Source organism: Pseudomonas sp. SIMBA_067, assembly GCF_046534675.1.
Taxonomy (GTDB): Bacteria; Pseudomonadota; Gammaproteobacteria; order Pseudomonadales; family Pseudomonadaceae; genus Aquipseudomonas; species Aquipseudomonas putida.
Window position 1 is genome coordinate 1 of the sequence record NZ_JAWRYH010000008.1, and the last position, 57,193, is coordinate 57,193.

The following is a 57,193-nucleotide window of genomic DNA, read 5'->3' on the forward strand; positions in this document are numbered from 1 at the left end:
GGAGTTTGTCGTTCCGATGTCGCTGGAAGTGGGGCGCATTATAAGGGGATTCGGAAGGGCGTCAACCTTTAATTTCAAGAAACTGAAATATAAGCGGGAAATACCCTAGAAAGGCCACCAGGTGTCCGCCACAACACATTCAGCGCCTAGGAGATCGAGCGCTGAACACCCTAAGGCGAACACCTCCAAAAACAAAGCGGGGAGGCCTTCCGGCCTCCCCGCTTCTATATAGCTACACCTGCAAACACTCACTCAGCCTTGAGGGTAACCCGCGCAAACGACTTCTTACCCGCCTGGCACACATGGGTCGCACCCAGCGCAAACACGAAGTCACGATCAACTACCGCACCGTCGACCTTAACAGCACCGCCACTCAACAGGTCCCGCGCCTGAGCCGAGTTCTTCACCAGGCCAGCCCGGTTCAACACGGCCGCAATCGGCAAGTCTTCCGCTGCAGCCACTTCGACTTCTGGCAGGTCTTCCGGCAACTCGCCTTCTTTCATGCGGTTACCTGCACCACGGTGAGCGCTGGCCGCAGCCTCTTCACCATGGAAGCGCGCAACGATCTCTTCGGCCAGCTTGATCTTGATGTCGCGCGGGTTGGCACCCTTGGCGACGTCGGCACGGAACTGCTCGATCTCTTCCATCGAACGGAAGCTCAGCAGTTCGAAGTAACGCCACATCAAGGTATCCGGGATCGAGACCAGCTTGCTGTACATCACCCCCGGCGCTTCCTGGATGCCTACATAGTTGCCCAGCGACTTGGACATCTTCTTCACACCGTCGAGGCCTTCGAGCAGCGGCATGGTCACGATGTTCTGCGCTTCCTGGCCATAGGCGCGCTGCAACTCGCGCCCCATCAGAAGGTTGAACTTCTGATCGGTACCACCCAACTCGACATCCGCCTTCAGCGCCACCGAGTCATAACCCTGCACCAGCGGGTAGAGGAACTCGTGAATGGCAATCGGCTGGTTGGTGGTGTAGCGCTTGTCGAAGTCGTCGCGCTCAAGCATGCGCGCCACGGTGTACTGCGACGCCAGGCGAATGAAGTCGGCCGGGGTCAGCTTGTCCATCCAGGTGGAGTTGAACGCGACCTCGGTCTTGACCGGGTCCAGAATCTTGAACACCTGCTGCTTATAGGTCTCGGCGTTGTCCAGCACTTGCTCACGGGTCAGCGGTGGGCGCGTGGCGCTCTTGCCGCTGGGGTCACCGATCATGCCGGTGAAGTCACCGATCAGGAAGATGACCTGATGGCCCAGCTCCTGGAACTGACGCAGCTTGTTGATCAGCACCGTGTGCCCCAGGTGCAGGTCAGGCGCAGTCGGGTCAAAGCCGGCCTTGATGCGCAGAGGCTGGCCGCGCTTGAGCTTCTCCACCAGTTCAGACTCGACCAGTACTTCTTCCGCGCCGCGCTTTATAAGCGCCAGCTGCTCTTCAACCGACTTCATAGACAAACCCGCAAGGCTCAGATTCAGGGGGAGCCAACCATACAAGATCGGCCGTCAAATACAAGTTTCGCAAAGGAATGTGACCCGGGCACCGGCTTGCGGCGTCTACGCGCCCTTGCGTGAAAATGGATTTGGTTATATTTTATACAGTTATTTCATCTTCATCATGTCATTCATCTTTTCCATTTCACTTTTTTCAAAGTCACCTTACCCATGACCAACGAACCGCCTAAAGCGCCCCCGCTTTATCCGAAAAGCCATCTGTTGGCCGCCAGCGGCATTGCCGCCCTGCTCAGTCTGGCTCTGCTGGTATTTCCGTCCAGCGAAGTGGAAGCCAAGAAAACCACCCTCAACCTCGAGCTGGAGAGCCCTGCCGAGCAGCTGAAAGACGAATCCCGTGCTGCGCCCCTGGTGCAGGCCGAAGGCGACCAAGGCTCGCCATTCGCGCAGATCGAAGAGGCTACCCCCGAGACCCAGAAGGCCGAGCAATCAACCCCTGCCGCCGAGCCTGTCGCCGAAGCCGCCAAGGAGCCTGCCCATCGCGAGGTCACCGTGGCCCGTGGCGACACCCTGTCCACCCTGTTCGCCAAGGTCGGCTTGCCGAGCAATGCGGTGCACGACCTGCTGGCGAGTAACAAGCAGGCCAAGCAGTTCAGCCAGCTCAAGCACGGCCAGGTGCTGCAGTTCGAGCTCGACAAGGATGGCCAACTGGCCAGCCTGCACAGCAAGGTCAGCAACCTCGAAACCATTCGCCTGACCAAGTCCGCCAAGGGCTACACCTTCAACCGTGAAATCAGCAAACCGGTGGTGCGTACCGCCTACGCCCACGGCGTGATCAAGAGCTCGCTGTCGGCCTCGGCCCAGCGCGCCGGCCTGTCCCACAGCATGACCATGGACATGGCCCGGGTGCTGGGTTACGACATCGACTTCGCCCAGGATATTCGCCCAGGCGACGAGTTCGACGTGGTCTACGAGCAGAAGGTGATGGACGGCAAGGTGGTCGGCACCGGCAACATACTGTCCGCCCGCTTCACCAACCGCGGCAAGACCTACACCGCCGTGCGTTACACCAACAAGCAGGGCAACACCACCTACTACACCGCCGACGGCAACAGCCTGCGCAAGGCCTTCATCCGTACTCCGGTAGACTTCGCCCGCATCAGCTCGCGCTTTTCCGCCGGCCGCAAGCACCCGATCCTGAACAAGATCCGCGCCCACAAAGGCGTCGACTACGCCGCCCCGCGCGGTACGCCGATCAAGGCAGCCGGTGACGGCCGCATCGAACTGGCCGGGCGCCGTGGCGGTTACGGCAACACCGTGATCATCCAGCACGGCAACCGCTACAAGACGCTGTACGGTCACATGCAAGGCTTTGCCAAGGGCATCAAGACTGGCAGCTCAGTGAAGCAGGGCCAGATCATCGGCTACATCGGCACCACCGGCCTGTCCACCGGCCCGCACCTGCACTACGAGTTCCAGGTCAACGGTGTGCACGTCGATCCACTCAGCCAGAAAGTTCCGATGGCCGACCCGATCGCCAAAAACGAGCGCCAGCGCTTCCAGCAGCAGAGCCAACCCCTGATCGCCCGTATGGATCAGGAAAAAGCCACCCTGCTCGCAGCGAACAAGCGCTAAGCCCATGGCGCTCTACCTGGGGGTGATGTCCGGCACCAGCCTTGATGGCCTGGACATCGCCTTGATCAAACAAGGCGAGCAGCTTGAACTGCTCGCCACCCATTACCTGCCCATGCCCAGCGACCTGCGTCAGGACCTGCTTGCCCTGTGCAGCAGCGGCGCTGACGAGATCGCGCGCGCGGCGCTGGCAGAAAACCGCTGGGCCAGCCTGGCAGCCGAAGGTATCCGTGAACTGCTGGCCCGTCAGGGTCTGCAGGCCGATGCCATCCGCGCCATCGGCAGCCACGGCCAGACCATCCGCCACGAACCCGCACGCGGTTTTACCGTGCAGATCGGCAACCCGGCGCTGCTCGCCGAGCTTACCGGCATCAGCGTGGTTGCCGACTTCCGCCGGCGCGATGTGGCTGCTGGGGGCCAAGGTGCGCCCTTGGTACCGGCCTTCCACGAAACCCTGTTCGGCCACCTGGGCCAGCGCCTGGCAGTCCTGAACGTAGGCGGTTTCAGCAACCTCAGCCTGATCGAGCAGGACAAGCCGGTCCGCGGCTTCGATTGCGGCCCGGGTAACGTGCTGCTGGATGCCTGGATAGAGCGCAAGCGCGGCCAGGCCTACGATGCCGATGGTGCCTGGGCGGCCTCGGGCGTGGTGCAGGCGGGCTTGCTCGGTGTATTGCTGGCCGACCCGTTCTTCGCTGGTAGCGGCCCGAAAAGTACAGGCCGCGAGGTGTTCAACCTGCCTTGGCTGGATGGTCACCTGGCGGGCCTGCCCACTTACCAGGACGAGGATGTCCAGGCGACGCTGCTGGAGCTTACCGCTCGCAGCATCATCGACTCGCTGAGCAATGCCCAGCAAGGCACCAAGGCGTTGTTGGTGTGTGGTGGTGGCGCGCGTAACGGCGCCCTGATGGCTCGCCTCGGCCAGCTGCTACCCGAGGCCCGTGTCGCCAGCACCGGTGCCCATGGCGTAGACCCTGACTGGGTAGAGGCCATGGCCTTCGCCTGGCTGGCTCACTGCTGCCTGGAAGGCATCTGTGCCAACCGCCCAAGCGTGACAGCGGCCAAAGGCCTGCGAGTACTGGGCGCAATCTACCCGGCATAACCGCTACGCCAGAAAGCAAAACGCCGCGCAATAGCGCGGCGTTTTCGTAAGGCCAGACTTCAGATCGAGAACGAGGAGCCGCAACCGCACGTAGTGGCAGCGTTCGGGTTCTTGATCACAAAGCGCGAACCCTCCAGGCCTTCCTGATAGTCCACCTCAGCACCAGCCAGATACTGGAAGCTCATCGGGTCGACCACCAGCGCCACGCCTTCGCGCTCGACGATGGTGTCGTCTTCGGCCACATCCTCATCGAAAGTGAAGCCGTACTGGAAGCCCGAGCAACCACCACCGGTCACGAACACCCGCAGCTTCAGACGCTCATTGCCTTCCTCATCGACCAGGTTCTTCACTTTCTGGGCTGCCCCATGGGTGAATTCCAGACCGGTAGGGGTGAAGGTTTCGACGCTCATGTTGACTCTCCCGGCGCAGTTGCCGCCTTAAAACTCGATGACGCGCATTATCCGCTTTCCCGAGAAAATCGGTCAACAATTGTGCGGCTTTAGTCGCGACAAACAAAAAGGCCCGCACGAGGCGGGCCATTTCGATAGGGGCTTGCTTACGGCAACAAGCCCGCGTGGGACAGGCCCATGCGCTCATCCAGACCAAACAGGATGTTCAGGTTCTGTACCGCCTGGCCCGACGCGCCCTTGACCAGGTTGTCGATCACCGACAGCACCACCACCAGGTCACCACCCTGCGGGCGATGAACGGCAATGCGGCAGACGTTGGCGCCGCGCACACTGCGGGTCTCCGGGTGGCTGCCCGCTGGCATCACATCGACGAACGGTTCGTCGGCGTAGCGCTTTTCGAACAGCGCCTGCAAGTCGACCGAGGTGTCGACAACGTTCGCGTACAGGGTGGCGTGGATGCCACGGATCATTGGCGTCAAGTGCGGCACGAAGGTCAGGCCGATGTCCTTGCCAGCGGCCAGGCGCAGGCCTTGGCTGATTTCCGGCAGGTGACGATGGCCCTTGACCGCATAGGCCTTCATGCTTTCGCCGGCCTCGCAGAACAGCGAACCGACTGCAGCACCACGACCAGCGCCACTGACACCCGACTTGCAGTCGGCAATCAGGCGCGACGGGTCGGCCAGGCCCGCTTCCAGCAGCGGCAGGAAGCCCAGCTGGGTGGCGGTCGGGTAGCAACCCGGCACGGCGATCAGGCGCGCATGGCGAATCTTCTCGCGGTTGACTTCAGGCAAGCCATATACCGCGTCCTTGAGCAGTTCTGGCGCGCCGTGCGGCTGCCCATACCACTTGCCCCACTCGGTAGCATCCTGCAGGCGGAAGTCGGCCGACAGGTCGATCACCTTGGTACCGGCCGCCAGCAGTTCGCCAGCCAGGGCATGGGCAACACCGTGCGGAGTGGCGAAGAACACCACATCGCAGGCGGCCAGGGCTTTGCTGTCCGGCACGCTGAACGCCAGCCCGTCATAGTGGCCGCGCAGGTTCGGGTACATGTCCGCCACCGCCACGCCCGCCTCGGAGCGCGAAGTGATGACCGCCACTTCGGCCTGTGGATGCTGTGCCAGCAGACGCAACAGTTCGACGCCGGTGTAACCCGTGCCGCCGACGATACCGACCTTGATCATAACGCTTGCCCCTTATCAACGAGCCGTCTGGAAAGCGCACGATAATAGGGGCGCGAAGCGCCTGTAACAACTCTTCGGGTGACCCTTCGGGCGCTTGACCACTACTATCTGACGACCGTGAATACCTGAAGGAACTCCCTCCATGCTTTACCTATGGATCAAAGCGCTGCATATCGTCAGCGTGGTCTGCTGGTTCGCCGGCCTGTTCTACCTGCCGCGGCTGTTCGTCTACCACGCCCAGAGCGAGGACAGCATCAGCAAGGACCGCTTCGTCACCATGGAACGCAAGCTGTACCGCGGCATCATGAACCCGGCAATGATCGCCACCTACGTGTTCGGCGCGTGGATGCTTTACCTTACACCCGGCTGGCTCAGCCAGGGCTGGCTACACGCCAAGCTGACCTTGGTCATCCTGCTGACCGGCTACCATCACATGTGCGGAGCCCAGCGCAAACGCTTCGCCGGCGGCAACAACACCCGCAGCCACATCTACTACCGGTGGTTCAACGAAGTGCCCGTGCTGTTCCTGCTGGGCATCGTAATTCTGGTGGTAGTCAAACCGTTCTGACATAGCCACCCGTTCAAGGAGCCTTGCCATGTCGCTACCTGCCTCGCTCGAACAACGCCTGCGCCTGCCTGTGGTTGCGGCGCCGATGTTCCTGATCTCCAACCCCACACTGGTGCTGGCATGCTGCGCCAGCGGCGTGGTCGGCAGTTTTCCGGCCCTTAACCAGCGCGACAGCGCCGGCTTCAAGGCCTGGCTGGAGGAGATCGAGGCAGGCCTGGCGCAATTGCAGGCGCCAGCCCCCTATGCAGTCAACCTGATCGTGCACCCGACCAACCCACGCCTGCAGGCCGACCTGGCCTTGTGCGTGGAACATCGCGTGCCGATCGTCATCACCAGCTTGGGGGCCGTCAAGGAAGTGGTCGATGCCGTGCATGGCTACGGCGGCCTGGTGTTCCACGACGTCACCACCCGCCGCCATGCCGAGAAAGCCGCCGAAGCGGGTGTCGACGGGCTGATCGCCGTCGCTGCCGGCGCAGGCGGCCATGCAGGCACCTGGAGCCCGTTCGCCCTGGCCGCAGAGATTCGCCAGTTCTTCGACAAGACCCTGCTGCTGGCCGGCTGTCTCAACCATGGCCATGAAATCCTCGCCGCACAATTGCTGGGCGCCGACCTGGCCTACATGGGCACGCGCTTTATCGCTACTACAGAAAGCAAGGCTCAGGATGCCTACAAGCAGATGCTGCTCGATGCCCACGCCGCCGACATCATTCACACCCCGGCAGTGTCCGGCATCCCTGCAAGCTTCCTGCGTTCGAGCCTGGAACAGGCTGGCTACGACATGAACGCCCTCAAAGGCAGCCACGAGCAAGGCAAGCTCAAACCTATCGACGACGAAGCCAAAGCCTGGAAGACCGTATGGTCGGCGGGCCAGGGCGTCGGCGAAATCCATGACCTGCCCAGTGCGAGTGCATTGATCGAACGGCTCCACCGTGAGTATCGGGAAGCCCTGGAGCGATGCCAGATTCTGCGCGCCCGCACCTTGTAGCAAAACGCAACACCTTGCCCGGCCAAGCTGTACACTAGGCGCCCTCTTCCGCCCCCAGGAGCCTTGCATGACCCGTTACGCCATGATCACTGGTGCTTCCAGCGGCCTGGGCCTGGCCCTGGCGGAAGCTCTGGCACGGCGCGGGCGCAACCTGATCCTGGTGGCACGTCAGCGTGAAACGCTGGAACCCGTGGCCATCGAGCTGACCCAGCGCTTTGGTGTCGAGGTGCTGTTCCGCGCCTGCGACCTCAGCCAGCCGCTGCGCCTGTCTGGCTTCGTACTCGAACTGGAAGAAGGCGAACGGCGTATCGACCTGCTGGTCAACTGTGCCGGCTTGCGCACCTACGGGCCGTTCCTGGCGCATGAGTGGGCCGACGAACAGGACCTGCTGGAGGTCAACGTCCTGGCCCTGAGCCGCCTGTGCCACGCCATCGGCAACCTGATGGCCGTACAGGGTGGCGGGCAGATCCTCAATGTCGCAGGCCTGGCCGCCTTCGCACCCGGCCCCTCGATGGCCACCTATGCTGCCAGCAAAGCTTACGTGCTGAACTTCAGCGAAGCCTTGCGCGAAGAGCTCAAGCCCACCGGCATCAAGGTTTCGGTCCTGTGCCCAGGCCCGGTGCGCGCTTCGCGCCGGCCCATTCGCAGACTAGACGGCAACAGCCGCTGCCTGAGCCCTGAGGAAGTGGCGCTGTATACCGTACGCGCGCTGGCCAAGAACCGTGCACTGATCATGCCGGTGCGGCGTAACCAGTGGCTGGCATTCGCTCCGCGCCTGTTGCCCCGCTGGCTGACGCGCAAGCTTGCAGGCTTCATCCACCGCCGCTACTGCCCGGTCGGAATGGAATAGCCACTGGGCGAGTGGCGCCTGGCTCAGTACACTCGGCCGGGACCCTCACCATGGAGCAAGTGCTGTGGACGATTTATTCATCAAGATCATCAACCGGGAGATCCCGGCCAAGATCATCTACGAGGACGACCAGGTTCTGGCGTTCCACGATATCGCGCCCCAGGCGCCGGTGCATTTTCTGGTCATCCCGAAAAAACACATCCGTACCCTCAATGACCTGACCGAGGACGATAAGGGCCTTGCCGGTCATATCCTGTTCACCGCCCAGCGCCTGGCCAAAGAACTTGGCTGCGATGATGGCTTCCGCGTGGTCATGAACTGCAACGAGCAAGGTGGCCAGACCGTCTACCACATCCATATGCACGTGCTTGGCCAGCGCCAGATGCACTGGCCACCGGGCTGATCCACGGCAAGCGACCCCGCCGCTATTGCGGTAAACTGTCGGGCACATTCTTGCGGAGGTGCCCGATGGCTACCGAACGTCACTACTCGCCGCTCGACCGCTTGTTGCTGCAGGCCGATACCGCCATGCGCACCTTGCTGCCCTTCAGCGGCCAACCCGCCCGGCCATCGCCGGCCATTGTCCAGCCGGACGTCGACCTGGACGAGCAGCAGAGCCGCCACATCGCCGGGCTGATGCGTATCAACCACACCGGCGAAGTGTGTGCCCAGGCGCTGTACCAAGGCCAGGCGCTGACCGCCAAACTGCCCCAGGTACGCAAGGCCATGGAGCATGCTGCCGAGGAAGAAGTGGACCACCTGGCCTGGTGCGAACAGCGCATTCGCCAGCTGAACAGCCACCCAAGCGTGCTCAACCCCCTGTTCTATGGCATGTCGTTCGGCATCGGCGCACTCGCCGGCCTGGTCAGCGACAAGGTCAGCCTGGGCTTCGTCGCCGCCACCGAACACCAGGTGTGCAAGCACCTCGACGAGCACCTGGAGCAGATCCCGCACGAAGACGAAAAGTCCCGGGCCATTCTCGAGCAGATGCGCATCGATGAAGAGCAGCATGCCGAGTCAGCACTGGAAGCCGGTGGTTATCGCTTCCCGGCACCGGTCCGCTTTGGCATGAGCTTGCTGGCCAAGGTCATGACCAAGAGCACCTACCGCATCTGAAGGCATCGCCATGACGGATCGATTCGACGCCAAGGACCTGGCGCGCGCCGTGCAAGCCGGCATTCTCCAGCCGGGCCAGGACCAGGCCCTGTTGGTATTCCTGCGCCAGCAACCGGCCCAACGGGGCAGCTTCCAGCTGGCCCATGTCGCCTTCTACTTCGGCGCCATGCTGATCATGGCGGCCATGGGCTGGTTGCTCACCGAAGCCTGGATGAGCATTGGCGACGGCGCTCTGCTGGTCATCGCCAGCCTCTATATCCTGGTGATCACCTTGTTCGCCCTGCATCTGCAACGCCGCGCCCAGCCTGTTGCTGCCGGGGTGCTGGCGGCCGTCGCGGTCAGCATAGTGCCACTGGCAGTGTTCGCCATCGAACGCCTGGTGGGCTGGTGGCCACTGGACGACGCGCAAGCCAACTATCACCAGTACTACACCTACGTGCAGGGCGGCTGGCTGGCGATGGAAGCGGCCACGGTGCTCGCCGGACTGCTGATGCTGCGGCTGATCCCCTACCCGTTCGTCGTGATGCCGATAGCCGTGGCCTTGTGGTTCATGTCGATGGATCTGAGCGAATGGTTCTTCGGCTCGCCGTTCAGCTGGAAGCAGCGCCGCGAGGTTTCGCTGTGGTTCGGGTTGGCTTTGCTGGTGGTGTTCCTTGTGATAGACGGCCGCACGCAAGAGGACTATGCCCGCTGGGGCTACCTGGCCGGGCTGGCGGCATTCTGGGGCGGGCTGACGCTGGTGGACAGTGGCAGTGAGTTGGGCAAGGCCCTGTACTGCCTGATCAACATCGTGCTGATGGGCATGGCGGTGCTGCTGCGCCGGCCGGTGTTCATGGTGTTTGGTGCGCTGGGGGTGGCGGCTTACCTGGGGTACCTGTCATACGAGGTGTTCGCCGAGTCGCTGCTGTTCCCGGTGGTGGTGACCTTGATCGGGCTGGGGGTTATCTGGCTGGGGCTGGTTTACCAGAAGCGGCGGGAGCGGTTGAGCCAAGTAATGCGGGGATGGCTGCCAGGGTGGGTGCAAGCTGCACTGCCTGCGCTTCGGAGCTGATATTGCCGGCGATGGGCTGCGAAGCAGCCCCAAAAAAAACGTTGAGTTAACCGAGCTCTACGATTTCATACCCGTGGGTAATCTCAACCCCGGCGCGCTCGAGCATGATCGAAGCCGAGCAGTACTTCTCTGCCGACAGCTCCACCGCCCGCTTGACCTGTGCTTCTTTCAGCCCACGCCCTTTCACCACGAAGTTCATGTGAATCTTGGTGAACACCTTCGGGTCTTCGCTGGCGCGCTCGGCTTCCAGAAACGCCTCGCAGCTTTCCACCGCCTGCCGCGATTTCTTCAGAATGCTCACCACGTCAAAGCTGCTGCAGCCACCCAGGCCCAACAGCAACATTTCCATAGGGCGCACACCCAGGTTGCGGCCGCCGGCCTCGGGCGGGCCGTCCATCACGACGACATGACCACTCCCCGATTCGCCAAGGAACATGGCCTCACCGGCCCACTGGATACGTGCCTTCATCTACCCGGACTCCTGATATTCGGAAAAGGGTGTCAGCTTAGACCTTGTGCGGCTGTGGGAAAAGCACGAGACGTGTCGGTTTAGTACCGAAACATCCGGTGACGTCTGATAAGCTGGCGCCAAATGAATGGCGCTTGCGCCAGACAGCCTTATAAAAAGCCTACGGGTCGTATCGAACAGGATTTCGTGATGGTTGCCTCCGCCCTACCCGCCAAGATCAAGAACATCGACAAGCTGCTGGTACACTGCCAGCGCCGCCGTTATACCGCCAAGAGCAACATCATCTGCGCCGGCGACCGGGCCGAGACACTGTCATTCATCATCAAGGGTTCGGTGACCATCCTCATCGAAGACGACGACGGCCGTGAAATGATCATTGCCTATCTCAACAATGGCGATTTCTTTGGCGAGCTGGGGTTGTTCGAGCCGGTTGACGGCGAACAGCAGCGCAGTGCCTGGGTGCGAGCCAAGACTGAGTGCGAAGTGGCCGAGATCAGCTACGAGAAGTTCCGCGAACTGGCCCGCCAGGACCCGGAAATCCTCTATGCCCTGGGCAGCCAGATGGCCCAGCGCCTGCGCAACACAACACGCAAGGTCGGCGACCTGGCATTTTTCGACGTCACCGGGCGCGTTGCCCGTTGCCTGCTGGAACTGTGCAAGCAACCCGATGCCATGACCCACCCCGACGGCATGCAGATCAAGATCACCCGCCAGGAAATCGGGCGAATCGTCGGTTGCTCCCGGGAAATGGTCGGCCGCGTCCTCAAGGACCTTGAAGAGCGCAGCCTGGTGCAGGTAAAGGGCAAGACCATGGTGGTCTACGGTACCCGCTAGGGACAACGCCTAGTCCTTGGGCAGGTCTGCAAGCACCTTGGCGTAGGCCTGCGACAAGCGCTCGAACCAGGGCGCCGCAGGCGCCACTTCATGCAAGGCGATGTGTGCATCGGCGCGGCAGCGTTGCTCCAGATCACAGCACTCGTTGAAGCGGTTGACCGCCGCCACCATCGACTCACGCTCGTTGTCCAGCAGCAACGCACCGTGCACCAGCACTACCGGGCGCTTGCCACCCAGGCCCTGACGCCAGCGCTGGGCGGTGCCCACCAGCTTGCGGCCATTGAGGTTGACGTTGTAACGGCCATCGCAGAACGCCCCGTCGATTTCACCCACCGACGCCACCCCGCCCCACTCGCGCAGTACATCGCACAGCGGCAGGCACAGGCGCTCGTAGGCGCTTTCGATGCGGCCGTGATCGCCTTCGCTGCGCGGGGCAACGTAGACCAGTGCGACGTTGACGGTGGAATGGGATTGGGGAACCGGCTCACCGCCAGTCTCGCGCAGCAGCACCGGCCAGCCGGCAATCGCCAGCTCCGAACAGGCGGCTTCGAAGTTGTCCAGGCGGCTCATTCGCCGGGGCATGACCAGGGCATGGTCGGTAGGGCGCCAGAACAGCACGCCACTTTCGCGTTCGCCGCGGCACACCGCGGCCAGCAGGTCCTGTTCGGCGTGCAGGCCTTGCTCGACGGTCAGGGCCAGGGGTTGATCGGTCATTGATCCACCTTTGATGTTGTTTTTAAGAGGCCCTGGCAGGCATACAAAAAAGCCGGCAAAAACGCCGGCTTCATTTGATCAGTCCAGGTGCTGAACAGTCTTCTTCACTTGTTCGGGGAAGAACAACCGCTGCAACTCCAGCCCAGGCTGCTCAGCGCGCATGAACGCCTCGCCCACCAGGAACGAGTAAACCTCGTTGATTGCCATCAGTTCGACATCGGCCCGGTTGAGAATACCGCTCTCGGTAATCGCCAGGCGATCACGCGGAATGCGCGGCAGCAGGTCAAGGGTGGTTTCCAGGCTGACCTCGAAGGTGTGCAGGTTGCGGTTGTTCACCCCCACCAGCGGCGTATCCAGGGTTTTCAACGCGCGCTCCAGCTCATCGCCATCGTGCACTTCCACCAGCACGTCGAGGCCGACGTCTTTTGCGGTCGCGGCCAGTTCGGCCATCTTCACGTCGTCCAGCGCCGAGACGATCAGCAGCACGCAGTCCGCGCCCAAGGCCCGGGCTTCGACGATCTGGTAAGGGTCGACCATGAAGTCCTTGCGGATCACCGGCAGCGAAACGGCAGCACGTGCCTGCTGCAGGTACTCATCGGCACCCTGGAAGTAATCGACATCGGTCAGCACCGAGAGGCAGGTAGCGCCGCCCTTCTCGTAGCTGACAGCGATTTCCGCCGGCACGAAGTGCTCGCGGATCACGCCCTTGCTCGGCGAAGCCTTCTTGATCTCGGCGATCACCGCTGGCTGCTTGCGCTTGGCCTGCTCGATCAGCGCATTGGCGAAGCCACGCGGGGCATCGGCAACCTTGGCCAGGCCTTCCAGCTCGGCGAGGCTGACGCGGGCGCTGCGCTCGGCCACTTCCTGGAACTTGCGGGCAATGATCCTTTCCAGCACCGTCGGCACACTCATGCTTCGTTCTCCACCTTGAATACTGCAGTAAAGGCACCCAGTTCCTGCAGCTTTTCCCAGGCCAGGCCGGTGTGCAGTACGTCGTGGGCCAATTCCACACCTTGAGCCAGGGTCATTGCATGGTCGGCTGCATACAGTGCCGCGCCAGCATTAAGCACGATCATCTCGGCGGCCTTCTGGCCGTTTTCGGTCTTACGCCGGCCCAGCGCATCGCGGATCAACTCCAGCGACGCCTGCGGGTTCTCGACGGCAAGGCCATGCAAGCTCTGGCTCTTCATGCCGAGGTCTTCCGGCTCGACCCAGTATTCAGTAATTGCGTCGTTTTTCAGTTCGGCAACGAAGGTGGGGGCAGCCAGGCTGAACTCATCCAGGCCATCCTTCGAGTGCACCACCAGCACATGCTTGCTACCCAGGCGTTGCAGTACCTCAGCCAACGGGCGGCACAGGGCCTGGGCAAACACGCCGACCACCTGATGCTTTACTCCGGCCGGATTCGTAAGCGGGCCGAGCATGTTGAACAGGGTACGCAACCCCAGATCGCGGCGCGGGCCGGCAGCATATTTCATGGCCGAGTGATGGCTTTGCGCGAACATGAAGCCGATGCCCAGGCTGTCAATGCAGCGGGCCACCTGAACTGGCGTCAGGTTCAGATAGATGCCGGCAGCTTCCAACAGGTCGGCACTGCCGCTCTTGCCCGACACTGCGCGGTTGCCGTGCTTGGCCACGGTGCAGCCCGCCGCCGCCAGGACGAACGAAGACGCGGTGGACACGTTGAAAATATTGGCCCCGTCACCGCCGGTGCCGACGATATCAACGACGCCATCCAGGCTTTTCAGTTCAACCTTGTCGGCTAGCTCACGCATCACCGACACCGCGCCGACGATTTCGTCGATGCTTTCACTCTTCATGCGCATGCCCATCAGGAAGGCGCCGATCTGCGCCTCGCTGCACTGGCCGGTCATTATCTGACGCATGACGTCGCGCATTTCTTCGGTAGAAAGGTCCAGCTGGCCGACAATACGGCTCAACGCACTCTTGATATCCATGTTCGATCCTTAGCGGTGGCCGCCGGTCTGCTTGAGGAAGTTGGCGAACAGCTCGTGGCCCTGCTCGGTCAGGATCGACTCGGGGTGGAACTGCACCCCTTCGATATTCAGCGTTTTGTGGCGCAGGCCCATGATCTCGTCTACCGAACCGTCTGCATGAGCGGTCCAGGCAGTGACCTCCAGGCAATCGGGCAAGGTTTCGCGCTTGACCACCAGCGAATGGTAGCGGGTCACGGTCAGCGGGTTGTTGAGGCCGGCGAACACGCCCAGGTCACGGTGGTGTACCGGGCTGGTCTTGCCGTGCATCACCTGGCGGGCACGCACCACGTCACCGCCGAAGGCCTGGCCGATGGACTGATGGCCCAGGCACACACCCAGAATCGGCAGCTTGCCAGCAAAATGCAGGATGGCCTCGATGGACACGCCAGCCTCGCTTGGCGTGCACGGGCCCGGGGACACGACGATGCGCTCGGGGTTGAGGGCTTCGATCTGAGCGATGGTCATTTCGTCATTGCGAATGACCTTGACCTCGGCACCCAGCTCGCCAAGGTACTGAACGACGTTGTAAGTGAATGAGTCGTAATTGTCGATCATCAGTAACATGGTGTTGAACCTCTTGAATTTACTGACTTGAGAATTCGAACCTTCTTGCAGCCGCTACAGGCACGGCTTCGCCACAAAGGGCAGTAAAGAAGAAGGCAAACGGGGGCGGGCCGGGCGGGCCGGCAGGGGATAAAGTCAGGCGCGCCAACGCCAACGGGCGTGGGCCTTGATTACGCGCATCAAGAGTTTACTGACGATCAACACAGGATAGGTCTCGCTCATACGTCCCGGCACAGTAGCTTACCGGGGCGGCGGGCGCAATATGCCTGTAAACACGGGGAAACGAATGGACTTGGGAGGGATGCACTGCGATTTGCTAAGGTCGATCAGGTTGTCCAGATAAAAACAAAGAAAAGGATGTTCCCAGATGCGAAAAGCCCCGTTATTGCGCTTTACCCTTGCCTCACTGGCCCTGGCCTGCAGCCAGGCGTTCGCTGCACCCTCGCCCTATTCCACGCTGATCGTGTTTGGCGACAGCCTCGCCGATGCGGGGCAGTTCCCCGACCTGACCGGCGGCACACCCGGCGCACGGTTCACAAACCGCGATGCCGATGGCAACTTTGCACCTGTGTCGCCCATGATCCTGGGTGGAAGGCTGGGTATAAACCCGGATGAGCTGAACCCCTCCACGTCGGTGGGCATCCAGCCCGATGGCAACAACTGGGCTGTCGGTGGCTATACAACCCAGCAGATCCTGGATTCGATCACGACAACTTCCGAGACCGTCATCCCGCCAGGAAACCCCGGCGCCGGCCGGGTGCTGCGTGAAAAGGCGGGCTACCTGGCCAACGGCCTGCGTGCCGACCCCAATGCGCTTTACTACCTGACGGGCGGCGGCAACGACTTCCTGCAAGGCTTGGTGAACAGCCCTGCCGACGCCGTGGCCGCCGGTGCCCGCCTGGCGGCCAGCGCCCAGGCCCTGCAACAAGGTGGCGCCCGCTACATCATGGTCTGGCTGCTGCCCGACCTCGGCCAAACGCCCAACTTCAGCGGCACGCCGCAGCAAAACCCGCTGTCACTGCTGTCTGGCGCGTTCAACCAGTCACTGATCAGCCAACTCGGTCAGATCGATGCCGAGATCATCCCGCTGAACATCCCGGTGCTGCTGGGCGAGGCACTGGCCAGCCCCAACCAGTTCGGCCTGGCCAGCGACCAGAACCTGGTCGGTACCTGCTACAGCGGCGCCAGCTGCGTGGAAAACCCGGTGTACGGCATCAATGGCACAAACCCAGACCCGACAAAACTGCTGTTCAACGACTCGGTCCACCCGACCATTGCTGGCCAGCAACTGATTGCCGACTACGCCTATTCGATCATCTCCGCCCCGTGGGAACTGACGCTACTACCGGAAATGGCCCACGCCAGCCTGCGCGCCCACCAGGACGAACTGCGCAACCAATGGCAGACGCCCTGGCAGGCCGTTGGCCAATGGCAGGCCTTCGTCGCCACCGGTGCCCAGGACTTGGACTTCGACAGCCAGCGCAGCGCGGCCAGCGGCGATGGCCGCGGCTATAACCTGACCGTGGGCGGCAGCTATCGCCTGAACGATGCCTGGCGTTTGGGCCTGGCCGGCGGCGCGTATCGGCAAAAGCTGGAGGCCGGCGCCAATGATTCGGACTACAAACTGAACAGCTACCTGGCCAGCGCCTTCGCCCAGTACCGCCAGGACCGCTGGTGGGCCGATGCTGCATTGACCGCCGGGCACGTCGACTACCGCGACCTCAAGCGCACCTTTGCCCTTGGCGTGAACGAGCGCAGCGAAAAGGGCGACACCGACGGCGAGGCCTGGGCGATGTCCGGGCGGCTGGGCTACAACCTGGCGGCAGACAGCAGCAATTGGCAGCTGGCGCCATTCATCAGTGCCGACTATGCACGTGTGAAAGTGGATGGGTACAACGAGAAGAGCGGGCGCTCGACGGCACTGGGCTTCGATGACCAGGAACGCACGTCACGCCGCTTGGGCCTGGGGTTGCTGGGCAGCGTGCAGGTGCTGCCAGGTACCCGGCTGTTCGCCGAGGTGGCACAGGAGCATGAATTCGAGGATGACCAGCAGGATGTGACGATGCACCTGACCAGCTTGCCGGCCAATGACTTCACCCTGACCGGGTATACGCAGCACAGCGACCTGACCCGGGCGAGCCTGGGGGTGAGCCATGAAGTGGTGGCAGGGGTGCATTTGCGTGGGAACTACAACTGGCGCAAGAGCGATGAGTTGACGCAGCAGGGGGTTAGCCTGGGGGTGAGCGTGGACTTTTGAATTGGTGGGGCCGCTTAGCGGCCCTTCGCGGCACAAGGCCGCTCCTACAGGGGACCGCGCAGGTCTCGGGATTTGCGCGATCCTTGTGCCGCGAAGGGCTGCAAAGCAGCCCCAATCTGTTTATTTAGCCAACGTCTGCTCTGCAAGCGCCACCGCACGGAACATGGCCCGGCGCTTGTTGATGGTTTCTTCCCACTCCAGCGCCGGCACCGAGTCGGCAACGATGCCGCCCCCGGCCTGCACATGCAGTTCACCATCCTTGATCACGGCAGTACGGATGGCAATCGCGGTGTCCATGTTGCCGTTCCAGGCAAAGTAGCCGACTGCACCACCGTAAACCCCACGCTTGACCGGCTCCAGCTCGTCGATGATCTCCATCGCGCGAATCTTCGGCGCACCCGACAGGGTGCCTGCCGGCAGGATTGCCCGCAGTGCATCCATCGCTGTCAGCCCTTCACGCAGCTGGCCGGTGACGTTGGAGACAATGTGCATCACGTTGGAGTAGCGCTCGATCACCATCTTCTCGGTCAGGCGCACGCTGCCGGTCGAGGACACACGGCCGACGTCGTTGCGGCCCAGGTCGATCAGCATCAGGTGTTCGGCGATTTCCTTGTCGTCCGACAGCAGGTCGTCTTCCAGCGCGCGGTCGGCTTCTTCGGACGCGCCACGCGGGCGGGTACCGGCAATCGGGCGCACGGTGACCAGGTTATCCTCGACCCGCACCAGCACCTCGGGCGAACTACCGACCACATGGAAGTCGCCGAAGTTGAAGAAGTACATGTACGGCGTCGGGTTGAAGCAGCGCAGCGCACGGTACAGGTCGATGGGCGCAGCCTTGAAGTCGATCGACATGCGTTGCGACGGCACCACCTGCATGCAGTCGCCGGCCAGGATGTACTCCTTGATACGGCCGACCGCGCTCTCGTAGTCGTCGCGGGTATAGCTGGAGCGGAATTCCGGCTCGGCGGCCTGCGGGCCACTCAGGTCCAGGCCGCGGCGCGGGGTGATCGGCTGACGCAGGGTTTCCAGCAGGCCTTGCAGGCGTGCCTGGCCCTGTTCAAAGGCCTGATCTTCAGCCGGGTCGACCAGCACGATGGCGTGCATCTTGCCTGCCAGGTTGTCGAACACCACCACCGCATCGGACACCATCAGCAGGATATCCGGCACGCCCAGCGGGTCCGGGTTGGGGCTGGCGCCAAGGCGTTTTTCCACATAACGCACGCAATCATAGCCAAAGTAGCCGACCAGGCCGCCGTTGAAGCGCGGCAGACCAGGGATGTCAGCGACCTTGTAACGGTCCTTGAAACTTTCGACAAAGGCCAGCGGGTCTTCGACATCGTGGCTTTCAACCTCGACGCCATCCTGCAGGATGCTGACGTGGTAGCCGTGCACACGCATCACGGTGCGCGACGGCAGGCCGATCATCGAGTAACGGCCCCATTTCTCGCCACCCTGCACCGACTCGAGCAGGTACGAGTTGGGCTGGTCAGCCAGTTTCAGGTAGATCGACAACGGCGTGTCGAAGTCGGCCAGGGTTTCGCAGGCCAGGGGAATGCGGTTGTAGCCGGCAGCGGCCAGGCGCAGGAATTCTTCGCGGTTCATGAGTAGCCTCGTGGCAAGCAGCAATAGGTCAGGCAAACGGACGGGCCGGCACGCGCCGGCAGGCTGAAGTCAGGCGCGCCAACGCCAACGGGCCAGGGCCTTGATGACTTTCATCCAGAATTTGCCAGTAACCACCACGGTGGGCTCTCTGTCTTGTGAGGCTTGAAGGTTGGCCAACGTTATCCCAGTGGCCGGGTCTGCGCAACCGGGCAGCAACGCGCGCAGATCGTCGATCACCAGGTTAGGGGATTCGTCGTGGATCGGCCGGCCATGGTTGTAGCCGTAGGTCAGCCCCACGCATTGCACGCCAGCCGCCTTGGCGGCCAATACGTCACTGCGCGAATCGCCGACAAACAGCGACTGCTGCGGGGTAACGCTGGCCATCTGCATGACAAACAGCAAAGCCGCCGGGTCGGGCTTTTTCTGCGGCAGGGTGTCGCCGCCAATGATCCAGCGGAAGTAGCGGCCGATTTTCATCTGGTCCAGCAACGGGCCGACGAAGCGCTCGGGCTTGTTGGTGATCAGGGCCATTTCCACGCCCCGCTTGCGCAGCCAGCGCAGGGTGTCCTGCACACCGGGATAGACCACGGTCAGCTCATGGCTTTGCGCATAGGCGTCCATGAACAGCGCCAGCGCCTGGTCGGCCAGCGCATCGTCCACGGCGGCGTGGTCTATGCCACCCGCCAGTGCACGGCGCACCAGCACCTGGGCGCCGTTGCCGACCCAGTGGCGTACTGCCTCAAGGCCGGCAGGCGGGCGCCCCAGTTCGAGCAGCATGCGGTCCACGGCGGCGGCCAGGTCAGGCACGGAATCGATCAGGGTACCGTCCAGATCGAACATCACCAGCCTGGGCAGCGTCCCCGGGAACAGCTGCTCGAAGCCACTCATGGGCGGGCCTGAGCCAGTTCGGCGCGCATCTTGGCGATGACTTCCTGGTAGTCCGGGGCGTTGAATATAGCCGAACCGGCCACGAAGGTGTCGGCGCCAGCGGCAGCGATCTCGCGGATGTTGTTGACGTTCACGCCACCGTCGATTTCCAGGCGGATATCACGGCCACTGGCGTCGATCAGCGCACGCGCCTCGCGCAGCTTGTCGAGGGTGCCCGGGATGAACTTCTGCCCGCCGAAGCCTGGGTTGACGCTCATCAGCAGCACCATGTCGATCTTGTCCATCACGTACTTCAGGGCATCCAGGCTGGTGGCCGGGTTGAACACCAGGCCGGCCTTGCAGCCGCCGTCCTTGATCAGTTGCAGCGAACGGTCGACGTGCTGGGAGGCTTCCGGGTGGAAGGTGATGTAGGTGGCGCCGGCTTCGATGAAGTCGCCGATGATGCGGTCGACCGGGCTGACCATCAGGTGCACGTCGATCGGCGCGGTAACACCGTACTTGCGCAGGGCCGTGCAGACCATAGGGCCAATGGTCAGGTTGGGAACGTAGTGGTTGTCCATGACATCGAAGTGGACGATGTCGGCACCCGCAGCCAATACCTTGTCGACGTCTTCACCCAGGCGGGCGAAATCAGCGGAGAGGATGGAGGGGGCAATAGCGTAGGGCTGCATGGCGCACCTGTTGGCAGAATCACGGTGGCGCGCATTGTAACCCAGGCGAACGGATGAGGGCTGATTGGTATCACATGATCGCGACCGATACCCAAGAGCCTTGCACTGGCTGTGCCGGCGATGAGGCCGGCACAGGCGACCCATCATCAGGCCGGTTGCTGGGTTCTCAGCTTCTCGCTGCGCCCACGCAACCACTCCAGGGTCAGCAGCAATACTACCGAGAACGCAATCAGCAAGGTCGCCGCAGCAGCAATGGTGGGGCTCAGGTTTTCACGGATGCCGCTGAACATCTGCCTTGGCAGGGTTGCCTGCTCCGGCCCGGCCAGGAACAGCGTCACCACCACCTCGTCAAACGACGTCGCAAAGGCAAACAGCGCACCCGAGATCACCCCGGGCGCAATCAGCGGCAGGGTCACCCGACGGAAGGCCAGCAGCGGCGACGCACCCAGGCTGGCAGCCGCTCGCACCAGGTTGTAGTTGAAGCCCTGCAAGGTTGCCGACACGGTAATGATGACGAACGGCACACCCAGCACCGCATGCACCAGAATCAGCGAGGTGAAGCTGTTACCCAGACCCAGCGGGGCGAAGAACAGGTAGCTGGCCACACCGATGATCACCACCGGCACCACCATCGGTGAAATCACCAGCGCCATCACCAGTGACTTGCCGGGAAAATCGCCACGGGTCAGGCCAATGGCCGCCAGGGTACCGAACACCATAGCCAGCACCGTGGCCGCCGGGGCGACGATGATGCTGTTTTTCAGCGCCCGCATCCATTCGGCCGAGCCGAAGAAGTCCTGGTACCACTGCAGCGAAAAGCCCTGCAACGGGTACACCAGGAAGCTGCCACTGTTGAACGACAGCGGCACGATCACCAGCACCGGCAAGATCAGGAACAGCAAAACCAGGCCGCAAAGAATGCGCAGGCTGTAGAACCAGACCCGCTCCACGGGCGACATATAGGGGCTCAACATGGCAAGGCTCCTCAGCTCAGGCGCAGGCGGCTGGCGCCGACCAGCCAGCTATAGATCAGGTACAACAGCACGGTAGCCAAAAGCAACAGCCCACCCAGCGCGGTAGCCATGCCCCAGTTGATGCTGGTGTTGGTATAGAAGGCAACGAAGTAGCTGACCATCTGGTCGTTCGGGCTTCCCAGCAGCGCCGGGGTGATGTAGTAGCCGATGGCCAGGATGAACACCAGCAGGCAACCCGCGCCAACACCGGCGTAGGTCTGCGGGAAGTACACCCGCCAGAAGCTGGCGAACGGGTGGCAGCCCAGCGAGATCGCGGCACGCATATAGCTGGGCGAAATGCCCTTCATCACGCTGTACAGCGGCAGGATCATGAACGGCAGCAGGATGTGCACCATGGAGATGTACACACCGGTGCGGTTGAACACCAGTTCCAGCGGCTGGTCGATGATGCCCATGGCCATCAGTGCACTGTTGATCAGGCCACCCGACTGCAGCAGCACGATCCACGCTGCCACCCGCACCAGGATCGAGGTCCAGAACGGCAGCAGCACCAGAATCATCAGCAGGTTGCTCTGCCGGGTTGGCAGGTTGGCCAGCAGGTAGGCCAGTGGGTAGGCCAGCACCAGGCAGATGGCGGTAATCACCACACCCATCCACAGGGTGCGGGCAAAGATATCCAGGTAAATGGCCTGGTCCGGCGTGGCCTTGGCCAGCTCGCCCAGGTCGTCGATGCGGTGGTCCACAGAAGCCAGCAGGTAGAACGAGGTCACCGTACTGGTATTACGGCGTATCGCCTGCCAGTAGGCCGGGTCGCCCCAACGCTCGTCGACGGCCTGCAGGGCGTCTTTATAAGAGGCAGGCTCTGCCTTGAATGGCAGTGCGCGGGCAGTCTTGGTCAACAAGCTGCGGTAGCCGGCCAGCTCCATGTTCAGGCGCTTGGAAAGGTCGCCAAGGGTCTGGTTCTTGCGCGACTCGGCCAGGTCCTGGCTCAGCGCCTTGTACACATCCTCGCCGGGCAGGCTCTTGCCATCCCACTGGCTGATGATGTCTACCGTGCGTGGCAGGCCGGCGACCACTTCCGGGTTGCCGACGCTCTTGTACAGCAGCGCCGCAATCGGCACCAGGAACACCAGCAGAAGAAACAGCGCCAGCGGCGCGATCAACGCCTGCGCCTTCCAGCGGTTGACCCGCTCGGCGTGTTTCAGGCGCTGCTTGAGACTTGGACCTGCGCCTTCGTTGAGGGGCACTGCAATGGCCATGGCGAACTCCGCAAAACAGGGAAACGGGGAGCGCCGGCCCAATGGCCAGCGCCCCTTTGATGCGCCTTACTTCTTCGCCGCCCAGGCGTTGAAGCGTTGCTCCAGCTGTTCGCTGTTGTCAGCCCAGAAGGCCACGTCGATCTGCACCTGGTTGGCAATGTTCTCAGGCGTGGTCGGCATGTCCTTCTTCACCTCGTCCGACAGCAGGGGTACGGCCTTGGAGTTGGCCGGGCCGTAGGCAATGTTCTCGGAGTAGATCTTCTGCTGTTCGGGCTTGACGCTGTAGGCGATGAACTTCTTCGCCTCTTCGACGTTCTTGGCACCTTTAGGGATCGCCCAGGCGTCAAAGTCGTAGATGCCGCCGTTCCACACCACCTTGAGGTTGCTCTCTTTCTGCACAGCGGCAATACGGCCGTTGTAGGCAGAGCTCATGACCACGTCGCCTGAAGCCAGGAACTGCGGTGGCTGTGCACCCGCTTCCCACCACTGGATGCTGGGCTTGAGCTCATCAAGTTTCTTGAAGGCGCGGTCCTGGCCTTCCTTTGTGGCCAGCACCTTGTAGACGTCCTTGGGCGCAACGCCATCGGCCATCAGTGCAAATTCCATGGTGTACTTGGCGCCCTTGCGCAAGCCACGCTTGCCTGGGAACTGCTTGGTGTCCCAGAAATCGGCCCAGCTGGTAGGTGCGGTCTTGAGCTTGTCAGCGTTGTAAGCCATGACCGTGGACCAAACGAAGAAGCCCACGCCGCACGGCTGGATGGCACCAGGCACGTAATCGGCCTGGCTGCCGAACAGGGCTGGGTCGAGCTCTTCGAACATGCCCTCATCGCACCCGCGCGCCAGCTCTGGCGACTCAACCTCTACCAGGTTCCACGACACGCTCTTGGTGTCGACCATCGCCTTGACCTTGGCCATTTCGCCGTTGTACTCGCCGGCGACGATCTTGCCATTGCCCGCCTTCTCCCATGGCTCGTAGAACGCTTTGACCTGGGCGGCCTTGTTGGCGCCCCCGAACGAGATCACGGTGAGGTCTGCGGCCATGGCCTGGCCAGCGGCGAACAGCCCCAGGGCCAGGGCGGTCAGTTTCAACTGCTTGCGCATTCTTATTCTCTCCACAGTACAGGGTTGGTGAAGCAATCCATCAATGGGCTTCGGCAATCGGATCGAGCGCGCGGGCGTGCTCCACCTCCCAGCCCAGCGGTACCACATCGCCCACGGCCAGGGCCGGGTCGAGCTCGGCAATCGGCTGTTTCACGAAGAAATCGGCCTTGCCGCAAACTTCCAGGCGCACCCGCACGTGGTCGCCCAGGTAAATGAATTCGGCCACCCGGCCAGAGAAGCGGTTGACGCAGCGCTCGCTGTGGCCATTCAGGCGCACACGCTCCGGGCGGATCGACAGGGTTACCGGCTCGCCGGCCTGGCCGACGTTCACCGCCAGCGCTTCAACCCGCTCGCCGCGCGGCAGCTGCACCTGGCAGCGCTTGCCATCGCTGGCCAGCAGGGTGCCGTTGATACGGTTGTTCTCGCCGATGAAGTTGGCGACGAAGGTATTGCAGGGTTCTTCGTACAGCGTGCGCGGGTCGGCGATCTGCTGGATCTCGCCCTGGTGGAACACCGCCACGCGGTCGGACATGGTCAGCGCTTCGCCCTGATCGTGGGTCACGTACACCACGGTCACGCCCAGGCGCTGGTGGATGTGCTTGATCTCCATCTGCATGTGTTCACGCAGCTGCTTGTCCAGCGCGCCGAGCGGTTCGTCCATCAGCACCAGTTGCGGCTCGAACACCAGTGCACGGGCCAAGGCCACCCGCTGCTGCTGGCCACCGGAAAGCTGGCCGGGGTAGCGCTTGGCGAAAGTATCTAGCTGGACCATGTTCAGCACGCGTTTGACCCGCTCGCTGACGTCGGTCTTGCTCAGGTTGCGTACGGTCAGCGGAAAGGCCAGGTTCTCGGCCACGGTCATGTGAGGGAACAACGCGTAGTTCTGGAACACCATGCCGATGTCGCGCTTGTGCGGCGGCACGTTGTTGATCGAGCGCCCGGCCAGCTGGATTTCACCGGCGGTAGGGGTTTCGAAGCCGGCCAGCATCATCAGGCTGGTGGTCTTGCCGGAGCCGGACGGGCCAAGCAGGGTAAGGAACTCGCCCTTGCGGATGTCCAGGTTGAGGTCTTTGACGATCAGCGACTCGCCGTCGTAGCTCTTCTGCACACCACGGAAGCTGACCAGCGTTTCGCTGGTTGCAGCGTTCGACTTCGCCTCGCTCATGCCTGCACCTTCTTGTTGGATGACTGCGTAGGCAAAAGAGTAGAAGAGGCGCAAGCGCACGAAAATCGGGGGCACTGAGAGAATGCCATCATCCGGATGGAAGATTTGCTGTAGGGATTGCCCTACAACAATGGCGGGATTGGAATGCCCTTGCGATCCAGCCACGAAACCTGTGGGAGCGGGCATGCCCGCGAAGAGGCCGGCTCAGCCATAGAGATCAGCAGGCCAGGCCCGTTCGCGGGCATGCCCGCTCCCACAGAGGCTTCGGCAAGTTTCGGGCACGCCTATGTCGCAATCAGACCAGCTTGTGTTCCATGGCGTACTTCACCAGCTCCGCCAGCGAGTTCACTTTCAGCTTTTGCATCAAACGCGCCTTGTGGGTGCTGATGGTTTTGCTCGACAGCGCCAGTTGCTGGGCGATGTCGTTGACGTTGGCCCCTTGGGCCAGGCGCTCGAACACCGAAAACTCCCGCTCCGACAGCAGCGTGTGCAATGGCCGGGACTCGGTCAGGCCCACTTCGAACACCATGCGGTCGGCCAGCGACGGGTCGATGTACCGGCCGCCGCTTGCCACCCGACGTATCGCGGTAAGTAGCAGCGCCGGGTCACTGTCCTTGGTGGCATAGCCCGCCGCCCCAGCCTTCAGCGCCCGCGCCGCCATCTGGGCCTCGTCGTGCATCGACAGCATCAGGATTGCCGGCGCATCGTGCAGGGCACGGATCCGCGGGATCGCCTCCAGGCCGTTCACCCCCGGCATCGAGATATCCAGCAGCACCACTTCGCACGGCGTGTGGCGCAGGGTGTCGAGCAACTGCTCACCATTCCCGGCCTCCCCCACCACCTGCATGTCCTTGGCCAGGCCAATCAACTGCTTGATGCCTTCACGGACAATGGTGTGGTCTTCGGCCACCAGTACTCGAATCACGATTGCTCTCCTACTCCAATGGAATGGCCACACTCAGGCTGGTGCCTTCGCCCGGTTCACTGTCCAGCGCCATGCTGCCCCCCAGCATCAGCACCCGCTCGCGTACACCCACCAGGCCAAATGAAGTGGGCCGGGTCTGCTCGCGGCAAAAGCCTTGGCCATCATCGCTGACCGTCATGCGCAATTGCCCTTCCTCACGCACCAGCTCGATCTCCACGCTGTGCGCCTGGGCGTGGCGCATGACGTTGGTGAGCGCCTCCTGCAAGATACGAAACAGGCCGGTGGCCTTGGCATCGCTCAATGCTGGCAGATTATCCGGCACTTGTACCAGGCAGGGGATCTGCGTGCGGGCTTCAAAGCGCCGTGCCTGCCATTCGATGGCCGAGGCAATGCCGGCATCGAGAATCGGCGGGCGCAAAGCAGTGGCGACATCACGCACCAGCTGGAACAGCTGGGCAATCAGGCGCTTCATGCTTGCCAGGCGCTCATGCAGGCCGGGGTCCAGATCGGCAAACGCCAGCTCGCACATCGACACCTCCAGCTTGAGCACGGTCAGCATCTGCCCCAGCTCATCATGCACTTCCCGGGCGATGCGCGCCTTTTCTTCCTCGCGCACGCTTTCCAGGTGGGCCGACAGCTCGCGCAGCTGCTCCTGGGATTTCGCCAACGCCAACTCGGCCCGCTTGCCCTGGGTGATGTCCCATACCACACCGTCCCACACCACCTGGCCGTTGGCCAGGCGCCGGGTGCTGGCCTTGATGTCGGCCCAGCGTTGTTCACCGTGGCGGGTCAGGATACGCCCCTGCCAGGACCAGTCCTGGTCGCTGGCCAAGGCCAGGTCCTGGACCCGGTGGTAATCGGCGCGGTCTTCGGGGTGAACCAGGTTGCGCAGGCCCATATGTGGGTGCTGGATCTCGACAGGCGCATAGCCCACCAACGCCTCGCTGCCCTCACTGATATAGGGGAATTCCAGCTCGCCTTCGGCCGGGTCACGCTCCAGGCGGAACACCAGCCCGGGCACGTTGCCGGCAATGCCCTTGAGCCTCGCCTCGCTCTCGCGCAGTGCCGCCAGGGCGCGGTGGCGCTCGGTGACATCGGCGAGGTAGACCACCAGGTATTCGGAATCTCGAAAACGCAGAAAACTCAGTGATAGCTCGACCGGCAGCAGGCTGTTGTCGGCCCGCCGGCACTGTGCCTCGAACTGGCCAACACCGCCCTCCCCCGTGCGTGCGCCTTTCCATAACTCCAGCCAGCGGTCCATGTTCAGGCTCGGCTCGAAGGTGCTCAACGGCCGCTCCAGCAGTTCGCCATCGCCATATCCCAGCATGCGCTCGGCGGCGTGATTGGCGTAGCGTACGTGGCTGTCCCAGTTGACCCAGAGAATACCCACCGTGCTCTGGTCGATGGCGAACTGGCTCAGGCGCAGGGCTTCTTCACGCACTTGTCGCTCCACCAGGCTTTCCCGCGTGGTCAGGAGGCTGCGCTCCAGCTGGCGCTGCTGGCGGCGTTGCCACACCAGGGTGGCCAAGGCACACAACAGCAACATACCGAACAGCAAGGCCAGGTTCTGCCAGAAGCCAGGCGACTCGCTCAGCCGTGGGTATTTGGGTTGCAGCCAGCGTTGGTGCAGTTGCTCCAGCTCCTTGGCCGGCAGCGCCTGCAGGCCGCGCTCGAGCACATCGGCCAGCAGCGGCCAGTCGCGCCGCGAGCCGATGCGCAACAACTGCGGCAGGCCGATATCGCCGACCACCGCCAGCTCACTGAACTCGCTTTCGCGTGACAAGCGGCTGAGCTGGGCTTCATCCAGCACCGCGAAACTGGCCTGGCCACCTACCACCAGTTGCAAGGCCTCACGTTCGTTGGGCACCCCCTGCAGGTTGAGGTTGCCGTAGTTGCCGCGCAGGTAATCGGCCAGCTGGCTGGGCATGCGCACGGCCACCCGCTGCTCGGCTTCAAGCTTTTCCAGCTCCACGGCCATGGCGCCGGTGCGCGGCCCCACCACCAGTTGCGGCACGCGCATGTACGGGTCGCTGAACAGCCACAGCCGCAGGCTGGCCGGCGTCTGGGTAAGGCCGGGGGCGAAGTCGATTTCGCCGCTCTGCAGGGCATGTTCCAGGCTGGCCTGGTCGCTGAAGTTGCGCCAGGTAAGGTCCAGGCGCAGCGCCTGCGCCAGGCTGTTCACCAGTTCTACGTTGGCCCCGTACAGTTGCTGCAGGCGCCGGTCGAATTGGGCGTAGGGCGCCTGCAGCACCAGGCCGACGCGCAAGCTGCGGTGCGCGTCCAGCCACTGCTGTTGCGCAGGCTCCAGCGTAACGGTGGGCACCACCTCGGGCCGGGCCAATGCAATCAAGGGCAGCCACAAGCAGCCGATAACCAACAGGCTACGCACTCGCTTCATCTACACGCTCGTCTTGGCAAAGGCGGCCATGCAGCATGGCCGTCACGGGCAAATACTATTAGGCTGCCGGTATCATTCTGGCCCTGGGTTGACTCATGTCCACACTTTATCGCACGACGCTGGCAATGTGCTGCCTGACCTCGATCCTTCCACTCGGCGCCTTGGCTGCCGATGCCGAAAAACCAACCACCACCACCGAAGCTCCGGCCGCCGAAGCCCCGCGCCCGCCCCTGCTGGAGCGCAGCCAGGAAGATGCCCAGGCGCTGGAACGGCTTGTGCCCAAGGCCGAGCAGCAGACCTTGCAGGCCGGTGCCGACAGCTTCCTGGCCCTTTGGAAACCCGCCAATGACAACGACCCGCAAGGGGCAGTCATCATTATTCCCGGTGCTGGCGAGACCGCCGACTGGCCAAATGCGGTCGGCCCACTGCGGCAGAAATTCCCTGATGTCGGTTGGCACACTCTGAGCGTCAGCCTGCCCGACCTGCTCGCCGACAGCCCGCAGGCAAGGGTCGAGGCCGCACCGCCCGCCGAGCCTGAGCAAGACAAAGGCGAAAGCGCACCGGCCAAGGACGTACCGGCCGACGCCAACGCCAACGTGGCCCAGGCCACGGCGGCCGATGCCGACACCGCAGAAAGCACTGACGCTGAACAGGCCAGCGAGCAGGCCGACCCGGCAGATGCCGAGCGTATCTTCGCCCGCCTGGATGCCGCCGTAGCGTACGCACAGCAACACAACGCCCGCAGCATCGTGCTGATCGGCCATGGTAGCGGTGCGTATTGGGCGGCACGCTACCTGAGCGAGAAGCAGCCACCCCAGGTACAAAAACTGGTGATGGTCGCCGCGCAGACACCGGCGCGGGTTGAACATGACCTGCAAAGCCTGGCGCCCACCTTGAAGGTGCCGACTGCCGATATCTACTACGTCACCCGTAGCAGCGACCGCAACGCGGCCGCGCAGCGCCTGCAGGCCAGCAAGCGGCAGAAGGACAGCCAGTACCGGCAGTTGTCGTTGATTGCCATGCCAGGGAACAAGGCGGCGGAACAAGAGCAGTTGTTCCGCCGGGTACGGGGATGGATGAGCCCTCAGGGTTGAGCTGAAATCGATGGGCCGCACAGCGGCCCCATTTTCACAGGCCCCGGCGCTTACGGATCATGGCATAGGCCTGATGCAACTCACGGGTACGCTCAGTCGCCTCACGCACCTGCGCCTCGCTGGCACCGGTACCTGCCAGCTTGTCCGGGTGATGCCGGCTGACCAGCCGGCGATACGCCTGCTTGACCTTGTCGGTCTCGGTGTCAGCCTCAACCGCCAGCAAGCGCAACGCCGCGGCATAGGTCATGGCCACCCCTTCCGTTCCGGCTGCCTTGCGCGGCTCGTACTCCAGCGACATCGCCTGCACCTGGCGCCGGCTCAGGCCTAGCTTCTGTCCCCAGTCCAGCAGCAGCTCACGTTCCTTGTTGCCCATCTTGCCGTCGGCCCAGACCATGCGCCAACAGGCGCGCAGGGTGCCTTCCGCCGCATGAGGCTGCTGGCGAATGCGGCGCAAATGGCTGCCCAGCCGGTCCTTGCCCGCCTTGCCGCGGTTGAACGCGGCTATCGCGCGCAGCCGGGCCGCTTCGGCCAGGTCCAGGCGCAGCATTTCCTGGCGCGCCTGGCGGATATGCTGCTCAGCCACCCGCCCATCGCACTTGGCCAGGCGCCCGAGCATCACGAACAGCAACTCGTCGTCACGCAAGGCCGAGCGACCGCCCAGGCGTTCGCGCATGTCTTCCCAGCCCTGCAAGCGCAGGCGGCGGTCCAGGGCCTGCCCAAGCAACCCGCCGAGCAAGGCCCCCGGGATGCTGGCTACAGCAAAACCTGCACTCACACCAATCAGCGTGCCTGGCCACCACATGTCAGGCGCGCTCGCCAATCAAACGCTCAGCCTCGGCCAGGCGCTCAGGCGTGCCAACATCTACCCAGTGCCCACGGTAGTGTTCGCCAGTGACCTTGCCATCCGCCATGGCCTGACGCAGCAGTGGCGCCAGCTTGAAGGCGCCGGGCTGGCAACCGTCGAACAATGCCGGGTGCAGCACTGAAAGCCCACTGAAGGTGAGCGTGCCCGGTGCATCATCGCCATCGACGACCTGATCGCCTACCAGGCGGAAGTCACCACGGCCGTGATGGCCAGGGTTATCGACCAGTACCAGGTGAGCAAGACCTTGCAAGGGGCCCGGCAGGCATGTGAAGTCGTAATCGCTCCAGACATCGCCATTAACCAGCAGGAACGGCGCGTCGCCCAGCAATGGCAGGGCCTTGAAGATGCCACCACCGGTTTCCAGCGGCTCGCCCTCAGGTGAATAACGAATGCTCAGCCCGAAGCGGCTGCCATCGCCCAGGTGGTCTTCGATCTGCTGGCCGAGCCAGGCATGGTTGATCACCACCTCGGTAATACCCGCCGCCGCCAGGGCGTGCAGGTGGTACTCGATCAGCGGCTGGCCAGCGACCTGGATCAGTGGTTTGGGGGTATGCAGGGTCAATGGGCGCATGCGCTCGCCTTTGCCTGCTGCCAGGATCATTGCCTTCATGCACGCGCTCCGGCCTGCAACTCGGCGATCAGCTCACCCAGCTCCGCCAATTCGGGACGGCGGCCGATCACTTCTTCTATATAGGCGAAGAAACGCGGCACGTCGCCCAGATAGCGCGGTTTGCCGTCGCGGTGGCAGATGCGGGCGAAAATGCCGATCACCTTCAGGTGGCGCTGCACACCCATCAGGTCGCTGGCACGCTGGAATGCTTCGAAGTCGCCCTGCACCGGGATGCCGGCCGCCTTGGCCTGCTGCCAGTAGTTTCGCAGCCAGCCTTCGACCCGTGCCTGCGGCCAGCTGAGGAAGGCGTCCTTGAACAGGCAGGTGATGTCGTAGGTGACCGGGCCGTACACCGCGTCCTGGAAGTCCAGTACGCCGGGGTTGGGGGTACTTTGCATCAGGTTGCGCGGCATGTAGTCGCGGTGCACCAGCACCTTGGGCTGGGCCAGGGCGCTGTCGATCAGCAGTTGGCTGACGCGCTGCCAGGTGGCTTTCTGCGCTTTGCTCAGGGCCAGGCCAAGCTCACGCCCCACGTACCACTCGGGAAACAGCTCTACTTCACGGCGCAACAGGGCATCGTCGTAGCTGGGCAGCGGCGCATCCATTGGCAGGCGCTGGAAGGCCAGCAAGGCCTTGATGGCGTCGGCGAACAGGCCATCGGCGTTGTCGGCATCAATTACATCAAGGTATGTCTGGTGGCCCAGATCCCCCAGCAACAGGAAGCCGCGCTCCAGGTCCTGGGCATGGATCAGCGGCACATGCACACCAGCGCTGGCCAGCAAGTGGTCAATGGCGACGAACGGTCGGCAGTTTTCCTGCGGGGGTGGCGCGTCCATGATCACGAAGCTGCGCCCAGCGCCCTGCCAGCGGAAGTAGCGGCGGAAGCTGGCGTCGCTGCTGGCCGCGGTCAGGTTGCCTGCGGGCACTTCGCCCCAGGCGTTGTTCAGGAAAAGATCATTGAGCTGCTCATCGAGCCAGACCGTCAGTTGTTGCAGGCGTACATCGTGTTCAGGCATTACAAGGGTCTCCGACGGCCCTAGCCGTCAAGCGGGTCATGCTTTATTATCCAGCATCTTTTTCAGACCATCGAGAGGCGTGCGGCCCCACACGCGGGCAGATGGCACGCAGGAAGCCCGGACTAATAAGATGGCATTGAAATCCCCCGCGTTTCGTAGAAAGTTTCCGTTGCTGGTAACCGGCGGTCTGCTGGCCCTGCAACCTCTGGCCACCTCATACGTAGTGGCAGCCGAACAGTTCGACTGCCAAGTGTCCGCCTCCGGTGGTTGGGACTGCAAGCCCAAAGCGCCAGTCAACAACCTGCCGCCGCGCCCGGTGCACGAAGGTGCGGCCGTCAGCTCCGGCACAGAAGCCGCGAGCGAAGCCGAAACCGCGGACCGGCCGATGCTGGTCACCGAGGCCAAGGGCCGTGCCCTGAAGTCGCGCAGCGAAGACTACAGCCACCTGGACTGGGTGCCGCGTGACAAGCTGACTGCCGCGCAGCTGGCCGAAACCGGCCCGTATTGCGGTGGCGCGTATGTCGAGCCAACCCGCCCGGGCATGGCCGACACCACGCCGAAGGACGAGTCGCCGACCTACATCAACGCCAAGGTGTCCAAGTACCAGCAGGAGCAGCAAATCGCTACCCTCGCCGGTGACGTGGTGATGCGCCAGGGCAGCATGCAGGCCGAGGCCGACGAGGCCAACCTTTACCAGACCGAAAACCGTGGCGAGCTCAAGGGCAACGTCCGGATCCGTGACAACGGTTCGCTGGTGGTCGGTGACGAGGCACAGATTCAGCTCGACACCGGCGAAGCCCAGGTCGACAACGCCGAATACGTGATGCACAAGTCGCACATCCGCGGCAGTGCCCTGTATGCCAAGCGTGGTGAAAACGCCATCATCCGCCTCAAGGACGGTACGTACACCACCTGCGAACCGGGCAGCAACGCCTGGCAGCTGAAGGGCAATAACATCACCCTGAACCCGGCCACCGGTTTCGGTACTGCGACCAACGTTACGCTGCGGGTCAAGGATTTCCCGGTGTTCTATACACCGTACATCTACTTCCCGATCGACGACCGTCGCCAGTCCGGCTTCCTGCCGCCATCGTTCAGCACCAGCAGCGACACCGGTTTCATGCTGGTCACGCCGTACTACTTCAACCTGGCGCCCAACTACGACGCCACGTTGTACCCGCGTTACATGACCAAACGCGGCCTGCTGATGGAAGGCGAGTTCCGCTACCTGACCCCTTCCAGCGAAGGCCAGCTCGGTGGCGCGTACCTGAACGACAAGAACGACGACCGCAAAGACCAGACTGACTACAAAGAACAGCGCTGGATGGTCAACTGGCAGCACAAGGGAGGCCTGGACGAGCGCCTGATGGCCGAGGTGGACTACACCGACATCAGCGACCCGTTCTACTTCCAGGACCTGGAGTCCGACCAGATCGGTGTTGAAAGCCAGGACTTGCTCAATCAGCAGGGTGCGCTGACCTACCGCGGCGACAGCTACACCGCGCGGTTGAACGTGCATGCCTACGAGATGGCGACCATCTCGAAGATCACGCCATATGATCGCCTGCCGCAAATTACCTTCAACGGTAAGCTGCCGTATGAGCCGGGCGGGCTCAACCTTGCCTACGAAACCGAAGCTGTTCGCTTCGATCGCGATCTGAAAGATGACTTCGTCCTGGACAAAGACGGCAACCCTGACTTCTCTGCCGGTGCGGCAGGCCGTCGCCTGGACCAGAACGTCAGCGGCATCGCCCGCGCCAACGGCAACCGCTACAACGTTGCGCCGTCGATCAGCCTGCCGATGGAAGCCAGCTACGGCTACCTGACGCCCAAGCTGAAGTATGCGTACACCCATTATGACCTGGACCTGGACAGCCAGGGCAAAGCCCAGGCAATCGCCCAGTCGGCAAACCCGGCGTATGGCAGCTACAACAGCTCGCTGGACCGCGATGTACCTATTTTCAGCGTGGACAGCGGCCTCTACTTCGACCGTAACACCTCGTTGTTTGGCACCGACTACAAACAAACCCTCGAACCGCGCCTGTTCTACCTCTATGTCCCGTACAAGGACCAGAAGGACATCCCGCTGTTTGACTCGGGCGAGACCCTGTTCAGTTACGACTCGCTGTTCCGCGACAACCGCTTCAGCGGTACCGACCGTATCGGCGACGAGAACAAACTGTCGCTGGGCGTGACTACCCGCTGGATTGAAGAGAACGGCTTCGAACGCCAGAACTTCAGCATCGGCCAGGCGTATTACTTCAAGGATCGCAAGGTTCAGCTGCCAGGTATCGACTACCGCACGCGCGCTGACTCGCAGTCAGACGTGTCGCCGTACGCGTTGATGTACAACTACTTCTTCAACCGCGACTGGCGCTTCAATTCGGACTTCAACTGGGATCCGGACAGCCGCAGCACCCGTTCGGGCAGCGCGATGTTCCACTACCAGCCTGAAGACAACCCGAACAAGGTGGTCAACCTCGGTTATCGCTACCGCAACGACACCATTTCCTACGACTCAACGACCGGTACCTGGAAAGTGGGCGGTGGCGACTATAGTGTTCCGGGCAACCCGAACTACATCAAGGACTACTACAAGATCCAGCAGCATGACTTCTCGGTCATCTGGCCGATCGTTCCACAGTGGAACGTCATCGCTCGCTGGCAGCATGACTACAACCGCAATCGCACCCTGGAAGCCATGGGCGGTTTCGAGTACGACAACTGCTGCTGGAAGCTGCGCCTGATCAACCGTTACTGGATCGATTACGACGACTTCAGCCAGGCACTTCCGGCGAACGAAAAAGGCGACCACGGCATCTTCCTTCAGATCGTTCTGAAAGGGCTCGGTGGCGTAGTGGGCAACAAGGTCGAATCTTTCCTCGACCAAGGCATTCAAGGTTACCGTGAACGTGAAGACCAAGCTTATTGACCGTCTGCGCCCAGTGCTGCTGGGTGCCGTTTTGCTGAGTGGCGCGGTGCATGCCGCGGTACAGCCTCTTGATCGCGTGGTGGCCATCGTCGACAACGACGTGGTCATGCAAAGCCAGCTGGACCAGCGCGTCCGCGAGGTGCAGCAAACCATCGCCAAGCGCGGCGGCGGCGTGCCACCGACCGGTGCTCTGGAACAGCAGGTACTGGAACGCCTGATCGTCGAAAACCTGCAGCTGCAGATCGGCGAGCGCTCCGGCATCCGCATCACCGACGAAGAGCTGAACCAGGCCATCGGCACCATTGCCCAGCGCAATGGCATGTCGCTGGACCAGTTCCGCGCCGCCCTGGCCCATGACGGCCTGTCGTTCGACGACGCTCGCGAGCAGGTCAAGCGCGAGATGATCATCAGCCGCGTGCGTCAGCGTCGCGTGGCCGAACGCATCCAGGTGTCGGAGCAGGAAGTGAAGAACTTCCTCAACTCCGACATGGGCAAGATGCAGATGTCGGAAGAGTACCGCCTGGCCAACATCCTCATCCCGACCCCGGAAGCCGCCAGCTCGGATGATATCCAGAAGGCTGCGCGCAAGGTTGGTGACGTGTACCAGCAACTGCGCCAGGGTGCCGACTTCGGCCAGATGGCGATTGCCAACTCGGCCAGCGAAAACGCCCTGGAAGGCGGCGAGATGGGCTGGCGTAAAGCCGGCCAACTGCCACCAGACTTCGCCAAGATGCTCAGCAGCATGCCGGTCGGTGAAATCACCCAGCCTATTCGCATCCCCAACGGCTTCATCATCCTCAAGCTCGAGGAGAAGCGCGGTGGCAGCGAGAACGTGCTACGTGACGAAGTGCATGTACGCCACATCCTGATCAAGCCAAGTGAAATCCGCAGCGAAGCGGCCACCGAGCAACTGGCCGAGCGCCTGTACGATCGCATCAAGAACGGCGAAGACTTCGGCGAGCTGGCGAAGAGCTTCTCGGAAGACCCGGGTTCGGCGCTCAACGGCGGCGACCTCAACTGGGTAGACCCGAACAGCCTGGTACCGGAGTTCCGCGAACAGATGGCCAACGCCCAGCAAGGCGTAGTGACCAAGCCGTTCAAGACCCAGTACGGCTGGCACGTTCTGGAAGTGCTGGGCCGCCGCGCCACCGACAGCACCGAACAGGCACGTGAGCAACAGGCCCAGAGCGTCCTGCGCAATCGCAAGTACGACGAAGAGCTGCAAACCTGGCTGCGCCAGATTCGCGACGAAGCCTACGTTGAAATCAAGCTGCCTGGCGCCGACCAGGCCGCCCAGTGAAGCCCCAGCGCTTCGCCGTCACCCCTGGCGAGCCTGCCGGCATAGGTCCCGACCTGTGCCTGCTGCTCGCCGCAGACGCCCAGCCCCACCCCCTGATCGCCATCACCAGCCGTGACCTGCTCGCCGAGCGGGCCACGCAGCTGGGGCTGGCCGTCAGCCTGCTGCCAGTCGCCCAGGGCCAATGGCCCGACCGGCCGGCACCCGCGGGCAGCCTGTACGTATGGGATACCCCTCTTGCAGCCCCGGTAGTGCCAGGCCAGCTCGACAAAGCCAACGCGGCGTTCGTGCTGGAAACCCTGACCCGCGCCGGGCAAGGCTGCCTCGATGGCCATTTTGCCGGGATGATCACCGCCCCTGTGCACAAGGGCGTGATCAACGAAAGCGGTATCGCCTTCTCCGGGCATACCGAGTTCCTTGCCGAGCTGACCCACACCGCGCAAGTGGTAATGATGCTGGCCACCCGCGGCCTGCGTGTGGCCCTGGTGACCACGCACCTGCCGCTGCGTGATATTGCCGACGCCATCACTGCCGAGCGCGTCGAACGTGTAACCCGTATCCTGCATGCCGACATGCGCGACAAGTTCGGCATTGCCAACCCGCGCATACTGGTGTGTGGCCTCAACCCGCACGCGGGCGAGGGCGGCCACCTGGGCCGCGAAGAAATCGACATCATCGAGCCGACCTTGGCCCGCCTGCGCACCGAAGGCATGGACCTGCGCGGGCCGCTGCCGGCCGATACCCTGTTTACCCCCAAATATCTGGAGCACTGCGACGCAGTGCTGGCGATGTACCACGACCAAGGCCTGCCTGTACTCAAGTACAAAGGCTTCGGCGCTGCAGTCAACGTGACGCTGGGCCTGCCGATCATCCGCACGTCGGTCGATCACGGCACCGCCCTGGACCTCGCCGGCACCGGCAACGTCGACACCGGCAGCCTGCGCGTCGCGCTGGAAACCGCCTACCAGATGGCCGAGAACCGACCATGAACGAGCAATACCAACACCGGGCGCGCAAGCGCTTCGGCCAGAACTTCCTGCACGACGCCGGCATCATCGACCGCATCCTGCGTGCCATCAACGCCAAGGCCGGCGAACATCTGCTGGAAATCGGCCCGGGCCAGGGCGCCCTGACCGAAGGCCTGCTGGGCAGCGGCGCACAACTGGACGTGGTGGAGCTGGACAAGGACCTGGTGCCGATCCTGCAGCACAAGTTCGGTAACCGCAGCAACTTCCGGCTGCACCAGGGCGACGCCCTGAAGTTCGACTTCAACCAGCTGGGCGTGCCACCGCGCAGCCTCAAGGTGGTGGGCAACCTGCCCTACAACATCTCCACCCCGCTGATCTTCCACCTGCTCAGCCATGCCGGCCTGATCCGCGACATGCACTTCATGCTGCAAAAGGAAGTGGTCGAGCGCATGGCCGCCGGCCCTGGTGGTGGTGACTGGGGCCGTTTGTCGATCATGGTGCAGTACCACTGCCGCGTCGAACACCTGTTCAACGTAGGCCCTGGGGCCTTCAACCCGCCGCCGAAAGTGGACTCGGCCATCGTCCGCCTGGTACCGCACGAAGTGCTGCCATTCCCGGCCAAGGATCACCTGCTGCTGGAGCGCGTCGTTCGTGAAGCCTTCAACCAGCGTCGCAAGACACTGCGCAACACCCTGAAAGGCCTGCTCGACAGCGCAGCCATCGAGGCAGCCGGCGTGGATGGCAGCCTGCGCCCCGAACAGCTGGACCTGGCGGCCTTCGTGCGCCTGGCCGACCAGCTGGCTGATCAGCAACAAGCCTGATCCAGCCTGCACTGGCCTCTTCGCGGGCACGCCCGCTCCCACCGGTAAATCACCCCCTGCAAATGTGGTGAAAACCTGTGGGAGCGGGCATGCCGGCGAAGAGGCCAGCCCATACACCCCCCAAGTCCCCCACACCGCTGGCCCTCCCCCCTCCCAATGGCCTAGACTGCATTATTGCGTCAGCTCGCCCAAGGCCATTGCATGTCCGATCCTCGCTATCTGATCGACGTCAGCGTCGTGACCCGCTACCTCAAAGAACAATCCGACCCCGAAAACAGTCGTTTCGCCTTCGCCTACACCATCACCGTGCACAACAGCGGCTCGCTCAAGGCCAAGCTGCTGTCACGCCACTGGCTGATCACCAATGGTGACGGCGAGGTCGAGGAAGTGCGCGGCTCCGGCGTGGTCGGCCAACAACCCAACATCGATCCGGGCCAGAGCCACACCTATAGCAGCGGTGCGGTAATCACCACCCGTGTAGGCACCATGCAGGGCAGTTACCAGATGTTCGCCGAAGACGGTAAGCGCTTCGACGCCGAGATCGCCCCCTTCCGCCTCGCGGTGCCCGGGGCACTGCACTGATGGCAACCTACGCCGTCGGTGACGTGCAGGGCTGCCTGCAGCCCCTCAAGTGCCTGCTCGAACGTGTCAGCTTCAACCCGGCCGTCGACCGCCTGTGGCTGGTCGGTGACCTGGTAAACCGCGGCCCCGAATCACTGGAAACCCTGCGCTTCCTGTATTCGATCCGCCAGTCGCTGGTCTGCGTGCTGGGCAACCATGACCTGCACCTGCTGGCCGCCTGGCACAACGTCGAGCGCCTGAAAAAAAGCGACACGCTGCGCGAGATCATCCAAGCACCGGACGCCGACCTGCTGTTCCACTGGCTGCGCCAGCAAAAACTGCTGCATTACGACGAGGCACGCGGCATTGCCATGGCGCACGCGGGCATTCCGCCACAGTGGACGCTTGGCCAGGCCCTTGGTCTTGCGGCTGAGGTGGAAGAGGTACTGCGCGACGATGGCCGCCTGAAGCTGTATCTCGACGGTATGTACGGCAACGAGCCGAACAAGTGGAGCAAGCGCCTCACCGGCATCGAACGCCTGCGGGTCATTACCAACTACTTCACACGCATGCGCTTCTGCACCGCCGAGGGCAAGCTCGACCTCAAGAGCAAGGAAGGCCTGGGCACCGCGCCCAAGGGTTACAAGCCCTGGTTTGCACACAAGGACCGCCGCTCGCGGCATGTGAAGATCATCTTCGGCCATTGGGCCGCCCTCGAAGGCCGCGTCGACGAGCCGGGCGTCATCGCCCTGGACACCGGTTGCGTGTGGGGCGGCGCCATGACCCTGTACAACGTCGACAGCGGCGAATACCACCGCTGCGACTGCGCCGACGACGGCACCCTGCGCCAGCCGGCACAACCCACTACACTCAACGACCACACCTGAAGGAAGTAGTACCCATGAGCGAATTCAAGCGCATCCCTCCCGAGCAGGCCTTGGAGCTTCGCAAGCAAGAAGGTGCGGTCGTCGTCGACATTCGTGACTCGCAAGCCTTCGCCGCAGGCCACATTACCGGCGCCCGGCACCTGGATAACCATTCGGTTGCAGACTTCATCCGCAACGCCGACCTCGACGCCCCGACCCTGGTGGTCTGCTACCACGGCAACTCCAGCCAGAGCGCTGCCGCCTACCTGGTAGGCCAGGGCTTTTCCGACGTGTACAGCGTGGACGGTGGCTTTGAACTGTGGCGCGCTACCTACCCAGCCGAGACCGCCCAAGGCATCGCCGAATAAATATTTTCATTTTTACTGCAGCCCGCGCCACGTGCGGGCTTGCGGCTTATCTGACGAACGGTCGTTCGCAACTTCTCCGCCCCCCGCCCTTGAACTTACCGATAACCAACTATTCTTAAGCGCAGGCCATCCAGAAAAAGGGGAGAGCCGGTACACCGGCGTGCGGGTCATCGGTAGCGTTACAGGGTGTTCTGGGGGGTATACAGCAACCGTCAAAACCGGTTGCATGCCAGCATCAGCTGACTGATCCGGCGTCGTCTCCACGTATCGAGCGAGGTGACGTCATGAGTATTTTTAGCCACTTCCAACAACGTTTCGAGTCCACGCGCCAGGAAGAACTCTCGCTGCAGGAGTACCTCGAGCTGTGCAAAGGGGATCGCAGTGCCTACGCATCGGCGGCCGAACGGCTGTTGCTGGCCATCGGTGAGCCAGAGCTGATCGACACCTCTACCAACTCCAGGCTGTCGCGCATCTTCTCCAACAAGGTTATCCGCCGCTATCCGGCCTTTGCCGACTTCCATGGCATGGAAGAGTGCATCGACCAGATCGTGTCTTATTTCCGCCACGCCGCCCAAGGCCTGGAAGAAAAGAAACAGATCCTCTATCTGCTGGGCCCAGTGGGGGGCGGTAAATCGTCGCTGGCCGAAAAACTCAAGCAGCTGATGGAAAAGGTACCGTTCTATGCCATCAAGGGCTCGCCGGTATTCGAGTCGCCCCTTGGGCTTTTCAACGCCACCGAAGACGGGGCCATCCTCGAGGAAGAGTACGGCATCTCGCGGCGCTACCTGAACACCATCATGTCGCCTTGGGCCACCAAGCGCCTGCAGGAGTTCGGCGGCGACATCAGCAAGTTCAAAGTGGTCAAGCTGTACCCGTCGATCCTCAACCAGATCGCCATCGCCAAGACCGAACCGGGCGACGAGAACAACCAGGACATTTCCGCCCTGGTCGGCAAGGTCGATATCCGCAAGCTCGAAGAATTCCCGCAGAACGACGCCGATGCCTACAGCTATTCGGGCGCGCTGTGCCGGGCCAACCAGGGCCTGATGGAATTCGTCGAGATGTTCAAGGCCCCGATCAAGGTCCTGCACCCACTGCTCACGGCCACCCAGGAAGGTAACTACAACAGTACCGAAGGGCTGGGTGCCATTCCCTACACCGGTATCCTGTTGGCCCACTCCAACGAATCGGAGTGGCACACCTTCCGCAACAACAAGAACAACGAGGCGTTCATCGACCGGATCTACATCGTCAAGGTGCCGTACTGCCTGCGCGTCAGCGATGAGATCAAGATCTACGACAAGTTGCTGATCAACAGCTCGCTGGCCAAGGCCCATTGCGCGCCAGACACCCTCAAGATGCTCGCCCAGTTCACTGTACTCTCGCGCCTCAAGGAGCCAGAGAACTCCAACATCTACTCGAAGATGCGCGTCTACGACGGCGAGAACCTCAAGGACACCGATCCGAAGGCCAAGTCGATCCAGGAGTACCGGGACTCGGCAGGCGTCGACGAGGGCATGAACGGCCTGTCGACCCGCTTCGCCTTCAAGATCCTTTCCAAAGTCTTCAACTTCGACCCACACGAGATTGCGGCCAACCCGGTTCACCTGCTGTACGTGCTCGAACAGCAGATCGAACAGGAACAGTTCCCGGCCGAAGTGCGCGAACGCTACCTGCGCTACCTGAAGGAGTACCTGGCACCGCGCTATATCGAGTTCATCGGCAAGGAAATCCAGACTGCCTACCTGGAGTCCTACAGCGAATACGGCCAGAACATTTTCGACCGCTACGTGCTGTACGCCGACTTCTGGATCCAGGACCAGGAATACCGCGACCCGGAAACCGGCGAAATCCTCAACCGCATCGCCCTCAACGAAGAACTGGAGAAGATCGAGAAACCGGCCGGCATCAGCAACCCGAAAGATTTCCGCAACGAAATCGTCAACTTCGTGCTGCGTGCCCGTGCCAACAACAACGGCAAGAACCCGAGCTGGCTCAGCTATGAAAAGCTGCGGGTGGTGATCGAGAAGAAAATGTTCTCCAACACCGAGGACCTGCTGCCGGTCATCAGCTTCAACGCCAAGGCCAGCAAGGAGGACCAACAGAAGCACAACGACTTCGTCACGCGCATGGTGGAGCGTGGCTACACCGACAAACAGGTTCGTCTGCTGTCGGAATGGTACCTGCGGGTCAGGAAATCGCAATAAAGCGACAAGCTACACACTGCGCGCCCAAGGCTGGCAAGCCAGCCTTGGGCGGCAGCAACTGCCTTGCTGCCATTAGGTGCAGCGAGCCCGTAGCTTGAAGCGTGCAGCTGTTCCCAGCTACCGGAGGGACCATGAGCTACGTTATAGACCGACGCCTGAACGGCAAGAACAAGAGCACGGTCAACCGTCAGCGCTTTCTGCGGCGGTACCGTGAACATATCAAGAAAGCCGTCGAAGAGGCGGTAAGCCGCCGTTCCATCATGGACATGGAACATGGTGAACAAATCAGCATTCCGGGGCGCGACATTGACGAACCCGTGCTCCACCACGGTCGCGGCGGCAAACAGACCGTCGTGCACCCGGGCAACAAGGAATTCACTGCCGGCGAACATATCCCCAGGCCGCAAGGTGGTGGCGGGGGTGGCGGCGGCCGCGGTAAAGCGGGCAATTCCGGCGACGGCATGGACGACTTCGTCTTCCAGATCACCCAGGAAGAGTTCCTCGAATTCATGTTCGAGGATCTCGAACTGCCCAACCTGGTCAAACGTCACCTGACCGGGACCGACACCTTCAAGACCGTGCGTGCGGGCATCGCCAACGAGGGCAACCCGTCACGCATCAATATCGTGCGCACCCTGCGCTCGGCCCATGCCCGGCGTATCGCCCTGACCGGCAGCAGCCGCGCACTGCTGCGCGAAGCACAAAAGGAACTCGACCGCCTGCGGGTCGAGGAGCCGGACAACTTCACCGATATCCAGGAAGTCGAACAGGAAATCGAACGCCTGAAGGCACGCATCAACCGCTTGCCCTTCCTCGACACCTTCGACCTCAAGTACAACCTGCTGGTCAAGCAGCCCAACCCCAGCTCCAAGGCAGTGATGTTCTGCCTGATGGACGTGTCCGGCTCCATGACCCAGGCCACCAAGGACATCGCCAAGCGCTTCTTCATCCTGTTGTACCTGTTCCTCAAGCGTAACTACGACCGCATCGAAGTGGTGTTCATCCGCCACCACACCAGCGCCCGGGAAGTCGACGAGGAAGAGTTTTTCTACTCGCGGGAAACCGGCGGCACCATCGTCTCCAGCGCGCTCAAGCTGATGCAGGAGATCATGGCCGAACGCTACCCGGCCAGCGACTGGAACATCTACGCCGCTCAGGCTTCTGACGGCGATAACTGGAACGACGACTCGCCGATCTGCCGCGAGATTCTGTCCAAGCAAATCATGCCGCACGTGCAGTACTACACTTACGTCGAGATCACCCCCCGTGAGCACCAGGCGCTGTGGTACGAATACGAACGCATCGGCGAAGCCTTCCCCGACACGTTCGCCCAGCAGCAGTTGGTATCGGCCGGCGACATCTACCCGGTCTTCCGTGAACTCTTCCAGCGCAGGTTAGCCACATGACCGCCAGAGCACAGAGACGCCAACCCATTTCCACCGGGTCCGAGTGGACGTTCGAGCTGATCCAGACCTACGACCGGGAAATCGGCCGCCTGGCCGAACGTTACGCCCTGGACACTTACCCCAACCAGATCGAGGTGATCACGGCCGAGCAGATGATGGACGCCTATGCCTCGGTCGGCATGCCTCTGGGCTACCACCACTGGTCCTACGGCAAACAGTTCCTCAGCACAGAAAAGTCCTACAGCCGTGGCCAGATGGGCCTGGCCTACGAAATCGTGATCAACTCCGACCCCTGCATCGCCTACCTGATGGAAGAAAACACCATGTGCATGCAGGCACTGGTGATTGCCCACGCCTGCTATGGCCATAACAGCTTCTTCAAAGGCAACTACCTGTTCCGCACCTGGACCGACGCCAGCTCCATTATCGATTACCTGGTGTTTGCCAAGCAGTACATCGCCCAGTGCGAAGAGCGCCACGGCATCGACGCCGTGGAAGACCTGATCGACTCCTGCCATGCCCTGATGAACTACGGCGTGGACCGCTACAAGCGCCCCTACCCCATCTCCGCAGAAGAGGAACGGCGGCGCCAGAAGGAGCGTGAGGAACACCTGCAGCGCCAGATCAACGACCTGTGGCGCACCATCCCGAAAAGCGCCGAAAGGGGCAACGAACGCGATGAGGGGCGCTTCCCCGCCGAACCACAGGAGAACATCCTGTATTTCATCGAGAAGAATGCCCCGCTGCTCGAACCTTGGCAGCGTGAAGTGGTGCGCATCGTGCGCAAGATCGCCCAGTACTTCTACCCGCAGCGCCAGACCCAAGTTATGAACGAAGGCTGGGCAACCTTCTGGCACTACACGCTCATGAACGACCTGTACGACGAGGGGCTGATCACCGAAGGCTTCATGATGGAGTTCTTGACCTCGCACACCAGCGTGGTGTTCCAGCCCGGCTTCGACAGCCCCTACTACAGCGGCATCAACCCCTACGCACTGGGCTTTGCCATGTACACCGACATCCGCCGCATGTGCGAAAACCCTACCGATGAAGATCGCCACTGGTTCCCCGACATTGCCGGCAGTGACTGGCTTTCTACCATCAAGTTTGCCATGAGCAGCTTCAAGGACGAGAGCTTCATCCTGCAATACCTTTCGCCTAAGGTGATGCGCGACCTCAAGCTGTTCAGCATCCTCGACGACGACCAGCGCGACGACCTGCTGGTGCCCGCCATTCACGATGAAGCCGGCTACCGGGTGATTCGTGAACTGCTGGCCGCGCAGTACAACCTGGGTAACCGTGAACCGAACGTGCAGATCTGGAGCGTCGACCGTCGCGGTGACCGCTCGCTGACGCTGCGCCACCAGCAACACAACCGCAAACCGCTGGGCGACTCAACCGATGAAGTGCTCAAGCACCTGCATCGCCTGTGGGGCTTCGATATCCACCTGGAGACCGTACAGGGCGAGCAAGTGATGAAAACCCACCACATGCCACCCCGTGGCGAGCACGGCGAAAGCGCCGACTACGGGCGCATGGACCTGGCTGTCATTCACCACCTCTAGTGCTACACCATAACTGCCGACGGGTTATCCTGTCGGCAGTTATGGAGAGCTGCACATGCACATCTACAAAGTCGGCGGCGCCGTGCGCGACCGCCTGCTCGGCCTTCCTGTCAGCGATATCGACTGGCTGGTGGTAGGCGCCACCGTTGAAGAAATGCACGCCAAGGGTTATCGGCCGGTGGGCGCTGATTTTCCGGTATTCCTGCACCCGAAAACCGGCGAGGAATATGCCTTGGCGCGTACCGAGCGCAAGAGCGGGCGCGGTTATGGCGGGTTCACTTTTCACGCCAGCCCTGACGTGACACTGGAGGAAGACCTGATTCGCCGTGACCTGACCATCAACGCGATGGCCGAGGACGAAGCAGGCACGGTGTACGACCCCTACCACGGCAAAGACGATCTCGAAAGGCGAATTTTACGCCACGTTTCACCGGCATTCGCCGAAGATCCTTTGCGCGTGCTGCGCGTTGCGCGCTTTGCTGCCCGCTATGCACCGCTTGGTTTCCGGGTTGCCGAAGAAACGCTTGAGCTGATGCGCCAGATCAGCGCCTCTGGCGAGCTGCAGGCGCTGACTGCAGAGCGCAGCTGGAAGGAAATCGAGCGGGCGCTGATGGAGGCACAGCCCCAGGTGTTCTTCCAGGTGCTGCGCGATTGCGACGCCCTGCAGGCCCTGCTGCCTGAGCTTGTTGACGGTGCCCAGGCCCTGGCGGCGCTGGAGCAGGCAGCGGCGCATGAACAGCCCCTGCACGTGCGCTGGGCGTGCCTGTTGCGCGGGCTGGCACCGGCATCGATCAAAGCCGTCAACCAGCGCCTCAAGGCCCCAAGGGATTGCCAGGAGCTGGCCTTACTGACGGGAGAGTGCCTGGCACAAGGTAATCAGGCACTGGAGCTGCCAGCCACGGCGCTACTGGAGCTGTTGCAGAAGTTCGATGTTTACCGAAGGCCGCAGCGGTTCGAGGACTTTGTGGTCGCTTCCGAGATGGCGGCGCTAGGTGATGGCCAGCCAGGTTATCCACAGGCCGATTACCTGCGTGGCGCAGCAGCAGCGGCGCGAGCGGTGGATGTGAAGCCGTTGGTGCAGGCCGGGCTGACTGGGCAGGCACTGGGCGAAGCGCTCAAGGCTGAGCGGCTGAAAGCGCTTGAGGCTTACCAACTCGACTGACCATACGGTCTCTTCGCGGCTAAAGCCGCTCCCGCAGGTACAACGTGGGCCAGAAACCTGCGTAGTACTTGTGGGAGTGGCTTTGACCGCAAAAGGGCCGGAACAGGCTTAAGCGGGTGTCAGCTGCAACCCACGCCACTCGAAGGCGACCGGGGCCAGCACCTGGTCAATCTGTGCCTCTTGCCACAACCGGGCCATGCTCTTGCCTGCCCCCGGATGCACCAGCTCAGGCGCCAGCAACGACAGCGGCCACAGCACAAACGCATTCTTCATGATCTCGGCCCGGGGCAGTACCAGCCCATCGAAGGTGCCGTGCAGATCGTCATACATCAGCACATCGATATCCAGCGGCAGCCCTTTGCGGTCCGGCGCGTAACGGCCATTTTCGGCCTCGATGAACTTCAGCCGACGGTCCAGTTCGATCAGCGGCAGTGCGGTTTGCCCGGTCACCACGAAATTGATGAACGGCCCGCTCTTGATACCCACCGGCTGGCTTTCGAACACCGGCGAGCAGCGCATGTCGGTGAGGATGCCCGCCAACGCATCTAGCCCGGCGCACAAGTGCGCCTCACGGTCGATGTTGCTGCCGAGGCCAAGGTAAACCGTGCTCAGAGACATCCGCGCTCGATCTCCACGCCTACACCGCCACGGGCCGCCGGTACCGCACCTGGCTTGGTCAGTTTCAACCGCACCCAGGGGATATGGAATTCTTCCATCAAGGTTGCCACCAGGCGCTCGGCAAAGGTTTCCACCAACTCGAAACGGGCCTGCTCGGCAAACGCCTGGATGCGTGCCGAGACGCTGGCGTAGTCCAGCGCCAGGTTCAGGTCGTCACCCGTTGCGGCCGGGCGGTTGTCCCAGGCAAAGCTCAGGTCCAGGCGCAAGCACTGGCGAATATCCCGCTCCCAGTCATAGGCACCGATGACGGTATCGACTTCCAGGCCTTCGATGAACACTCTGTCCAAGCACTTCTCTCCACAGCACGACAAGGGCGACTGGCGCCGTTAGAATCAGGGCGTCCTCGCCCGGAATAGTTAGCATGTTTTGGTTACTGGCGTTGCTCGCCTACCTGCTCGGCTCACTGTCCTTCGCCATTCTCCTCAGCCGCCTTTCGGGCAGCCCGGACCCGCGTTCCAGTGGTTCAGGCAATGCCGGCGCCACCAACATGCTACGCCTGGCAGGCCGTAAACTGGCGATCCTGACCCTGCTTGGCGACCTGTGCAAGGGCCTTTTGCCGGTATTGCTCGCCCGCCTTGCCGGGCTGGACCTGCACGCGCAAGCCTGGGTGGGCGTGTGCGCGGTGCTGGGCCACCTGTTCCCCCTGTACTTCCGCTTCCGGGGTGGCAAGGGCGTGGCGACGGCTGCCGGCATGCTCATGGGCCTGTATTTCCCGGCCGCGCTGCTGGCCATCGGCGCCTGGCTGCTGACGTTCTACCTCACCCGCACCAGCTCGCTGGCGGCGCTGATTGCCACGCCGCTGACCTTGCCATTGCTGGCCTGGCGCGAGCCCGAAGCCCTGCTGCCGATCACCGTGCTGACCGTGATGATCGTATGGCGCCACCGCAAAAACCTGCGCGACCTGTTCGCCGGGCGCGAACGGCACTTCTGACCGTTCGGCTTCACACGTTACAGCGGCGGCAACTGCTCCATCGGCCAGCGCGCCTGCACGCTGATCGCCAGGTCCTGGTGCTGCCCCGCCAACAGGCGCTGGCAACCGGCGTAGGCGATCATCGCGCCGTTGTCGGTACAGAACTGCGGGCGCGCGTAGTACACATTGCCCTTGATGCTGCCGAGCATGTCTTCGAGGGACGCGCGCAAAGCCTTGTTGGCACTCACACCACCCGCGATGACCAGGCGTTTGAGGCCGGTCTGCTTGAGCGCCCGCTTGCACTTGATGGTCAAAGTCTCCACCACCGCCTGCTGGAATGCCAGGGACAGGTCGCAACGGGTTTGCTCACTGTCGTCGCCAGCGTTCTTGCATTGCTGCCAGGTGTTGAGGGCGAAGGTCTTGAGGCCACTGAAGCTGAATTCCAGGCCCGGGCGGTCGGTCATCGGCCGCGGGAACACGAAGCGCCCAGGTACGCCCTGCTCGGCCAGGCGCGCGATTTCCGGGCCGCCGGGGTAATTGAGGCCGATCAGCTTGGCGGTCTTGTCGAACGCTTCGCCGGCGGCATCGTCCAGGCTTTCGCCCAGCAGTTCGTACTGACCGATGCCATCGACGCGTACCAGCTGGGTGTGTCCGCCTGAAACCAACAAAGCGACGAACGGAAACTCAGGGGGGTTTTCTTCCAGCATGGGCGCCAGCAAGTGGCCTTCCATGTGGTGCACGCCAATCGCCGGAATGTCCCAGGCAAAGGCCAGCGCCTGGGCGCAGGAGGCGCCCACCAGCAATGCGCCGACCAGGCCAGGGCCCGCGGTGTAGGCAATGGCGTCGATCTCGGTGGCGACGCAGCCCGCCTCCTCCAGCACCTGGCGAATCAGCGGCAACATGCGCTTCACGTGGTCACGCGAGGCAAGCTCGGGCACCACACCGCCAAACACGCGATGCAGGTCAATCTGGCTGAACAGTGCGTCGGCCAACAAGCCGCGCTCACTGTCGTATAATGCGACGCCAGTTTCGTCGCAGGATGTTTCCAATCCCAGTACTAGCATGGGTTCGTCCCTTGTGGGGGCTGAATTCGAAGGCGCGCATGATAGTCCCCGTGTCGGATGCCGACCAGCGGTTTTCGATCAGAGGCTTTGCATTCCGGCTTGCTAAGGGTTAACATCCGCAACCCTTGAAAACCGACGTTCTCCAGCACACCTTTGTTTTGCCAGGAGCACGTCTACCCCGGTAATGAATTAAGGTAGCCCTGGATGCCAGCCGTCAAAGTTAAAGAGAACGAACCCTTCGACGTAGCTCTGCGTCGTTTCAAGCGCTCCTGCGAAAAAGCCGGTGTACTGGCTGAAGTTCGTAGCCGCGAGTTTTACGAGAAGCCGACCGCCGAGCGTAAGCGCAAAGCAGCTGCTGCTGTTAAGCGTCACGCCAAGAAAGTACAGCGCGAACAGCGCCGCGCCGTTCGTCTGTACTAATACAGACGTTCTACGCAAAGCTTCTGCCCTGCCCGGCTAACCGCCGGGTGATGGCAGCGGTCGTTTCTAACTTGAGCAGCTAGCTCAAGGCCCCGCACAAGCTTCACGCGAAGTGCACAGGGGCAACCTGCCTGAAACGTCAGAGCTGGTCTTTCTTGCTGTATGACCAGACGTGCACGTCCGACTGACGGGCCCTTAGGGGCTGGCGACGAGCACACATTCCCTCGCACTTCCCCAATCAGCACTCGCCCTATTCGGCGCGTGAGCGATTAGACTTGCCAGTTGCCAGATGACGAGACTGCCATGGCCGGGCTGATTCCCCAGAGTTTCATTGACGACCTGATCAACCGCCTCGACATCGTCGACGTGGTGAGTTCGCGCGTCCAGCTGAAAAAAACCGGCAAAAACTACTCTGCCTGCTGCCCGTTCCACAAGGAGAAGACCCCTTCCTTCACGGTCAGCCCCGACAAGCAGTTCTACTACTGCTTCGGCTGCGGTGCCGGCGGCAACGCCCTTGGCTTCGTCATGGACCACGACAACCTGGACTTCCCCCAGGCTGTCGAAGAACTGGCCCGCGCCGCAGGCATGGAAGTACCCCGCGAGCAAGGCCGCCGCGACCAGAAACCTCGCCAGCCAACCGACTCGCCGCTGTACCCGCTGCTGGACGCCGCCTCGGAATTCTATCGCCAGGCCCTACGCAGCCACCCGACCCGCAAGGCCGCAGTGGATTACCTAAAGGGCCGCGGCCTGTCCGGGGAGATCGCCCGCGATTTCTGCCTGGGCTTCGCCCCGCCCGGCTGGGACAACCTGCTCAAGCACCTGGGTGCCGACACCCTGCAGCAAAAGGTGATGATCGATGCCGGCCTGCTGATCGAAAACGCCGAAAGCGGCAAGCGCTACGACCGCTTCCGCGACCGGGTGATGTTCCCCATTCGCGACAGCCGCGGGCGCATCATCGCCTTCGGTGGCAGGGTACTGGGCGACGACAAGCCCAAGTACCTGAACTCCCCGGAAACCCCGGTGTTCCACAAGGGCCAGGAACTGTACGGGCTGTACGAGGCGCGCAAGCACAACCGCAACCTCGACGAAATCATCGTCGTCGAGGGCTACATGGACGTCATCGCCCTGGCTCAACAGGGCCTGCGCAATGCCGTGGCGACCCTTGGCACCGCCACCAGCGAAGAGCACCTCAAGCGCCTGTTCCGGGTAGTGCCCAGCGTGCTGTTCTGCTTCGACGGCGACCAGGCCGGGCGCAAGGCCGCCTGGCGTGCACTGGAGTCGACCCTGTCGAACCTGCAGGACGGCCGCCGCGCCCGCTTCCTGTTCCTGCCCGAAGGCGAAGACCCGGACAGCCTGGTGCGCGCCGAAGGTACCGATGCCTTCAGGGCCCGCATCAACCAGCACGCCCAGCCGCTGGCCGACTACTTCTTCGAGCAACTGGGCGTTGAAGCCGACCCGCGATCGCTGGAAGGCAAGGCGCACATGGCGACCCTGGCCGCACCGTTGATCGAAAAGATCCCTGGCGCCAACCTGCGCCAACTGATGCGCAACCGCCTGAAGGAAATCACCGGCCTGGACCCGCAGCAGGTCGAGCAACTGGCTCAACAAGCGCCAGCGGCCAGCGGTGTGCCGGACTACGACCCTGGCTACGACTACGACGCCATGGCCAGCTACACCCCTGACTACGGCGACATGCCGCAGCACGACTTCGTCCCCGCTCAGCAGGAGCAGGCGTGGAAGCCGAACAAGGGCGGGGGCAAAAAGCAGTGGAGCGACAAACCCTGGGACAAGAATCGCAAAGGCGGCAAAGCCTGGCAGCAACGAGATGAAGCGCCACCGCGCGTGCCAGCCCCGGTCGAGCCGCCTACCCTGGCCGCCCTGCGCACGCTGCTGCACCACCCGTTACTGGCCGGCAAGGTGGAAGATGCCAGCCACTTTGCCGACGAAGAACACCTGTACAGCCAGCTGCTGGTGTCATTGATCGAAGCCGCACAGAAAAATCCTGGGCTAAGCTCAATGCAGTTGATCGCACGCTGGCATGGCACCGAACAGGGCCGCCTGCTGCGGGCCCTGGCGGAAAAGGAATGGCTGATCGTAGCCGACAACCTTGAACAACAGTTTTTCGACACTATAACTAGCTTGTCCGCCCGCCAACGCGAGCGCAGCCTGGAACAACTGCTCAGGAAATCACGTCAAAGTGAGTTGACCAGCGAGGAAAAAACCCAGCTCCTCGCCCTGCTGAGCCGGAATGTTCCCGCACAAACGCCGACCTCATCTGGCGCGTGAGGCCCATGCTCGGGTATAATCCTCGGCTTGTTTTTTGCCCGCCAAGACCTTCAGTGGATAGGGTGTTATGTCCGGAAAAGCGCAACAGCAGTCTCGTATCAAAGAGTTGATCACCCGCGGTCGTGAGCAGGGCTACCTGACTTACGCGGAGGTCAACGACCACCTGCCTGAGGATATTTCAGATCCTGAACAGGTGGAAGACATCATCCGCATGATCAACGACATGGGGATCAACGTATTCGAGAGTGCTCCGGATGCGGATGCCCTTCTGTTGGCGGAAGCCGACACCGACGAAGCCGCGGCCGAAGAAGCCGCTGCTGCGTTGGCGGCAGTTGAAACCGATATCGGCCGCACGACCGACCCGGTGCGCATGTACATGCGTGAAATGGGTACCGTCGAGCTTCTGACCCGCGAAGGCGAGATCGAAATCGCCAAGCGTATCGAGGAAGGCATCCGTGAAGTCATGGGCGCCATCGCTCACTTCCCGGGCACTGTCGATTACATTCTCGGCGAATATGACCGCGTCACCACCGAGGGCGGCCGCCTGTCGGACGTGCTCAGCGGTTACATCGACCCTGACGACAACATCGCCGCTCCGACCGAAGAGGTGCCGATCCCTGGCGCCAAGGCCGCAGCTGCGAAGGAAGAGTCTGACGACGAAGAGGAAGAAGCCGAGAGCAGTGACGACGAGGAAGAGACCGAGAGCGGTCCGGACCCGGTAGTCGCAGCCCAACGTTTCGGTGCGGTATCCGACCAGCTTCAGGCGACCTTCAAGGTCGTGAAGAAGCACGGTCGTGCCCACAAGGAAAGCATCGCGGCCCTGCAAGCCCTCGCCGACCTGTTCATGCCGATCAAGCTGGTACCCAAGCAGTTCGAGGTCCTGGTAGAGCGTGTTCGTGATGCCCTGAACCGTCTGCGTCAGCAAGAGCGCGCCATCATGCAGCTGTGCGTGCGTGATGCCCGCATGCCGCGTGCCGACTTCCTGCGCATGTTCCCGAGCAACGAAACCGACCAGACCTGGAGCGGTGACCTGGCCAAGCGCAACACCAAATGGGCTGCTGCCCTGGGTGAAAAGGACGCCGCCATCGTCGCTTGCCAGCAGAAGCTGATCGACCTTGAGACCGAAACCGGCCTGACCGTTGCCGAGATCAAGGACATCAACCGTCGCATGTCGATCGGTGAAGCCAAGGCCCGTCGCGCCAAGAAAGAAATGGTCGAGGCGAACCTGCGTCTGGTGATCTCCATCGCCAAGAAGTACACCAACCGTGGCCTGCAGTTCCTCGACCTGATCCAGGAAGGCAACATCGGCTTGATGAAAGCGGTGGACAAGTTCGAATACCGTCGCGGCTACAAGTTCTCGACCTACGCCACCTGGTGGATCCGTCAGGCGATCACCCGCTCGATCGCCGACCAGGCACGCACCATCCGTATTCCGGTGCACATGATCGAGACGATCAACAAGCTCAACCGTATTTCCCGCCAGATGCTGCAGGAAATGGGTCGCGAACCGACCCCGGAAGAGCTGGGCGAGCGCATGGAAATGCCTGAGGACAAGATCCGCAAGGTACTGAAGATCGCCAAAGAGCCGATCTCCATGGAAACCCCGATCGGTGACGACGAAGATTCGCACCTGGGCGACTTCATCGAGGACTCGACCATGCAGTCCCCGATCGACGTGGCCACGGTCGAAAGCCTCAAGGAAGCCACCCGTGACGTGCTCTCGGGCCTGACTGCACGCGAAGCCAAGGTGCTGCGCATGCGCTTCGGTATCGACATGAACACCGACCACACCCTCGAAGAGGTAGGTAAGCAGTTTGACGTAACGCGTGAGCGGATCCGTCAGATCGAAGCGAAGGCGTTGCGCAAACTGCGCCACCCCACTCGCAGCGAGCATCTGCGCTCCTTCCTCGACGAGTGATGACAAAACCCCGGCCCAGGCCGGGGTTTTTCTTTTCTGCCTTTTGAAACACTCGCGGTCCCTGTAGGAGCAGCCTTGTGCTGCGAAGAAGCCATCCGGGTCACCGTACACCTCCGCCCATACGGCGCTTTCGCAGCACAAGGCTGCTCCTACACATATCTCGCTTACCCCACGCTTGCGCAATGCCCGTCTACACTCGACGTCAGACCCCAAAAAGTGCGAGGCCGCTATGCCGCTCATGCCGGCCATTCTGCTGCTGCTCCTGATTTTGTGGAACACAACGGCCGGCGCCCTGACCCTGACAGACGAGGAGAAAGCCTGGCTGGCTGCCCACCAACAGCTGAGCCTGGGCGTAGACGCCTCTTGGCCACCGTTCGAGTTTCGCGACCAGGAGGGCCGGTACCAGGGATTGGCCGCCGATTACATCGCCGCGATCCAGCAACGCCTGGGCGTGACGCTCAAACCGGTCGAGCCCAGCAGCTGGACCGAGGTACTGGCGCAAGCGCGGGAAAACCGCATCGACCTGCTGCCCGGTATCATGTCCACCCCCGAACGCCAAGGCTATCTGGCCTTCACCCGCCCGTACCTGGACTTCCCCATCGTCATCCTCGCCCACAAAGGCGGCGCACAACCGCGCAAACTGGACGACCTGTACGGCCTGAAGATAGCCGTGGTCGAAAACTACGCCCCGCACGAACTGCTGCGTACCCATCACCCCGACCTCAACCTGGTGGCACTGCCCAATGTGAGCTCCACCTTGCAGGCCTTGGCCACCGATCAGGTGGACGCCGTGGTCGGCGACCTCGCTTCAAGCATCTGGAGCCTGCGCCAGCTCAAGCTCGATGGGCTCTACGTCAGTGGCGAAACGCCCTACCGCTACCAGTTGGCCATGGCCGCACCACGCGACAACAAAGTGCTGGTGGGCATTCTGGACAAAGTCATGGCCGACATGAGCAGCGGCGAAGTCAGCCAGATCCAGCAGCGCTGGGTGGGTAATGTGGTCGACCAACGGATGTTCTGGTCTGACCTGCTGGTGTATGGCCTGCCAACGGTGCTGTTGCTGATGGCCGTGCTGGCCGTGGTGATCCGAATCAACCGTCGGCTCAGCTCGGAAATTTCCCGGCGTATAGCACTGGAGCAGGAGCTGCGCAGCAGCGAGTACCACTACCGCGGACTGGTCGAGAGCCTGTCCGCCATCGCCTGGGAAGCCGATGCCAACGACTTTACCTACAGCTACGTCTCCCCACATGCCGAAGACTTGCTTGGCTACCCGCTGAGCGACTGGCTCAGGCCGGGCTTCTGGCGCAGCATCCTGCACCCGGAGGACGCCCTCTGGGCCCAGGCCTACTGCGACAGCGAAACCGCAGCCGGACGCGACCATAGCCTGGACTATCGGGTAATCCGGGCTGACGGCCAGCCCCTGTGGGTACGCAATATCGTCAGCATGATCGAACACGGGCACCAGCCGGTGATGCGCGGGCTGATGATCGACATCAGCGAAACCAAGCGTACCGAGGACGCCCTGCGCCTTTCCGAACAAAAGTTTGCCTCGGTGTTCCAGCAGTGCCCCGACATTCTGCTGATCGCCCGCCACAGCGACGGCTGCCTGCTGGAGGTGAACGAAGCCTTCGAAGAGCAGATCGGCCTGACCGCGGGACAGGTGCTTGGCCGCAGCGCTACGGATCTGCACCTGTGGGGTGTCGAAGGCTCCGGCCCCCCGCTGCTTGAGCGCCTGCACCAAGGCGGCATCCGCAACCTGGAAATGAGCTTCCGGCGCAGCAATGGCCAACTGTTCACCGGCCTCACCTCGGCCGAAACCTTCGAACTCGACGGCACCCCGGCACTGGTGGTGGCGGTGCGCGACATCAGCCAGCTCAAGGAAACCCAGGGGCAGTTGCAAACCTCGGAAGAGAAATTCGCCAAGGCGTTCCACGCTTCGCCCGACGGCCTGCTGCTGTCGCGCCAGAGCGACGGTTTGCTGCTTGAGGTGAACGAAGGCTTCTGCCGCCTCACAGGCTACGACCTCAACCCGACCATCGACCAGACCTCGCTTGACCTGGGTATCTGGGTCGACCTCAACGAACGCAAACGCATGGTCGACCAGCTCAACCGCGACGGCTTCGTGCGCGACTTCACCTGCCACATCCGCCGCAGCGACGGGCAGATCCGCCTGTGCGAGCTGTCCGCCAGGCCCCTGCCGATTGCCGGTGTCGACTGCATGCTGACCATCGCCCGCGACATCACCGAGCGCCACCTGATGCAGGAAAAACTGCAGCTGGCCGCCACCGTGTTCGAGAACACCGCCGAAGGCGTGCTGATCACCGACATCGACCAACGCATCAGTGCCGTCAACCGCGCCTTCAGCGAAATCACCGGCTACAGCGAGATCGAAGCCCTCGGCCAGACCCCGCGCCTGCTTGCCTCCGGCCAGCACGACAGCGCCTTCTATGCCGCCATGTGGCACCAGCTTACTGCCGAGGGCCACTGGCAAGGTGAGATCTACAACAAGCGCAAGAACGGCGAACTGTACCCCGGCTGGCTGACCATCAGTGCGGTGCGCAACAGCGAACGCGAGATCACCCACTTCGTTGCCGTGTTCGCCGACATTTCCAGCCTCAAGCACGCCCAGGCCAAGCTCGACTACCAGGCCCACCACGACCCGCTGACGGGCCTGCCGAACCGTGCCTTGTTCGAGAACCGCCTGCAGGCCGTGCTCACTTGCGCGCAGGTGTCCAACCGCCAGGGCGCGGTGCTGTTCCTTGACCTCGACCGCTTCAAACACATCAACGACAGCCTTGGCCACCCGGTCGGCGACCTGCTGCTCAAGGGCATAGCACAGCGCCTGAAAGAACAGGTGCGGGACGTCGACACCGTGGCCCGCCTGGGCGGCGACGAGTTCATCATTCTGCTGCCCGGCCTGCACAAGCCCAGTGACGCCAGCACCATCGCCAACAAGCTGCTGGCCTGCTTTGTCGCACCGTTCCAGGCCGGTGAGCACGAGTTCTTCACCAGCGCCAGCATCGGCATCAGCCTATATCCGCAGGACGGCACCGACGTGGCCACGCTGATCCGCAACGCCGACGCTGCCATGTACCGCTCCAAAGCCAAAGGCCGCAACCGCGTCGAAGCCTACACCCGCGACCTGACCGCCCAGGCCAGCGAGCGCATCGCCCTGGAGCACGAGCTACGCCGCGCCGTCGAACGCAACGAAATGAGCCTGTGCTTCCAGCCCAAGCTCAGCCTCAAGACCCAGAACCTGGTAGGCGCCGAGGCGCTGATCCGCTGGAGCCACCCGACCTTTGGTGAAGTGCCGCCAGAGCACTTCATCCACCTGGCAGAAGAGAACGGCACCATCCTCCAGCTCGGCGACTGGGTACTGGAACAAGCCTGCCGGCAGATGCAGGCCTGGAAGCAGCACTACGAACCCTTCGGCCCATTGTCGATCAACCTCGCCGGCGCCCAGCTTCGCCAGCCACACCTGGCCCGGCGCATCGAACAGTTGCTCAAGCACTACCAGCTCAAGGCGGGTGACCTGCAACTGGAGATCACCGAAAACTTCATCATGAGCCAGGCGGAAGAAGCACTGGCCGTGCTGTACCAGCTGAAAAAGCTGGGCGTGCAGCTGGCCATCGACGACTTTGGCACCGGCTATTCATCGCTGAGCTATCTCAAGCGCCTGCCACTGGACATTCTGAAGATCGACAAGTCGTTCATCCGCGGCCTGCCCGACGACCCCCACGACGCCGCCATCGCCCGTGCGATCATTGCCCTGGGCCGCAGCATGCAACTGACCATCATTGCCGAGGGCGTGGAAAACCAGGCTCAGCAACGCTTCCTGGCGGCCGAGGGCTGCGAGCAGATCCAGGGCTACATCGTCAGCCTGCCGCTGCCGCCAGGCGAGTTCGCGGCAACGTTTCTTCGCATAGCACTATCGGATCTTTCAGATGGCACAGGTGCGAAACCCTCGTTATAATCCGGCCACTTACTGAGGGCCTATAGCTCAGTTGGTTAGAGCAGAGGA

The 57,193-nt window shown here is 62.5% G+C and carries 50 protein-coding genes and 1 tRNA gene (1 of these 51 cut by a window edge); 28 read left to right on the forward strand and 23 right to left on the reverse strand.

The features are described from left to right. Positions 1–248 precede the first annotated feature (248 nt). Positions 249–1,448 carry a tyrosine--tRNA ligase gene (tyrS, locus tag SB765_RS17895; protein ID WP_410911179.1) on the reverse strand — a complete coding sequence of 400 codons (1,200 nt, stop codon included), beginning with the start codon at positions 1,446–1,448 and terminating at the stop codon, positions 249–251. Positions 1,449–1,661: 213 nt separating this feature from the next. Between tyrS and SB765_RS17900 the strand changes: the two genes are divergently transcribed. Together SB765_RS17900 and SB765_RS17905 are read left to right on the forward strand one after the other, a co-directional pair. Continuing rightward, positions 1,662–3,083, forward strand: coding sequence for a peptidoglycan DD-metalloendopeptidase family protein (locus tag SB765_RS17900; RefSeq protein ID WP_410931702.1), 1,422 nt, complete (start codon positions 1,662–1,664; stop codon positions 3,081–3,083). 4 nt (positions 3,084–3,087) lie between these two features. Then, complete coding sequence (locus SB765_RS17905) at positions 3,088–4,179, forward strand: anhydro-N-acetylmuramic acid kinase (RefSeq protein WP_341797417.1); 1,092 nt, start codon at positions 3,088–3,090, stop codon at positions 4,177–4,179. Between the two features lie 59 nt (positions 4,180–4,238). Here the strand turns inward: SB765_RS17905 and erpA are convergent, their stop codons facing one another. Both erpA and argC read right to left on the reverse strand, forming a co-directional pair. After that, complete coding sequence (erpA, locus tag SB765_RS17910) at positions 4,239–4,589, reverse strand: iron-sulfur cluster insertion protein ErpA (protein WP_016497734.1); 351 nt, start codon at positions 4,587–4,589, stop codon at positions 4,239–4,241. 146 nt (positions 4,590–4,735) lie between these two features. Then, positions 4,736–5,770, reverse strand: coding sequence for an N-acetyl-gamma-glutamyl-phosphate reductase (gene argC, locus SB765_RS17915; protein WP_341797416.1), 1,035 nt, complete (start codon positions 5,768–5,770; stop codon positions 4,736–4,738). A 142-nt stretch (positions 5,771–5,912) separates the two neighbouring features. Between argC and hemJ the strand changes: the two genes are divergently transcribed. The 6 genes from hemJ to SB765_RS17945 all read left to right on the forward strand — a co-directional run bounded on the left by hemJ (position 5,913) and on the right by SB765_RS17945 (position 10,340). Then, positions 5,913–6,338, forward strand: a complete 426-nt coding sequence (hemJ, locus tag SB765_RS17920; protein WP_341797415.1) for a protoporphyrinogen oxidase HemJ — start codon at positions 5,913–5,915, stop codon at positions 6,336–6,338. Between the two features lie 28 nt (positions 6,339–6,366). Then, a complete protein-coding gene (locus SB765_RS17925) occupies positions 6,367–7,323 on the forward strand; it encodes an NAD(P)H-dependent flavin oxidoreductase (RefSeq protein WP_410911176.1) in 957 nt (318 codons plus the stop codon). Between the two features lie 67 nt (positions 7,324–7,390). Next, positions 7,391–8,173: an SDR family NAD(P)-dependent oxidoreductase gene (locus SB765_RS17930; RefSeq protein WP_341797413.1), complete on the forward strand. Its 783-nt coding sequence runs from the start codon at positions 7,391–7,393 to the stop codon at positions 8,171–8,173. A gap of 64 nt (positions 8,174–8,237) precedes the next feature. Then, complete coding sequence (locus SB765_RS17935; RefSeq protein ID WP_341797412.1) at positions 8,238–8,576, forward strand: histidine triad nucleotide-binding protein; 339 nt, start codon at positions 8,238–8,240, stop codon at positions 8,574–8,576. Between the two features lie 65 nt (positions 8,577–8,641). Then, entirely contained in the window at positions 8,642–9,289 is a 648-nt protein-coding gene (coq7, locus tag SB765_RS17940) for a 2-polyprenyl-3-methyl-6-methoxy-1,4-benzoquinone monooxygenase (protein ID WP_341797411.1), read from the forward strand. 10 nt (positions 9,290–9,299) lie between these two features. Beyond that, positions 9,300–10,340 carry a DUF2157 domain-containing protein gene (locus SB765_RS17945; RefSeq protein WP_410931703.1) on the forward strand — a complete coding sequence of 347 codons (1,041 nt, stop codon included), beginning with the start codon at positions 9,300–9,302 and terminating at the stop codon, positions 10,338–10,340. Positions 10,341–10,386: 46 nt separating this feature from the next. Here the strand turns inward: SB765_RS17945 and SB765_RS17950 are convergent, their stop codons facing one another. Further along, positions 10,387–10,809, reverse strand: a complete 423-nt coding sequence (locus tag SB765_RS17950; protein WP_004376171.1) for an OsmC family protein — start codon at positions 10,807–10,809, stop codon at positions 10,387–10,389. Between the two features lie 189 nt (positions 10,810–10,998). Here SB765_RS17950 and crp point away from each other — a divergent pair, with 189 nt between their 5' ends. Next, on the forward strand, positions 10,999–11,643 hold the full coding sequence (crp, locus tag SB765_RS17955; RefSeq protein ID WP_016497727.1) for a cAMP-activated global transcriptional regulator CRP: 645 nt from the start codon (positions 10,999–11,001) through the stop codon (positions 11,641–11,643). 9 nt (positions 11,644–11,652) lie between these two features. Here crp and SB765_RS17960 read toward each other — a convergent pair whose 3' ends face one another. The 4 genes from SB765_RS17960 to SB765_RS17975 form a co-directional block, all read right to left on the reverse strand. Next, positions 11,653–12,357 (reverse strand): biotin/lipoate A/B protein ligase family protein, encoded by a 705-nt coding sequence (locus SB765_RS17960; RefSeq protein WP_341797409.1) that lies wholly within the window; start codon positions 12,355–12,357, stop codon positions 11,653–11,655. Positions 12,358–12,435: 78 nt separating this feature from the next. Then, complete coding sequence (trpC, locus tag SB765_RS17965; RefSeq protein WP_016497725.1) at positions 12,436–13,269, reverse strand: indole-3-glycerol phosphate synthase TrpC; 834 nt, start codon at positions 13,267–13,269, stop codon at positions 12,436–12,438. After that, positions 13,266–14,315, reverse strand: a complete 1,050-nt coding sequence (gene trpD / locus SB765_RS17970) for an anthranilate phosphoribosyltransferase (protein ID WP_341797408.1) — start codon at positions 14,313–14,315, stop codon at positions 13,266–13,268. The genes trpC and trpD overlap by 4 nt, the downstream gene beginning before the upstream one ends. Before the next feature lie 9 nt (positions 14,316–14,324). After that, complete coding sequence (locus tag SB765_RS17975; protein WP_016497723.1) at positions 14,325–14,918, reverse strand: aminodeoxychorismate/anthranilate synthase component II; 594 nt, start codon at positions 14,916–14,918, stop codon at positions 14,325–14,327. A gap of 367 nt (positions 14,919–15,285) precedes the next feature. Between SB765_RS17975 and estP the strand changes: the two genes are divergently transcribed. Then, complete coding sequence (estP, locus tag SB765_RS17980; RefSeq protein WP_410931704.1) at positions 15,286–17,175, forward strand: esterase EstP; 1,890 nt, start codon at positions 15,286–15,288, stop codon at positions 17,173–17,175. Between the two features lie 120 nt (positions 17,176–17,295). On the opposite strand, the gene trpE is transcribed toward estP, so the two are convergent. The 9 genes from trpE to SB765_RS18025 all read right to left on the reverse strand — a co-directional run bounded on the left by trpE (position 17,296) and on the right by SB765_RS18025 (position 28,158). Continuing rightward, entirely contained in the window at positions 17,296–18,777 is a 1,482-nt protein-coding gene (trpE, locus tag SB765_RS17985; RefSeq protein ID WP_341797406.1) for an anthranilate synthase component I, read from the reverse strand. Positions 18,778–18,846: 69 nt separating this feature from the next. Beyond that, a complete protein-coding gene (locus SB765_RS17990; protein WP_410931705.1) occupies positions 18,847–19,665 on the reverse strand; it encodes a phosphoglycolate phosphatase in 819 nt (272 codons plus the stop codon). Further along, positions 19,662–20,336 (reverse strand): ribulose-phosphate 3-epimerase, encoded by a 675-nt coding sequence (rpe, locus tag SB765_RS17995; protein ID WP_019472940.1) that lies wholly within the window; start codon positions 20,334–20,336, stop codon positions 19,662–19,664. The genes SB765_RS17990 and rpe overlap by 4 nt, the downstream gene beginning before the upstream one ends. A gap of 146 nt (positions 20,337–20,482) precedes the next feature. Then, the gene (locus SB765_RS18000; protein ID WP_341797404.1) at positions 20,483–21,310 is read right to left on the reverse strand and encodes an ABC transporter permease; all 828 of its coding nucleotides are present in this window, start codon (positions 21,308–21,310) and stop codon (positions 20,483–20,485) included. A gap of 11 nt (positions 21,311–21,321) precedes the next feature. Continuing rightward, complete coding sequence (locus tag SB765_RS18005; RefSeq protein WP_341797403.1) at positions 21,322–22,569, reverse strand: ABC transporter permease; 1,248 nt, start codon at positions 22,567–22,569, stop codon at positions 21,322–21,324. Positions 22,570–22,635: 66 nt separating this feature from the next. Beyond that, complete coding sequence (locus SB765_RS18010) at positions 22,636–23,670, reverse strand: ABC transporter substrate-binding protein (RefSeq protein WP_410931706.1); 1,035 nt, start codon at positions 23,668–23,670, stop codon at positions 22,636–22,638. A 40-nt stretch (positions 23,671–23,710) separates the two neighbouring features. Further along, the gene (locus tag SB765_RS18015) at positions 23,711–24,835 is read right to left on the reverse strand and encodes an ABC transporter ATP-binding protein (RefSeq protein WP_258654869.1); all 1,125 of its coding nucleotides are present in this window, start codon (positions 24,833–24,835) and stop codon (positions 23,711–23,713) included. 295 nt (positions 24,836–25,130) lie between these two features. Continuing rightward, positions 25,131–25,763, reverse strand: a complete 633-nt coding sequence (locus SB765_RS18020; RefSeq protein WP_169725176.1) for a response regulator transcription factor — start codon at positions 25,761–25,763, stop codon at positions 25,131–25,133. A gap of 7 nt (positions 25,764–25,770) precedes the next feature. Further along, a complete protein-coding gene (locus tag SB765_RS18025; protein ID WP_410931707.1) occupies positions 25,771–28,158 on the reverse strand; it encodes a PAS domain S-box protein in 2,388 nt (795 codons plus the stop codon). Between the two features lie 95 nt (positions 28,159–28,253). Between SB765_RS18025 and SB765_RS18030 the strand changes: the two genes are divergently transcribed. After that, positions 28,254–29,252, forward strand: a complete 999-nt coding sequence (locus SB765_RS18030) for an alpha/beta hydrolase family protein (protein WP_410931708.1) — start codon at positions 28,254–28,256, stop codon at positions 29,250–29,252. A gap of 34 nt (positions 29,253–29,286) precedes the next feature. On the opposite strand, the gene SB765_RS18035 is transcribed toward SB765_RS18030, so the two are convergent. The 3 genes from SB765_RS18035 to SB765_RS18045 are packed head-to-tail and all read right to left on the reverse strand — an operon-like array spanning position 29,287 to position 31,743. Continuing rightward, positions 29,287–30,054: a TerB family tellurite resistance protein gene (locus SB765_RS18035; protein WP_341797400.1), complete on the reverse strand. Its 768-nt coding sequence runs from the start codon at positions 30,052–30,054 to the stop codon at positions 29,287–29,289. Position 30,055: 1 nt separating this feature from the next. After that, positions 30,056–30,727 (reverse strand): N-acetylmuramate alpha-1-phosphate uridylyltransferase MurU, encoded by a 672-nt coding sequence (gene murU / locus SB765_RS18040; protein WP_410911169.1) that lies wholly within the window; start codon positions 30,725–30,727, stop codon positions 30,056–30,058. After that, complete coding sequence (locus tag SB765_RS18045; protein ID WP_410931709.1) at positions 30,724–31,743, reverse strand: aminoglycoside phosphotransferase family protein; 1,020 nt, start codon at positions 31,741–31,743, stop codon at positions 30,724–30,726. Before SB765_RS18045 ends, murU begins: the two co-directional genes overlap by 4 nt. 130 nt (positions 31,744–31,873) lie before the next feature. Between SB765_RS18045 and SB765_RS18050 the strand changes: the two genes are divergently transcribed. From SB765_RS18050 to SB765_RS18100, 11 genes are all read left to right on the forward strand, one after another. Further along, complete coding sequence (locus SB765_RS18050) at positions 31,874–34,675, forward strand: LPS-assembly protein LptD (RefSeq protein ID WP_341797397.1); 2,802 nt, start codon at positions 31,874–31,876, stop codon at positions 34,673–34,675. Continuing rightward, complete coding sequence (gene surA / locus SB765_RS18055) at positions 34,656–35,975, forward strand: peptidylprolyl isomerase SurA (RefSeq protein ID WP_341797396.1); 1,320 nt, start codon at positions 34,656–34,658, stop codon at positions 35,973–35,975. Before SB765_RS18050 ends, surA begins: the two co-directional genes overlap by 20 nt. Beyond that, on the forward strand, positions 35,972–36,961 hold the full coding sequence (gene pdxA, locus SB765_RS18060) for a 4-hydroxythreonine-4-phosphate dehydrogenase PdxA (RefSeq protein WP_410911168.1): 990 nt from the start codon (positions 35,972–35,974) through the stop codon (positions 36,959–36,961). Before surA ends, pdxA begins: the two co-directional genes overlap by 4 nt. Continuing rightward, entirely contained in the window at positions 36,958–37,761 is an 804-nt protein-coding gene (gene rsmA, locus SB765_RS18065) for a 16S rRNA (adenine(1518)-N(6)/adenine(1519)-N(6))-dimethyltransferase RsmA (RefSeq protein WP_016497706.1), read from the forward strand. The genes pdxA and rsmA overlap by 4 nt, the downstream gene beginning before the upstream one ends. A 201-nt stretch (positions 37,762–37,962) precedes the next feature. Continuing rightward, positions 37,963–38,343: a Co2+/Mg2+ efflux protein ApaG gene (gene apaG / locus SB765_RS18070; RefSeq protein ID WP_016497705.1), complete on the forward strand. Its 381-nt coding sequence runs from the start codon at positions 37,963–37,965 to the stop codon at positions 38,341–38,343. Beyond that, a complete protein-coding gene (locus SB765_RS18075; RefSeq protein ID WP_341797394.1) occupies positions 38,343–39,209 on the forward strand; it encodes a symmetrical bis(5'-nucleosyl)-tetraphosphatase in 867 nt (288 codons plus the stop codon). The genes apaG and SB765_RS18075 overlap by 1 nt, the downstream gene beginning before the upstream one ends. Before the next feature lie 14 nt (positions 39,210–39,223). Next, positions 39,224–39,556: a thiosulfate sulfurtransferase GlpE gene (gene glpE / locus SB765_RS18080; protein ID WP_341797393.1), complete on the forward strand. Its 333-nt coding sequence runs from the start codon at positions 39,224–39,226 to the stop codon at positions 39,554–39,556. Positions 39,557–39,840: 284 nt separating this feature from the next. Continuing rightward, a complete protein-coding gene (locus SB765_RS18085; protein ID WP_016497703.1) occupies positions 39,841–41,763 on the forward strand; it encodes a PrkA family serine protein kinase in 1,923 nt (640 codons plus the stop codon). A 131-nt stretch (positions 41,764–41,894) separates the two neighbouring features. After that, the gene (locus tag SB765_RS18090; RefSeq protein ID WP_016497702.1) at positions 41,895–43,169 is read left to right on the forward strand and encodes a YeaH/YhbH family protein; all 1,275 of its coding nucleotides are present in this window, start codon (positions 41,895–41,897) and stop codon (positions 43,167–43,169) included. Further along, on the forward strand, positions 43,166–44,734 hold the full coding sequence (locus SB765_RS18095; RefSeq protein WP_043202470.1) for a SpoVR family protein: 1,569 nt from the start codon (positions 43,166–43,168) through the stop codon (positions 44,732–44,734). The genes SB765_RS18090 and SB765_RS18095 overlap by 4 nt, the downstream gene beginning before the upstream one ends. A gap of 55 nt (positions 44,735–44,789) precedes the next feature. Next, positions 44,790–45,896 carry a multifunctional CCA tRNA nucleotidyl transferase/2'3'-cyclic phosphodiesterase/2'nucleotidase/phosphatase gene (locus SB765_RS18100; RefSeq protein WP_410931710.1) on the forward strand — a complete coding sequence of 369 codons (1,107 nt, stop codon included), beginning with the start codon at positions 44,790–44,792 and terminating at the stop codon, positions 45,894–45,896. A gap of 108 nt (positions 45,897–46,004) precedes the next feature. Here SB765_RS18100 and folK read toward each other — a convergent pair whose 3' ends face one another. Together folK and folB are read right to left on the reverse strand one after the other, a co-directional pair. Continuing rightward, a complete protein-coding gene (folK, locus tag SB765_RS18105; RefSeq protein WP_341797391.1) occupies positions 46,005–46,514 on the reverse strand; it encodes a 2-amino-4-hydroxy-6-hydroxymethyldihydropteridine diphosphokinase in 510 nt (169 codons plus the stop codon). Further along, on the reverse strand, positions 46,505–46,861 hold the full coding sequence (folB, locus tag SB765_RS18110; protein ID WP_410931711.1) for a dihydroneopterin aldolase: 357 nt from the start codon (positions 46,859–46,861) through the stop codon (positions 46,505–46,507). The genes folK and folB overlap by 10 nt, the downstream gene beginning before the upstream one ends. A gap of 74 nt (positions 46,862–46,935) precedes the next feature. On the opposite strand from folB, the gene plsY reads away from it, so the two are divergent. After that, positions 46,936–47,505 (forward strand): glycerol-3-phosphate 1-O-acyltransferase PlsY, encoded by a 570-nt coding sequence (gene plsY, locus SB765_RS18115; protein WP_043202462.1) that lies wholly within the window; start codon positions 46,936–46,938, stop codon positions 47,503–47,505. 17 nt (positions 47,506–47,522) lie between these two features. Here plsY and tsaD read toward each other — a convergent pair whose 3' ends face one another. Continuing rightward, positions 47,523–48,548, reverse strand: coding sequence for a tRNA (adenosine(37)-N6)-threonylcarbamoyltransferase complex transferase subunit TsaD (tsaD, locus tag SB765_RS18120; RefSeq protein ID WP_016497697.1), 1,026 nt, complete (start codon positions 48,546–48,548; stop codon positions 47,523–47,525). 204 nt (positions 48,549–48,752) lie between these two features. Here tsaD and rpsU point away from each other — a divergent pair, with 204 nt between their 5' ends. The 5 genes from rpsU to SB765_RS18145 all read left to right on the forward strand — a co-directional run. Next, positions 48,753–48,968 (forward strand): 30S ribosomal protein S21, encoded by a 216-nt coding sequence (rpsU, locus tag SB765_RS18125; protein WP_003255575.1) that lies wholly within the window; start codon positions 48,753–48,755, stop codon positions 48,966–48,968. Positions 48,969–49,271: 303 nt separating this feature from the next. Next, positions 49,272–51,254, forward strand: a complete 1,983-nt coding sequence (gene dnaG / locus SB765_RS18130; RefSeq protein ID WP_410931712.1) for a DNA primase — start codon at positions 49,272–49,274, stop codon at positions 51,252–51,254. Positions 51,255–51,321: 67 nt separating this feature from the next. After that, complete coding sequence (gene rpoD, locus SB765_RS18135) at positions 51,322–53,172, forward strand: RNA polymerase sigma factor RpoD (protein ID WP_016497695.1); 1,851 nt, start codon at positions 51,322–51,324, stop codon at positions 53,170–53,172. Positions 53,173–53,401: 229 nt separating this feature from the next. Continuing rightward, on the forward strand, positions 53,402–57,145 hold the full coding sequence (locus SB765_RS18140; protein ID WP_410911165.1) for an EAL domain-containing protein: 3,744 nt from the start codon (positions 53,402–53,404) through the stop codon (positions 57,143–57,145). Positions 57,146–57,161: 16 nt separating this feature from the next. Beyond that, positions 57,162–57,193, forward strand: a tRNA-Ile gene (locus SB765_RS18145); it runs 45 nt beyond the window's last position.

Excerpts from the sequence above, each read along its gene's own strand:
- SB765_RS17945 (WP_410931703.1), top strand. The coding sequence starts at position 9,300 with ATGACGGATCGATTCGACGCCAAGGACCTGGCGCGCGCCGTGCAAGCC.
- SB765_RS17925 (WP_410911176.1), top strand. The coding sequence starts at position 6,367 with ATGTCGCTACCTGCCTCGCTCGAACAACGCCTGCGCCTGCCTGTGGTT.
- SB765_RS18075 (WP_341797394.1), top strand. The coding sequence starts at position 38,343 with ATGGCAACCTACGCCGTCGGTGACGTGCAGGGCTGCCTGCAGCCCCTC.
- SB765_RS18005 (WP_341797403.1), bottom strand. The coding sequence starts at position 22,569 with ATGGCCATTGCAGTGCCCCTCAACGAAGGCGCAGGTCCAAGTCTCAAG.
- rpsU (WP_003255575.1), top strand. The coding sequence starts at position 48,753 with ATGCCAGCCGTCAAAGTTAAAGAGAACGAACCCTTCGACGTAGCTCTG.
- SB765_RS18000 (WP_341797404.1), bottom strand. The coding sequence starts at position 21,310 with ATGTTGAGCCCCTATATGTCGCCCGTGGAGCGGGTCTGGTTCTACAGC.
- SB765_RS18085 (WP_016497703.1), top strand. The coding sequence starts at position 39,841 with ATGAGTATTTTTAGCCACTTCCAACAACGTTTCGAGTCCACGCGCCAG.
- SB765_RS17930 (WP_341797413.1), top strand. The coding sequence starts at position 7,391 with ATGACCCGTTACGCCATGATCACTGGTGCTTCCAGCGGCCTGGGCCTG.
- SB765_RS18030 (WP_410931708.1), top strand. The coding sequence starts at position 28,254 with ATGTCCACACTTTATCGCACGACGCTGGCAATGTGCTGCCTGACCTCG.
- trpD (WP_341797408.1), bottom strand. The coding sequence starts at position 14,315 with ATGGATATCAAGAGTGCGTTGAGCCGTATTGTCGGCCAGCTGGACCTT.
- SB765_RS17900 (WP_410931702.1), top strand. The coding sequence starts at position 1,662 with ATGACCAACGAACCGCCTAAAGCGCCCCCGCTTTATCCGAAAAGCCAT.
- SB765_RS18140 (WP_410911165.1), top strand. The coding sequence starts at position 53,402 with ATGCCGCTCATGCCGGCCATTCTGCTGCTGCTCCTGATTTTGTGGAAC.
- SB765_RS18045 (WP_410931709.1), bottom strand. The coding sequence starts at position 31,743 with ATGCCTGAACACGATGTACGCCTGCAACAACTGACGGTCTGGCTCGAT.
- SB765_RS18010 (WP_410931706.1), bottom strand. The coding sequence starts at position 23,670 with ATGCGCAAGCAGTTGAAACTGACCGCCCTGGCCCTGGGGCTGTTCGCC.
- SB765_RS17950 (WP_004376171.1), bottom strand. The coding sequence starts at position 10,809 with ATGAAGGCACGTATCCAGTGGGCCGGTGAGGCCATGTTCCTTGGCGAA.
- trpE (WP_341797406.1), bottom strand. The coding sequence starts at position 18,777 with ATGAACCGCGAAGAATTCCTGCGCCTGGCCGCTGCCGGCTACAACCGC.
- murU (WP_410911169.1), bottom strand. The coding sequence starts at position 30,727 with ATGAAGGCAATGATCCTGGCAGCAGGCAAAGGCGAGCGCATGCGCCCA.
- argC (WP_341797416.1), bottom strand. The coding sequence starts at position 5,770 with ATGATCAAGGTCGGTATCGTCGGCGGCACGGGTTACACCGGCGTCGAA.
- trpC (WP_016497725.1), bottom strand. The coding sequence starts at position 13,269 with ATGAGTGTGCCGACGGTGCTGGAAAGGATCATTGCCCGCAAGTTCCAG.
- SB765_RS17975 (WP_016497723.1), bottom strand. The coding sequence starts at position 14,918 with ATGTTACTGATGATCGACAATTACGACTCATTCACTTACAACGTCGTT.
- hemJ (WP_341797415.1), top strand. The coding sequence starts at position 5,913 with ATGCTTTACCTATGGATCAAAGCGCTGCATATCGTCAGCGTGGTCTGC.
- SB765_RS18100 (WP_410931710.1), top strand. The coding sequence starts at position 44,790 with ATGCACATCTACAAAGTCGGCGGCGCCGTGCGCGACCGCCTGCTCGGC.
- rpe (WP_019472940.1), bottom strand. The coding sequence starts at position 20,336 with ATGCAGCCCTACGCTATTGCCCCCTCCATCCTCTCCGCTGATTTCGCC.
- erpA (WP_016497734.1), bottom strand. The coding sequence starts at position 4,589 with ATGAGCGTCGAAACCTTCACCCCTACCGGTCTGGAATTCACCCATGGG.
- apaG (WP_016497705.1), top strand. The coding sequence starts at position 37,963 with ATGTCCGATCCTCGCTATCTGATCGACGTCAGCGTCGTGACCCGCTAC.
- SB765_RS18090 (WP_016497702.1), top strand. The coding sequence starts at position 41,895 with ATGAGCTACGTTATAGACCGACGCCTGAACGGCAAGAACAAGAGCACG.
- crp (WP_016497727.1), top strand. The coding sequence starts at position 10,999 with ATGGTTGCCTCCGCCCTACCCGCCAAGATCAAGAACATCGACAAGCTG.
- SB765_RS17960 (WP_341797409.1), bottom strand. The coding sequence starts at position 12,357 with ATGACCGATCAACCCCTGGCCCTGACCGTCGAGCAAGGCCTGCACGCC.
- SB765_RS18095 (WP_043202470.1), top strand. The coding sequence starts at position 43,166 with ATGACCGCCAGAGCACAGAGACGCCAACCCATTTCCACCGGGTCCGAG.
- SB765_RS17905 (WP_341797417.1), top strand. The coding sequence starts at position 3,088 with ATGGCGCTCTACCTGGGGGTGATGTCCGGCACCAGCCTTGATGGCCTG.
- SB765_RS17990 (WP_410931705.1), bottom strand. The coding sequence starts at position 19,665 with ATGAGTGGCTTCGAGCAGCTGTTCCCGGGGACGCTGCCCAGGCTGGTG.
- folK (WP_341797391.1), bottom strand. The coding sequence starts at position 46,514 with ATGTCTCTGAGCACGGTTTACCTTGGCCTCGGCAGCAACATCGACCGT.
- SB765_RS18015 (WP_258654869.1), bottom strand. The coding sequence starts at position 24,835 with ATGAGCGAGGCGAAGTCGAACGCTGCAACCAGCGAAACGCTGGTCAGC.
- estP (WP_410931704.1), top strand. The coding sequence starts at position 15,286 with ATGCGAAAAGCCCCGTTATTGCGCTTTACCCTTGCCTCACTGGCCCTG.
- SB765_RS18050 (WP_341797397.1), top strand. The coding sequence starts at position 31,874 with ATGGCATTGAAATCCCCCGCGTTTCGTAGAAAGTTTCCGTTGCTGGTA.
- rpoD (WP_016497695.1), top strand. The coding sequence starts at position 51,322 with ATGTCCGGAAAAGCGCAACAGCAGTCTCGTATCAAAGAGTTGATCACC.
- SB765_RS18035 (WP_341797400.1), bottom strand. The coding sequence starts at position 30,054 with ATGTGGTGGCCAGGCACGCTGATTGGTGTGAGTGCAGGTTTTGCTGTA.
- tyrS (WP_410911179.1), bottom strand. The coding sequence starts at position 1,448 with ATGAAGTCGGTTGAAGAGCAGCTGGCGCTTATAAAGCGCGGCGCGGAA.
- coq7 (WP_341797411.1), top strand. The coding sequence starts at position 8,642 with ATGGCTACCGAACGTCACTACTCGCCGCTCGACCGCTTGTTGCTGCAG.
- tsaD (WP_016497697.1), bottom strand. The coding sequence starts at position 48,548 with ATGCTAGTACTGGGATTGGAAACATCCTGCGACGAAACTGGCGTCGCA.
- plsY (WP_043202462.1), top strand. The coding sequence starts at position 46,936 with ATGTTTTGGTTACTGGCGTTGCTCGCCTACCTGCTCGGCTCACTGTCC.
- glpE (WP_341797393.1), top strand. The coding sequence starts at position 39,224 with ATGAGCGAATTCAAGCGCATCCCTCCCGAGCAGGCCTTGGAGCTTCGC.
- SB765_RS18025 (WP_410931707.1), bottom strand. The coding sequence starts at position 28,158 with ATGAAGCGAGTGCGTAGCCTGTTGGTTATCGGCTGCTTGTGGCTGCCC.
- dnaG (WP_410931712.1), top strand. The coding sequence starts at position 49,272 with ATGGCCGGGCTGATTCCCCAGAGTTTCATTGACGACCTGATCAACCGC.
- rsmA (WP_016497706.1), top strand. The coding sequence starts at position 36,958 with ATGAACGAGCAATACCAACACCGGGCGCGCAAGCGCTTCGGCCAGAAC.